Origin of the sequence: Candidatus Ishikawaella capsulata Mpkobe, assembly GCF_000828515.1 — a bacterium.
GTDB lineage: Bacteria > Pseudomonadota > Gammaproteobacteria > Enterobacterales > Enterobacteriaceae > Ishikawella > Ishikawella capsulata.
The window spans coordinates 35,001-92,671 of record NZ_AP010872.1 but is presented as its reverse complement, the minus strand read 5'-3'; the positions used below and the strand labels follow the sequence as shown (position 1 = coordinate 92,671).

Genomic DNA, 57,671 nt, shown 5'->3' with positions numbered 1-57,671 from the left:
TGTACCCTCTAAAGCATCGACCGCATCAGAAATAGCAGTAATTTGGGGTACACCTACACCGGTAACAATGCGAGTAGTACAAATTGAACCTGGTCCAATACCAACCTTCACTGCACTTACACCTGCTTGTAATAATGCTAATGCACCCTTTCTAGTAGCAACATTACCTCCTATAATTTCTAAATTTGGGTATTTCGCACGAGTATTACGAATACTTTCTAATACTCCTTGAGAATGTCCATGAGAAGAATCGATCAGTAATATATCAATTCCTGCTTCTATTAAGGCCTCAATTCTTTCTTGATTATTATTAACGCCTACTGCTGCTCCTACACGTAATCTACCAAAAGAATCTTTACAAGCATTTGGTGTATTCTCTAAATTATAAAAATCTTTTACAGTAATCATGCCGACAAGGTGAAAATTATCATCTACAATAAGTGCCTTTTCAACTCTTTTTTCATGCATTTTTTGAATGACAACATTACGAGATTCACTTTCTTTCACTGTAACTAATAGTTCTTTAGGAGTCATTACTTCAGAAACTAACATATTTAGATCGGTAATAAAACCTATATCTCTCTTAGTAATAATACCAACTAACTCATTATTTGCATTGACTACAGGATAACCAGCAAAACCGTTAAGTTCAGTCAACACCTTGACTTCTCTTAACGTAGTTAAAGGACTTACAGTCGTGGGATCTGTTACAATGCCACTTTCATATTTCTTTACTTTCTTTACTTCTTCTACTTGCTTTTTTATAGACATATTTTTGTGAATAAAACCTATCCCTCCTTGTTGTGCTAAAGCAATTGCTAATTTTGCTTCAGTTACAGTATCCATTGCTGCTGAAATAATAGGGATATTTAAAGAAATATTTTTTGTTAAATTTGTTTGAGTATTAACCATATGAGGTAGCACTGTAGAATAAGCAGGCACAAGTAAAACATCGTCAAAAGTAAGAGCTTCTTTAGCAATTCGTAACATATTAATATCTCAATATTAATAAATGAAAGTATGTAAGATATTGCTTTAATATGCAATATTCTTAGTTAGTACTACTATATTATCAAAATACGGTACATAATAACATCTTATATTTTTAACTGGGCATTTTTCTTTAAAATTTTGTTAAACACCTACGTTTTTTTTTCCGGAAATTGCAATTCTTACTCTTTTCAATAAAAGGATTTGGTGCTTCTTTAAATTGAATACGAATAGGGGTACCTTTAATATTTAAATACAGACGAAAATATTTTATCAAATAACGTTTATAAGATTCAGGAATATTTTTTGTCTGATTTCCATGAATCACTACAATAGGAGGACTATATCCACCTGCATGAGCATACTTTAACTTAATACGTCTGCCATGTATTAATGGAGGAGGATTATTTTCCTTGGCCATGTACATAATACGTGTTAAAATAGAAGTGTTAATATGTTTAGTGGAACTCTCATAAGCCTCTCTTACCGATTTAAACAAATTTTGCATACCCATGCCATGCAACGCAGATATAAAATGGGTTTGGATAAATTTAGCAAAATATAAACGATGATTGAGTATCTCTTTAAATAATATCTTGTTTTTTTTGTTCAACATATCCCATTTATTTATTACTATAACTAAAGGCTTACCACTCTTAAATATAAAATTAAGTAAACAAATATCTTGGTGTATTATACCTTCTACTGCATCAACTACTAATATAATTACATTAGATTGTTCTATAGATTGCATGGTTTTTATTACTGAAAAATGTTCAATTTTATTATTTCTTTTATTGCGGTTACGGACTCCAGCAGTATCAATGATAATATAATCACGTTTTTCATATATTATTGGGATACTAATGCTATCTCGTGTAGTACCAGGAATTTCAGATACTATCACACGATTTTTACCAGCAATACGATTAGCAATCGTTGATTTACCTACATTAGGACGTCCTACTATAGCAATTTGTATAGATAGTTGCTTTTGGCTGTAAACATTTTGTGGAAATAATAAGTTATTTTTTTTAATTATTTGTTTATTATGACTGTTATTGATCCAAGGTATTAGTGCTTTTTCTAAAATATTTAAAATACCTCGATTATGTGAAGCAGTAATCGGGTATATTTCAGTGAAACCTAATTCATAAAATTCAGTAATAGCTATAGGAATAGCTATTTCATCAACTTTATTAACAATCAAAAACGTAGTTTTTTTGTTTTTATATAGATAATGAGCAATATATTTATCTGTTGGCATTAAACCTGTTTGAGCATCTACCATAAAAAATATAATATCAGCCTCATCAATGGCTGATAATGATAAGTCTACTACTTCTGTTTCAATACCATCTGTAGTATCTTCTATACCACCAGTATCTATAACAACAAAATTAAAACCTTTTACAGTGAATTTACCATATTTAAGATCTCTCGTCAGTCCAGGTGAATTTAATACAAGTGCATCTCGAGTACCTGTTAAACAATTGAAAAGTGTAGATTTTCCCACATTAGGACGACCAACTAATGCAATAATCGTTGATAACATAATATTTCCTAATTTTTACAATCAATTATCCTAAAATTACTTAAATCATTTCTTAATAAGAAACAGTGCATCCATTATTTAATAGCTTTTTTACCAGCTGTAAAAGAATATATTTTTTCATCTTTGGATTGTAAAATAAGATTATCTTTAGCAACTAATAAATTACTTATAAAACCATAATTATTGATATGTTGTTGATAAATAATAGAACCATTAGCAATATTAAGGAAAAACAGATAACCTCTATCATCCGCCACTACTAAAAATTTTTTATATATTATAGGTGATGTTAAATGATGTAAGAATTTTTGAGACCACTTTATTTGGCCATTATCTTGTATAATACTCCAAATAATATCATTCTGATCAACTACATAAATACATTCATTATTTACAGCTACATCTCGTATACTTCCAATATCTTGCTGCCATATAACTGCCCCCGTTTCTAAATTAAGAGCTGTAAGATGACCATTATATGCTACACAATATACTATATTACCAATAATAATTGGTGTACTATCAACATCTCTTAAACGAGAAACTGGTTTTCCATTTACCTGAATAGTAATATTGTATTGCCAAAGTAATTTTCCAGTATTAATATAGAAGGCCTTCACAGAACCATTATCACTACCAATGATAAGTTTATCTGATTTAATAGCTACGGCACACTCTCCTTTCATAGAAAGCAGTACTGGATCTTCTTCTAAATGAATATTCCATAGTACGTTACCAGTATTTTGATTTATAGCTTGTAGTATTCCATTAGCCGTATGAATAAATACTAAACCATTACTAATGACTGGGAAAGACATTGCTTCACCCATTAATGTAGTTTTCCATAAAACAGATCCATCATTAGCATTTAATGCATATAATTGATTCTTTTCCGTACCAACATATATATAATTACCATTAACTGCTATACCTGCAGAAAGTAAAATTGATTGTCTTCCGCTCAAAAACTGAATAAATTTTGCACAATGTAAAAATGATGTTATTTTGGAAAAAAATTGATAATTAAATAAAGAAATTATTTTTTTGCTGGATAGATTTGTACTCCATTTTTTTTTACCATTTTTTAAATTTATGGCTCTAATTATACCAAAGCGATTAGCTGCAAATATGATATTGTCTTTACAAGCCGGACGTAAAAAAGAATAAAATTCTATTTCCTTTAGGTGGCTTAACGAAAAATTCCAATTTTGTTTAAGCAAAAATTCATCATTTGTATTATCTTTTCGTGATATCGATTGTTGCGCATGGAATACACTACAACTACTTAGACAAAGCAATATACTAATTATAAGTAGTTTTTGAACAGATTTCATCTAATTTATCGAAAGATTATTTATCTTTATTGTTAACATTTGAGTTAATAAATTCATTTTACTTAATGAAATCGCTTTTAACCATTCTTTATTTGCATTGTTTTTATCCCCTTTTTTAAGAAAAGCATCCCCTTTAATATTTGCAACACTTGCTGCCCAAGTATTTCCTTTAATAGAACTTAGAATGTTTAAAGCCTCTTTTATGTTATTTTGTTCTATTTGGAGACGAGCTATTCGCATTTTTATAATTGCTAGCAAATCAGGATTTTTTATATATTTCATTCCATTTTGCAAGTGCAAAATACTTTGATCTAATTTATGATCATTAACCAAAATATTTGCTATATGAAGAGCAGACAAAGTGCCATATATATGGTGATCTTTATTAAGAAAATTATCTATTTCTGGTAATAATTTACTTTTATCTAGTTTATTAATATGGGTAATTTCCTGATATATAAGATAATCAATTTGTAGTAGTTTTTCTTGATGCGCGATCCAATACAAGTAACCAATAACTAAAGTACTTAATATTATTATCATATAAATTAACAAGTTCTTCCAATGTATAGGAAATAATATATTTGTTATATTCATATGCTTAGTTTTGGGTTTATATGGTTCCATCAAATCAACCTTTGCAACTTAATTTATTTTCATAAACCTTTTAAATATATAGGGCATGTCATCTTGATGACATATTTGTTGCTTTCCTGTATGTAAATCTTTAATGGTAATAAAACCTTCCTTAACTTCATCACTTCCTACTATTAATGCCATACGTGCACCTAATTTGGCTGCAGTAGAAAATTGCTTTCTTACATTACGATTGCTAAAATCAGTAATCAATTTTAACTGAGGAATTGTATCTCTTAATTTTTCAGCAATTAGCATGGCTGCAGACTTTACATTATTATCAATAATGACAATATAAATATCAATTGATTGTATAGCCTGTTTCTGTAATTTTATATATTGCATCAATAATAATAAACGGTCCAGACCAATTGCTAAACCAAGAGCTGGAGTTTTCTGACCTCCTAATTGATACACTAAACCATCATAGCGTCCTCCAGCACATATAGTACCTTGAGCTCCCAAATTAGAAGTTATCCATTCAAATACAGTAAGATTATAATAATCTAATCCACGTACTAATTTTTGATTAACAGTATAAGTAATGCCTAAGTCATCTAAAATAGTACAAAGATCTTTAAAGTGCCTAGTAGATTTATCATCTAAAAAATCTTTTAAAATAGGTGCGTTATTAAGCAATAATTGTATCTTAGGATTTTTACTATCTAGAATTCTTAATGGATTGTTATAAAGACGATATAAACAGTCTTCATCTAAATTAGATTTATGATATTCAAGAAAATTTATTAAAGCTTTTTTATATCTTGTTCTAGATTCTAAAGAACCTATAGAATTTAATTCAAGATGCACGTATTTAGTTATTCCTAACATTTTCCACCACCGTGCGGTCATTACTATCAATTCTGCATCAATATCAGGTCCATTTAATCCAAAAACTTCTACGCCAATTTGATAAAACTGCCTATATCTGCCTTTTTGAGGTCTTTCATAACGAAACATGGGACCAATATACCATAAACGTTGTTCTTTTTGATCTAACAAACCATGTTCAATAAGAGCTCTTATACACCCTGCTGTTCCTTCTGGACGTAATGTTAAGCTTTCACCATGACGGTCATTAAAAGTATACATTTCTTTTTCAATTACATCCGTGAATTCTCCAATACTTCTCTCAAATAAAATCGTTTTTTCTACAATAGGTAACCTAATTTCTTTATAACCATAGCTACTTAAAACATCTTGAATAACTTTTTCCAGTTTTCGCAAAAAAACTGTATCTACAGGTAAGTAATCATGCATTCCGCGCACGGATTTAATATTTTTTCCCAATTGGCAATCTCTCTAACACTAAATTAACTTATTGAAACTATCTTACAAAAAAGATAGTTATTTTTCATAAATTGGCATATATTTATTTTTCAAACATTATGCCTGAACGTATTTCTAATTCATTAATTCAGTCAGTATTATCAATTATAGTTTATTGTCAAAACTTTGTTGTTTATGACCAACAATAATTTAATGGTATAATTTAGTGGTTAACCAGGATGATTGACTACACATCCAATAATAGATACATCTATTGGTGTTATAATATATTCCAATATTTTTGCTAAAATAGAAACAGTATTAATAACCTCAAATTATTTATTTGCACAGCTTGGACCAACAATAAAATTAATACAATACCGCGATAAGATACAAAGAGTATATCAAATCCTACTTTGACTTATTCTACTGGATCAGCACCTAAGGAAATTCTTATATTGTCCTTTCTGAGAATAAACTAAACGCAAATAACCAGCATTAGTAATACCTAAATGATCCACTTGACGCAGAGTTGATTCAACCAATGTATTATAACCTGTATTAATACCCATAAAAGAAATACGATGATAAAAATCAACATCAGTAGAGTAAGTAACACCTAGTCAGTTTAAAAACTTTTGCTGCTCAATATAAATGTCAACTATATGCACTCATATTTTAACATCCATTATATTAGTAATATAGGCACCCTTAGCCATTATGTATCTTACGTACATAAATAAGCTTGTATTTTCTACAACTAAGAGATATTTTTTAATAATTCATGTTCATAAGAAAAATTACTACCAGTAAAAGCTTAATAAAGAATTTCAAAAATATTGAATAATATTGTCTGATAGTTTATATAATTATATACCATATTTAAATAGAATGGTTAATTCTATATAATGATAAATTATATGACTCTAATCTCATGGTGGGAAATAATCCACAGAAGTATTCTACATTTCAGAAATAACCATATTTATGTAATAAATAAATACTTCAATTAATAATTATTTGTTTAATGATTAATACGACTAATAACATTGCCCGTAAGTTGACCACATGCAGCATCAATATCATCACCACGGGTTTTTCTGATTATGGTCGTAAAACCATATTCGATTAAAATTTTCGCAAAAATGTTAATTTGAGAATCAGAACTACGAAGATAAGATGAACCCTTAAAATAATTCCAAGGAATCAAGTTAATTTTGCTAGGTATATTTTTTAACAATCTAGCTAGTTGATGAGCATGTTCTACACTGTCATTAATATGATTTAACATTACATATTCAATGGTTATCTTACCCCTATTAGCAACACCGTTTTCAATATAATGCTTCACTGCAGCTAATAGCATAGCTATATTATATTTTTTATTAATAGGCATTATTTTATCTCTTATTAAATCATTAGGAGCATGTAATGATATAGCTAATCCTACATCGATCATGCTTGCTAACTTATATATAGCAGGTACTATTCCAGCTGTAGATATAGTAACTCTACGTTTTGATAAGCCGAACCCGAATTTATCTAACATAATATGTATACTAGATACTACATTTTTTACATTTAATAAAGGTTCGCCCATACCCATTAATACTATATTAGTAAATAAACGTTTACGAGACGATAATTTAGTCTCTCTAAGAATTTTGGATGCCTGCCAAATTTGCCCAATTATTTCAGCAACTTCTAAATTACGATTAAATCCTTGTTTCCCTGTGGCACAAAATTTACATCCAACTGTACAACCTATTTGTGAGGATATACATAATGTAGAACGATTATTTTCTGGGATGTAAACTGTTTCTATAAGTTGATCATCTATTCTCATACTCCATTTGATCGTTCCGTCAGCAGAGCATTTCTCTTCTACTACTTCTGGTGCAGAAATTATTGCCAATTTACTTAATTTACTTTGTAATCTTTGACTAATATTAGTCATTATCTCAAACTTATCACAATGATAATGATAAATCCATTGCATAACTTGATCAGCATTAAAAGCTTTTTCTTCTAATGAAATAAAAAAATCACGCATTTGCAAACGATTGAAACTCAGTAAATTAATTTTTTTTATTTTAGAATAATGTTCTGTAGTACCAGTATAAGATAGCATTAATTTTTGCTTAGACATATATTTAACCTCATGATTACCATTTATAATTCCAAGCAAAAAAAATTTTTATTACTCATATTTACGCTAATGATAAGAGAATATCTCTATTCTTAGTGAATTTTAACGAGTTCGATAAAAAATTTCATTTTCTTTAAAAAAAAATGAAATTTCGTAATATGCTGATTCCAATGCATCAGAACCATGAATAGCATTTTCAGTAATACTATCGGCATAATCTGCTCTTAATGTGCCAGGTAGTGCTTTTTCTGGATTAGTATCACCCATTAAATTTCTGTAGCGCTTAATGACATTTTCACCTTCTAATATAGAAACTACTATCGGACCTGAAATCATAAAGTTAATCAAATCCTGAAAAAAATGTTTGTCTTTATGCTTAATATAGAAAGTTTTAGCTTGATTTTTAGTTAAATGTTGCATTTTAGTAGCAATTATTATAAATCCTGCTCTTTCACAACGGTCATATATAGCACCAATATAGTTTTTTGCAACTATATTAGGTTTTATTATTGAACAAGTACGTTCAATTGTCATATGAATTTCCATTTATTAAATTACGAATACTATATTTGGATATTTAATTTATAAATAACAATTTTATGTTTAACAAACCTCATATGTTATATTAAAAATGTTTATTTTGCATTTAATTTATTGTTGATTAAAGCAATAGTATAATCAATTTCAGCTTCTGATGTAAAACGACCTAAAGAAAATCTGAATGAGTTAAGAGCTAGATCTATTGGCACACCTAATGTACGTAAAACATAGGAAGGTTCTAATGTAGCTGAATTACATGCCGACCCTGATGATATTGCTACTTTTTTTAAAAGTATTATCAACTGTTCATGCTGTATATTAGTAAAACTAAGATTTAATATATTCCCCACATTATGTAATAAATTACCATTGATTTTTATATCATCCCTCTGGTTTACTCCATCCCATAATTTATCTCGCAATATAATTATACGTTTCATTTCAGAGTGCATTTCTAGTTTAGCAATAAAATAGGCTTCCCCCATACCCACAATCTGATGTACCGGTAAAGTGCCAGAACGTATTCCACGTTCTTGTCCACCACCATGCATCTGAGGTTTAATTTTGATAAGCAATTGACGATTTATATAAAGCGCACCAATACCTTTCGGTCCATAAACTTTATGTGCAGATAGAGACATCAAATCAACTTTTAATTGTTGCAGATCAATAGGAACTTTACCTGCACTTTGTGCAGCATCTACATGAAAAATAATATTATTATCATAACAACATTTACTAATGGTATTTAAATCTTGTATAACTCCTATCTCATTATTAACATGCATGATAGAAATTAATATTGTATCATCACGGATGGTTGATTCCAAAGTTTTAATATTCACTAAACCATTATTCTGAGGAGTTAAGTAATCTATCTCAAAACCATCTAATTCTAGTTGACGACAAGTGTCTAGTACCGCTTTATGTTCAGTTTTACTAGTAATTATATGTTTACCTTTTGTTTGATTAGAATAAGCTATTCCTTTAATTGCTAAATTGTTTGACTCAGTAGCTCCTGAAGTAAAAATAATTTCCCGAGAATCGGCGTTTAGTAAATCAGCAATTTGATTACGAGCTATTTCAACAGCTTCTTCAGCTTGCCAACCAAACCTGTGAGAACGGGAGGAAGGATTACCGAAATTACCATCTAAAGTAAAATATTGCATCATTTTATGTACTACTCGTGGATCTATAGGAGTAGTAGCGGCGTAATCCAAATAAATAGGTAATTTCATAATTGACTATAAATCTCCTGTATAATAAAATTATTATTTCTTATGTATTTAAAAACATCTTTAATAATAGTAAAATCTTTTGATAAGATATTTTTTATATGAAATATATAATTTCACTATTAGTGATACATACTTTATTAAATGTAAAATAGTGTTTTACATTAACTATATCCTGTGTATTCTCTTAAAATAGATATAAAAATTAACCCAAATGTAATCTATAAATTTTATATAAGTAGATAATGACACTCTCATAAACATATAGATTTATATATGGTAGTTTATATTTACGTTTAATGAAATCCATCACTTCAATAGTAATAATTAAAAAGCATTTTTTTACTTTATAAAAAATGATTGTGAATACTAGATTAGTAATCTATAAAATTATATTTATAACAAAAAATAATTTATTATTTTAATATTTATTGAGAAATACTATGCATCCAATGCTTAATATTGCTGTTCAGGCTGTACGTAAGGCTGGAAGTTTAATCTTAAAAAATTATGAACTATCAGATATAGTGTCAAATAATCTTCGTAATGGTGATAGTGTGTTTTCTGCTATTAACATGGCTTTAGAAGATATTATTAGAAATATAATACAAAAATTTTATCCAAATCACTCTATTTTAACTAAAGAAAATAATAATTTATTGGTAAAAAGTAAAAATCCCATTTGGATTATTCATCCTATTGATGGCAGTTGTAATTTTATGAAACGTTTACCTCATTTTTCTGTTTCTCTTGCCTTTATTACCCAAGGTCGTACAGAAATAGCTGTTATTTACGATCCACTACGGAATGAGCTATTTAGTGCAGTACGTGGTCAAGGTACACAGTTAAATAGTTATCGCATTCGTAATAATCATCTGCGGAATATATCAAGTGCTCTTTTTGCGATCGACTGCTCATTAAAATATAGAGAGTATTTGGCTAAATACATTAGTGCAATAGCTAAATCTATGAATAATATTAAAAATATAGATTTTCGTATAACAGGATCAACTGATTTAGATCTTGCTTATGTTGCAGCAAACAGAATAGATGCATATTGTGGTATTGGATTAATTAATTATAATTTTATAGTTGGTGAATTACTAATACAAGAATCCGGAGGGTTAATTACGGATTTTAATGGTAGTCCATATTATAAAATATCAAATAATATATTAGCTGGTAATACATATATAATAAAAAAATTACTGCTTGGTATTAGAGAAAAACTTTGCTAAGCGTTTAACTACGCTTAGCAAAGATAGATGTACATATGTCATATATATTAGTTTAATAAGAATATTCACTAACTAAATAATTACCTGTATTGATGAGTACAGCGATATACCCAAGCTGGAGGAAAATTTCTGAAAACTAAGCGACGTTGCCATACAAAATAACGGGATATCATTGGCTGCGGTAGAGAAGAAAATAAGTATTGTACAAATACCCCACCTGGTATTAAAGAAAGATGAATTTTTTGTAAAATTTGTTCTCTCAAATTAGATGGCAAAGATAATAATGGTAGTCCTGAAATAATAACATCATAATTTCCTGTTAACTCTACTGCTGAGGATTCATAAACCCTCAAACGAGAATCTTTAATGTTTTTTAGTTTTTTAGATAAAATTTGATTAATTTCAAATATGTCAAGATTACCGTTAGGCAGTAAAGCACTAAGTATATGATGTGTTAATACTCCTGTTCCGGCTCCTAACTCAGATACACGATTTGCTGTATTCCAATCTACAGTTTTTAATATCGCTCTACATAATGCTACTGATGATGGAATAATACTACCAACTGATCGGGGATGAATAGAAAACTGCTTAAAAAAAGTAATACCTTCGCGAAGTCGAGAAATACCTCTGGTTAACATTTTTTCTCCTCATCTCTACTATAGATTAAATCATAAAAAATCCAGTCTATTTACTACTCCATATCTATTTTGTGGGATGAAAGATAGTTAAACTTATCATAATTTTTTTTACATTATGTGAAATATTTTATGAACTGACAGAATTTTTATTTTCCAAAAAAATAATTATGAAAGCATACCCTATTAACTTATAAAGTTAAATATTTGATATAATATATTAATGTAATAAAGATATATTTAATAAAAATTGACCTATATAGTTTGTATTATGATCTACATCATACCCATCTTATGGCGATAAATAAATATATTATTTAGCTGATATATTTCAAACCATTCATGTAATTTTGTAATACTTCTGGTATTTTAATACTACCATCGGATGTTTGGTAGTTTTCCAGTATTGCCATCAATGTACGACCTACAGCTAAACCTGATCCATTTAAGGTATGAACTAAACTAGTTTTTTTAGATGTTAAATTACTGCTGCGGTAACGAGTGTGCATACGACGAGATTGAAAATCTGACATATTCGAACAAGAAGAAATTTCACAATACTTATTTTTGGTGGGCAACCATACTTCTAAATCATAAGTTTTTGTAGCTCCAAAACTCATATCACCAGCACATAATAAAATTTTACGATAAGGTAATTTTAGTAATTGCAATACTTTTTCAGCATGAATTACCAATTCTTCCAATGCTTGAACTGAATTTTCCGGACTTACTATTTGTACCATTTCAACTTTATCAAATTGATGTAAACGAATTAGACCGCGAGTATCACTTCCATAAGATCCAGCTTCAGAACGAAAACATGGTGTATGAGAGACTAATTTTATGGGTAAATTTTTTTCATCTAATATTTCATTACGGAATAAATTAGTTAAAGGTACTTCTGCTGTTGGAATAAGACTATAATGCATATCTGTAGCATGATCTAAAAAAGAAATATGGAAAAGATCTTGACTAAATTTTGGTAAATGACCAGTACCATACAGAGTGTTTTTGTTCACTAAATAAGGTACATATGTTTCAATATAACCATGTTGTTCACTATGCAAATTAATCATAAATTGACTTATAGCTCGATGTAACCTTGCAATTTGACCTTGCATTACTACGAATCTTGACCCTGTCAGTTTAACCGCTGAAGCGAAATCTAATCCTTTTAATTTTTCTCCTAATAGTACATGATCTTTTATAGGAAAATTCAATTTATACAATTCTCCCCAATAACTAATGGTTTTATTTTTACTACTATCTTTCCCTTCAGGAACATCATCAGCTGGTAAATTAGGAATAGTTAAATAAAATTCCAGAATTTCTTTTTGTAAAGATTTCAAATCTAATTTAGAAGAGGATAATTTTTTTTTAATAATATCTACTTCTTCAGTCAAGATCTTAATATTTTCTCCACGCGCTTTAGCCTCACCTATACGTTTCGAATAAACGTTACATTTAGATTGCATAGTTTCAGTTTGTACTTGTAAAGTCTTGCGGCATTTTTCTAATGAAAGTAACTTTTCTACATTTAAATTAAAACCACGGTAAGCTAATTTTTTTTTTACTAAATCTGGTGTATTACGTAACAAATAGGGATCTAGCATATGTCTCCAATATTTTTATTTATTTTAGAGCTATAAATTATTATAGTCATATATTGCTCTAATAGAGCAGAAATATATTGTTAAATATAATTAATATTCAGTATTTACTTAAATTTATCTAATAAATAAAATTCTTATAACTGAATATTTATCATAAAAAGTGATACACTATTGATCATCAATTTATAAAACATTCACTAAATTAGTTGTGTAATTTATATATATTGATATAAATATAATTGTATTAGTTTTTTTTAGTAAAAATTGAGAAATTGAATATTGTTATTCCAGATGATTACCCAATCATTTTATTATGTCTGCATAATTTTTTTTGATAAAAAGACTGTATTTCTATTATAGGATTCTTTAATAATTCAACAGATCTCATGTAGGATCTAGAGTCATTAGGAACATGCGACAAATATCGTGATGATATCATTTGAATGAGCGTTATTTTTCAAATAAATATTTTTTACCTATATAATCATCAAAAATAATCTTTGTGCTAATTTTATCAAAAGATAGCCAAGTAGTACGCTTTGTATCAGAAATATTTTAGTTACTGAAATTGCTAATAAACAACATAGTTGTATTAAAACTATCCAAAATCAAAAAAATATGCCATGATTCAACTAAATATTGATACTAATCATCAATTTATTTAAATATTTTTCATATATTAATTATATTATTTAATCACTTCTATAAATGGTATCTGCAACACGTTGTAATCCAACTACTCGTTCATTTTCTGCAGTACGAATGAGAATTACACCTTGAGTATTACGCCCTACTATACTGACTTCTGATACCCGGGTACGCACTAAAGTACCAGCATTAGTAATTATTATTATCTGATCGCTATCTACTACTTGTATAGCTCCTATAACCAATCCATTACGTTTAGTAACTTTAATAGAAATAACTCCTTGAGTAGCTCTAGATTTAGTTGGATATTCACTGTTGGCTGTTCTTTTGCCATATCCGTTTTGTGTTACAGTAAGAATTTCACCTTTTTTTCGAGGTACTATGAGAGATACTACTAAATCGTTTTTGGCTAATTTAATACCACATACCCCTGAAGCTGCTCTGCCCATATTCCGAACCGTAGTCTCCGAAAAACGTACCACTTTACCTGCAGAGGAAAAAAGCATTATTTCATCATTTCCTTTAGTTAACGCAACACCTATTAATTCATCATCCCCATGTAATTTAATAGCAATAATACCAATATTGCGAGGACGACTAAATTCGTTAATGGCAGTTTTTTTGACGATTCCTTTTGCAGTTGCCATAAGAATATTCAGTCCTTCTTCATATTTATATACAGGAAGAATAGTAGTAATACGTTCTTTTTCTGCTAAGGGTAGTAAATTAACAATGGGTCTACCACGTGAACCTCTACTTGCTTCAGGTAGCTGATAAACTTTCATCCAATACAGTCGTCCTTTACTAGAAAAACATAGTATGGTATCATGAGTATTTGCAACTAATAGAGAATCAATAAAGTCCTCTTCTTTAATTTGTGCAGCAGATTTTCCCTTACCACCTCTACGCTGGGCTTCATAATCTGTCAATGGCTGATATTTAACATATCCTTGATTAGATAAGGTGACTACTACATCTTCATGATGAATTAGTTCTTCGTTTTTTATGTCAATACCATTGATATTAATTTCTGTACGTCGTGCATCACCAAATTGATTCCTTATTATTTTTAAATCTTTACAAATTATTTTCATAAGATGATCTGGATGCTGTAAAACATGTGTTAAATTGTTTATTTGTTTAACCAATGTTTCATATTCTTCAATTAGCTTCTTATGCTCTAATCCAGTGAGTTTTTGTAAACGCATATCAAGAATCGCTTGTACTTGATGTTCTGTAAGAGTATATTTGTTATCATGAATATGCGATTTTTCACAAAAATACTTGAAATTTTTATTAAAACTTTTAGAATGATGTGTAATTTGAATTAATTTTCCTAGATTCCATTTTTTTGTTAAAATAGCGATTTTAATTTCGGATAAACTGGAAGAATTACGAATAAAATAAATGATTTGGTCTAAATTTTCCAAGGCAATTATTAAGCCTTCAACAACATGAATTCTTTCACGTGCTTTATGTAATTCAAAAACAGTACGCCGTGTTACTATTTCACGACGATGACATATAAAAGCTTCTAATATTTCTTTTAATGTCATAGTCTTAGGTTGACCATGATGTAAAGCCACCATGTTAATGCCAAAAGAAATTTGTAATTGGGTTAAAGAATAAAGGTTATTGAGTACTACTTGAGCTACTGCATCTCGCTTTACTTCAAGTACAATTCTTAGACCATCTTTATCTGATTCATCTCGTAATGTACTTATACCATCAACTCGTTTATCTTTAACTAATTCTGCTATTCTTTCAATCAAACGAGCTTTATTTACTTGATAAGGTATTTCATGTATGATTATAATTTCGCGTTTTGTTTTATTATCGATTGCTATTTCAACAAAAGCACGAATATAAATTTTTCCACGTCCTGTTCTATAGGCTTCTTCAACTCCATTCTGACCATTAATTATAGCTGCAGTGGGAAAGTCCGGACCGGGAAGATATTCCATTAATTTTTTTACAGTAATATTGTGATCTTCAATATAAGCAAGACAAGCGTTAATTACTTCTGTTAAATTATGAGGAGGAATATTAGTTGCCATTCCTACGGCAATACCAGAACTACCATTAATTAACAAATTTGGAATTTGACTTGGTAATACTTCAGGGATTTTTTCACTGCCATCATAGTTAGAAATAAAATTTACTGTATCTTTTTCTAGGTCAGTTAATAGTTCATGTGCTATCTTTGACATGCGTATTTCAGTATAACGCATAGCAGCAGCAGAGTCCCCGTCAATAGAACCAAAATTACCTTGTCCGTCTATTAATATATAACGTAAAGAGAAAGGTTGAGCCATGCGAACTATTGCATCATAAACAGCCGTATCTCCATGAGGATGATATTTTCCTATGACATCGCCTACTATCCTGGCAGATTTTTTATACGGTTTATTATATAAATTGCTTAACTCATACATCGCAAATAATACTCGACGATGAACAGGCTTTAGTCCATCACGTACATCAGGTAAAGCACGTGAAACAATAACTGACATAGCATAACTAAGATAAGAATTTGTTAACTCTTCTTCAACATTAACTGATATAGTATTTTTTTTGAGTTCGTTCATGGAGTAATTATTTAGGTACCTCAAATAAATATTTTTAATAATTGTATCATATATTTATATAAAAGTTATATATATAATAATATTTATTTGAGATAATTTAAATTGTTTAAAAAAAGTTGTCGATATTAAACAGAGGTTTATGTTTAAATACTCATTTAATAGTAAACCATGGATTAATATTTTTGAATAAAAATAAATATTTTATTTGTAATATTTATAATACTATGATTTATTATGGTAATATAAAAACTATACATAGTATTCATTTACAATTGATATTATGTATATAATATGGGAGCTGTATTAAATGTTAATATTTAAATTACATGAGGTAAAGAAGATACATGTGTCATTGTCTATTAGTTACTAAAAAAAATGGTCGTCAAGAAGACTTTGATATAGAGAAAATTCACCGAGTAGTAGCGAGGGCAGCTAAGGGATTGAATAAAGTATCTATTTCTCAAGTAATATCCCGCGCCAAAATTCAATTTTATAATGGCATGAAAACATGTGATCTTCATAAGACTCTTATTAAAACCGCTGCAGAGTTAATTTGTTGCTCCATGCCATATTATCAATATGTAGCAGCACGTTTAGCGATGTTTGATTTACGCAAAAAAGCCTATGGACAATTTGAACCTCCTAAACTTTACGAACATGTATCGCGCATAGTTCAAATAGGTAAATACGATAATCATTTATTAGTAGATTATACGAAAGAAGAATTTGAATATATGGATACTTTTATAGATCACAGCAAGGATATGAATTTTGCTTATACTGCAGTAAAACAACTAGAAAGTAAGTATTTACTACAAAATAGAGTCACAGGAGAAATTTATGAAAGTCCTCAATTCCTCTATGTTTTAGTAGCATCTTGCTTATTTGCCAATTATCCTCGTAATACACGTATGGATTATGTTAGACGTTTTTATGATGCGATTTCTTCTTTTAAAATTTCCTTACCAACACCTATAATGTCTGGTGTTCGTACACCTACACGTCAATTTAGTTCTTGTGTGTTAATAGAATGTGCTGATAGTCTCAACTCTATCAATGCTACTTCTAGTGCTATTGTGAAATACGTATCTCAACGGGCTGGTATTGGGATTAATGCCGGACGAATTAGAGCATTAGGAAGTTCTATTAGAAATGGAGAAGCCTTTCATACAGGTTGTATTCCTTTTTATAAACATTTTCAAACTGCGGTAAAATCTTGTTCTCAAGGTGGAGTACGTGGTGGTGCTGCTACTATTTTTTATCCCATATGGCATCTCGAGGTAGAAAGTTTGATAGTTTTAAAAAATAATCGTGGTGTAGAAGATAATCGTGTACGCCACATGGATTATGGCGTGCAACTCAATAGGTTAATGTACCAACGTTTAATAGAAGGAAAAAGCATCACTTTATTTAGCCCTTCAGATGTTCCCAAATTGTATGAATCGTTTTTTAGCGATCAAAAAGAATTCGAACATTTATATATTAAATATGAAAAAGATGAAAATATTCGTAAGAAGGAAATTAAAGCAATTGATCTATTTTCTTTACTGATGCAAGAACGTACATCAACAGGAAGAATATATATTCAAAATGTAGATCATTGTAACACTCATAGTTCATTTGATGTTAAATTGGCACCAATACGTCAATCTAATCTTTGTTTAGAGATTACATTACCAACAAAACCACTTGAAGATATAAATGATACAAACGGTGAAATAGCACTTTGCATATTATCAGCTTTTAATTTAGGTGTAATTAAAAGTCTCGATGATTTAGAAGAACTAGCCGAACTTACTGTTCGTGCACTAGATGCATTACTTGATTATCAATATTATCCAGTAAAAGCAGCTGAAATTAGTGCAATAGGTCGTCGCACATTGGGTGTTGGTGTTATAAATTTTGCTTATTACTTAGCAAAAAATAATGTACGTTATACTGATGGTAGCGCTAATAGATTGACACATAAAACTTTTGAAGCGATCCAATATTATTTATTAAAAGCTTCAAATATACTAGCAATGGAACAAGGTAGTTGTTCTTTGTTTAATCAAACTAAATACTATAAAGGTATTTTGCCTATTGATACTTACAAAAAAGATGTAGATACAATTTGCGATGAACCACTACATTTAGATTGGGAAAAATTACGTCAAGACATAAAAACTCATGGGTTACGTAATTCTACTCTTTCTGCTGTGATGCCATCAGAAACATCGTCTCAAATTGCTAATGCAACTAATGGTATTGAACCTCCACGTGGTCATATAACTGTAAAAGGATCTAAAGATGGTCTATCAAGACAGGTAGTACCTGAATATGAAGATTTCAAAGAGAAATATGAATTACTTTGGGAATTTCCTTCCAATGAAGGCTATTTACACTTAGCAGCTATAATACAAAAGTTCACAGATCAATCAATTTCTTCAAATACAAACTATGATCCAATAAAATTTGCAAATGGGAAACTTTCTCTGAAACATTTATTAAAGGATCTTCTAACAGCTTATAAGTTTGGACTAAAAACGCTGTACTATCAAAACACACGAGATTCAGCAGAAGATAAACAAGAAGATATAGATAACGATACATGCTCGCAAAACAACTGCGACAGTGGTGCTTGTAAAATATAACTAATATAACTAATATAACTAATATAACTAATATAACTAATTAAGGATGGTTTATGGTATATACAACATTTTCACAAAATAAAAATAATCAATTAAAAGAACCAATGTTTTTTGGTCAATCTGTCAATGTAGCACGTTTCGATCAACAAAAATATCAGGTTTTTGAAATGTTAATAGAAAGACAATTATCTTTTTTTTGGCGTCCTGAAGAAGTCGATATTTCTCAAGATCGTATCGATTATCAATCATTGCCACAACATCAAAAACATATCTTTCTAAGTAATATAAAATATCAAACTCTTTTGGACTCTATTCAAGGACGTAGTCCCAATGTAGCTTTATTACCTCTGGTTTCCATACCAGAATTAGAAACGTGGATAGAAACATGGTCTTTCTCAGAAACAATACATTCACGTTCTTATACTTATATTATACGTAATATCATAAACAATCCAGGTGTAGTTTTTGAGGATATAGTTACTAATACTCAAATATTAAAACGAGCTAAAGATATATCTGCGTATTATGATAAGCTTATTCATTTAACTAACTATTGGCATTTATTAGGGTGTGGTATTCATCATATAAATGGTAAAAAAATTGTTGTTGATTTACTTGATCTGAAAAAACAGCTTTATTTATGTTTAATGAGCGTTAATGCCTTAGAAGCTGTTCGTTTTTATGTGAGCTTTGCTTGTTCATTTGCTTTTGCTGAGCGAGGAATAATGGAAGGTAATGCTAAAATTATACGACTTATTGCTCGTGATGAAGCTTTACATTTAACTGGGACTCAACACATGTTACATTTGATGTGTAATCATAAGGAAGATCCAGAAATGGAAACAATTGCTAAAAAATGTAGGCAAGAATGTTTTGATCTTTTTAAAAAAGCAGCTCTTCAAGAAAAAGAATGGGCGGAATATCTTTTTTCTGAAGGTGCCATGATTGGATTGAATAAAGAGATACTTTGTCAATATATTGAATATATTACTAATATGCGCATGCGCGCCGTAGGTTTAGACATGGCCTTTCCTAGCTCAAATAAAAATCCTATTCCATGGATTAACGATTGGTTATCATCTGATAATGTACAGGTAGCACCACAGGAAACAGAAATTAGTTCATATTTAGTGGGACAAATTGAGTCTGAAATAACCCAAGATGATTTCGATACATTTGAAATTTAAATATGAAAAAAAACATAATTACTATAGCTAATAGCGGATATGTATTAGAATACAATAAGAAACATTCTAATTTGTTAAGTGTATTAGAATCACATAATTTCTTGATAACATATAATTGTTTAGAGGGTTATTGTGGTTGTTGTAAAATACGGTTACTGAAAGGTGAAGTACATTACACGAAAATTCCTATTGCTTATGTAGAACCAGGAGAAATTTTGCCTTGTTGCTGTTGTGTAATAGGCGATATTGAAATTGCATTATGAAGAATGATTCTGATTCTATATTATTTAGAGAAATAAAAATATTTATATACATAATTATATAAATAGCATAATGTTTACAACAAATACCCCCAATTAAAATTGCTTTACTAAATTTATGAATGTAAAGAAGTTTGGGGGTATTTGTTTGTAAATATAAATTAAATATCATTTATCTAGGAGAGATTATCAAGCCTATAAGTAATCCTAATGTCATACCTGCACCTATTCCTTGCCAAGGATTTTCATGTACATAATTGTTAGCTCGATCTGCTGCATTTTTGGTATGAAAGTAATACTTGTCTGATATATTACTAATATGAGATTTTACATTATCGAATATTAATTCTGCCTTGTTTTTTAATTCTATATATTTTTTATCAGTGGGATCAGATGATGATTTCAATACTTCTTCTAATGTATGATGCATTAAAAAATCTTTGTTGTTCATACATGTTTCAACTGAATCATTATTTTGTATCGATTCGCTTGATGTAATCATTATTTATTATCTCCGTATAAAACAAAAATTAAAGAATTACTATTAGTTTATATTACTAAATACTTGGATTTATTTAGTACATATATTATTTTGGTATAGTTATGCTTAGCAATTTAAGTATATAATCTGGATAAACACCAAATAGCATGACCAATGTAGCACATATAAGCACAACTAAACCAGGAAAAGTATAAAGAGAATTAACATCTAGATTCATATTATTTTCTGGGGGACTAAGATAAAGAATAATAATAACACGTAAATAATAATATAAACTAATAGAACTACCTATAACTATAGAAATAGTTAAGCTCCATAAATGCTCATTTATACTTGCTATGAGAGTATACAATTTACCTATAAAACCTACGGTCAGGGGAATACCAGCTAAAGATAATAACATAATCGTCATTAAAGCGGCTAAAATAGGGTTATACCAAAATAAACCTCGATACATATACAAATAATCATTGTCATAACCACGATAAGGACTAGACATAATGTTTATTATACCAAATAAACCAAGATTACTAAGGATATAACCAACCATATATACACCAGCAGCTTCTATTGATAATTTATTGTTTAAAATAATCAAAGCGAGTAAAATATAGCCTAAATGTGCAATAGAAGAGTATCCTAATAGACGTTTTATATTGTTTTGTGAAAGAGCCATTACATTCCCAAATATCATAGAAAATATTGCTAGAGACACCAATATAATAAATATGCTATTTTTAGGATTGATATCGATAGGAATATATGCAAACAGATGAATCATTAAGCAAAATAAAGCAATTTTACTAGCTGTAGATAGAAATGCTGATACAGGGACCGGTGCTCCTTGATAAATATCAGGAGTCCATAAATGAAATGGTACTAGTGACAGTTTAAATCCTAATACAGTAATGATCATACCTAAACCGGCAAGAAATAATGGTTCTTTAAGTATGTTATGGTTATGTATATATTGTCCTATTTCCATAAAACTTAAATTTCCACAATCAGCATATATTAAAGCAATACCAAATAATAAAAATGTTGAAGTTGCTGCTGATAATATCATATATTTTATAGCAGCTTCTAAAGAATATCTTTTGTTAGTAGCATAATCTATAAGACCCATCATCGGAACTGATAATAATTCTATACCTATAAAAAATGAAGCAAAATGATTTGCACTTACAAGAATTATACTCCCTAGCGTAGATATTAATATTAACAAATAAAATTCTTCTCTATTATTATCTGTAACAGAGATCAACCAGGAATATGCAAAAATACAACTAGCTAAACTACATAATAATATTATAGCAGCATAAAATATAAAATAACCATCTATTCTTAATAGTATAGTGACATCTACAGAAGATACTTTCTGATAATAGAAGACAATACCAAGTGATAATAGAGTTATATTAAGACCTATTATTGTTAGAACAGCACTAATAAAATGATCTCGATGCCATGCAATAAATAGCATTACAACTAATATAGTTAATCCTATTATTGATAACGGTAATAAAGCTATTAATTGTTGCTGATTGATTGCCATAACAACTGATAGTCCTTCTAAAAGATTAAGCGATTATAAATATTCTCTATTGCAGTATAGGAAGTATTTATAATGCATTGGGGATAAAATCCTACAAACAATACCAGTAAAACTAATACTGTTACCATTATAAATTCTCTTTTTGACATGTCTTTTAGTCTATGGCTTGATCTTGATACTCTACCGATTCCATAGTAAGTCAGTTGCATCATTATTAGAGAATAAAGTGAAGCAAATACTATGCCAAATATAGCTGTTATGGTAATTATAGGAAAATTATGAAAACTTCCTATTAAAATCATAAATTCTCCAATAAAGTTACCTGTCCCTGGTATACCTAATGTAGCTACAGCAAAGAACAGTGTTAATCCTGGTAACCATTTAATACGGTGCCATAATCCACCCATTTCTTTCATATCAAAAGTATGCACACGTTCATAAATTTGACCACATATAATAAAAAGTGCCGCTGCAGATAAACCATGGGCTATCATTTGTATGATAGCTCCTTGATAAGCAAGAGCACTACTACTGTATATAGCAATAAGAACAAAACCCATGTGTGAAATAGAACTATATGCTATTAAACGCTTGATATTATTTTGAGAAGAATATGCCATCCAAGCACCGTAAAATATACCTGTGATCCCAAGCCACATGGCGACAGGAGCAAAAGCAGCAGATGCATGAGGAAATAGAGTTAGTATGAAACGCAACATTCCATAAGCAGCTGTCTTTAAAAGAAGGCCAGCAAGATCTACTGAACCAGACGTAGGTGCTTGACTATGAGCATCTGGTAACCAACCATGCAATGGTATTACTGGCAATTTTACGGCAAATGCAATAAAAAATCCTAACATTAATAAGTATTCTATTTGATAGGAAACATGTGTATCCAATAGAATTTCATAATTGAAACTCCATATACCAGTATTATTATAATGAATGCATACTAATGCTATAATAGCTGCAAGCATAAATAAACCAGAAGCTTGAGTATAGATAAAGAACTTAGTAGCTGCGATAATTCTTGTTTTTCCATTATCTGATTTATATCCCCATAATGAAATTAAAAAATACATCGGTACTAGCATTAATTCCCAAAAAACAAAAAATAGGAACATATCTATAGATAAGAATACACCTATAACAGCTCCTACAATCCACATTAGATTAAGGTGAAACAATCCGGAATATTTTTTTTCTTGCCAAGAACATACCACTGCCATTAAACCTAATATAGCCGTCATGATTACCATCAGCAATGATATTCCATCGATAGCTAAATCAATATCAATACCAAGACTTTTCATCCATGGCATGATGAATTCAGATTGCCACCATTGCGAAATTATTAACGATGGATGATGCGGCGAAACTACATAATAGTTCCCTTCGTACCATAGATATAAAGACAAAGTTAATGTTAATCCCATAGTAATGAAGGCAAGCCAACGTGATATTTTAATGACAAAATATTCTGCTAACCAGCAGAGTAGACCACCGCTAAAAGGAGTTATAATTAACCAAGGTAATAGCATGGTGTTTTTTCCTTTTATGTACTTAAAATTAAGGTACATATAGATTCAATATTTTACTACTATATACTCTTTTTATTAATACAAATTACTTAAATAATAATAGAGTGGCGAGGACCATGATTGCTCCTAATCCTATTGAAGCCATATACCAACGCAAAAGGCCATTAGAGCTTATGGATAAAGTTTTATTAGATAATTGACAAATTACTATTAGTATATTCATTATTTTACTTATAGGATCATCTTTTATAAATTTAACCATACTGAAATAAGGTTCTACGAACACTTTGTTATAAATATAATCAAATCCCCAACCTTTCAACAAGTAAGAATTGACATTCTTACCTAGTTTCGTCTTATTTATATAGTTAACTACTAATTTATCATTTCCTAACCATAAAATGGCTGCTATAAAGATTCCAAATATTGTTATGATGCCAGATATTACTTCAACAATAAATCTATTTTTTTCTATGGGATTGTCTGGTGGTAGTACGTTAGTTAAAGGTGGCGTAATGAATGTGCCCAGAAAGGTAGACAGTAATAAAAGTATAATTAAAGGTATACTGTGAGTAATACCTGTTCCTATTGGTATTCTTGGTATTTTTTGTTGTTTGCCATGAAAAACGGTAAATATCATGCGAAATGTATATAAGGTAGTAATAAAACTACCAATTAAACATATTGCAGTGAATAAAAAGTGACCACTACTTAAAGCGCATAATATAATTTGATCTTTACTATAGAAGCCTCCCGTAATAATGGGAAATCCACATAAACTACCTCCACCAATTAAAAAACACGCATAAACTAAAGGAAGATCCTTACGTAAACCTCCCATTTCACTCATATCTTGCTTGTGATTATATGATAATATTAGTGAACCTGCTGCTAAAAATAATAGCGCCTTAAAAAAGGCATGCATGATCAAATGAAAAACAGCTGCATTCCATGCCTGTATCCCCAATGATACAAACATATAACCAATTTGACTAATAGTAGAATATGCTAGTATAAGTTTAACATCAGTTTGTACTAAAGCAGCGAAACTTGCTATCAATATACTAATTGCTCCTATTATTCCTACTACATATAAAACACCAGAAGTCATCACAAATAGAGCGTGGGTACGAGCAATTAAGTAAACTCCTGCTGTTATCATGGTTGCTGCATGAATTAAAGCAGAAACTGGCGTTGGACCAACCATTGCATCAGGCAACCATGTTTGTAAAGGTAATTGGGCAGATTTACCGATTGCACCCAATAGTAACATGGAAGTCACCAATGTCAACAGGTAGCTATCTTTAATAAAATGTATATGAGCCTGAGTAATTATTTCATTAAAATTTAAAGTACCTAATTTATCATAAATTATGAACATCCCTACAGCTAAGAAAACATCACCTATCCGAGTCATGGTGAAAGCCTTAATTGCTGCTCTGCAATTAAAGTAACGTTTATAGTAAAATACTATTAACAAATAGGAACAAATACCTACTGCTTCCCAACCGACATACATTAATAATAAATTATCGGCCAAGATCAATAGCACCATACTAGCAATAAACAAATTATTGTAGGCAAAAAATCTCGAATAACCTATTTCTCCATCTGCATACATATACCAAGAAGAGAAAATCTGAATAAGCAAACCCACACCAGTAACGATCCAAAGCATCGTTAAAGAAAAACCATCTAGTAATAAACTTACTTTAATATTAAAACTACCTAAGTTTATCCAAGTCCAAAGTCTTTGAACAAAAATTTGTTGTCCTTGCTGAAAAAAAATAATACTTATTACAATAGTTACTAGTGTTGATAAAGCAATAGATGTTATGCCTATAATGGCAGATATTTTGTCTGATAATCTGCCCAAAGATAACGATAATATAATAAAACTAATTAATGGAAAAACTATAATCAAATATAGAAAATTCATCCCTGCATCTCACTTGCAGTATCAATATTTATAGTTTGATAATGCCTATAGATTTGGATAAGAAAAGCTAAACCTATACCAGTTTCTACAGCTGCTAAGCTAATAGATAATATGTACATGATTTGTCCATCAACTTGTTTCCAATAACTACCTGCTAATATTAACGCTAAATTAGCCGCATTGATCATAATTTCTATACTAATAAGCATGAATAAAATATTACGACGTACTATTAAAGACAAAAAACCACATGCAAACAGTACTGCAGCAACGATCAATCCATGTTGTAAAGGAATCATTTTTTCATCCTTTTTATTTTGGTATATGTAAAAAATGTCATTATTTACCTATTTTATGCTGTTGTCCAATATGAAAAGCTACTATAAGACCTGCCAACATTAATATTGAGGTTAATTCAACAGCAATAATGTACTTACCAAATAAACTAATACCCACTGTTTTTATATCTATAATTTCAGATTTAATAATTTGTTTAGTACTATGTATTATGGCATAAATGATCACTAACATCAAAAAAAACGCAATAATGCTCGGTCCAACCCATACAATTGGCCTTAACCACTCTTTTTCTTGGTTAGTAGAAATTTTTCCTAGATTTAACATCATAACTACAAATACAAAAATTACCATAATAGCACCAGCATATATAATTATCTCTAATGCTCCTGCAAAATAAGCACCTAAAGAAAAAAATATGCCAGCAAGAGCCAATAAGGAAATAATTAAATATAATAGAGCATGTATAGGATTACTATTCATAATAATAAAAAGAGTTGTTATAATTGCCAGTGTACTACAAACATAAAATACACATACCATTACTAACTCCTCTAAGGTAATAAACTTTTAACATCAACAGGTTGCACTTCATTTTCTGCATCACCTTTAGCCTTGTCTTTAATTGATTTTCCTGATACCCTATAGAAATTATATTTTGAATTTTTACCAGTACCAGAAATTAATAAGTCTTCTTTTTCGTATACTAAATCTTGACGACGGAATTCTCCCAATTCGAAATCTGGAGTTAGCTGAATTGCATTAGTTGGACAAGCTTCCTCACAAATACCACAAAAAATACATCTAGATAAGTTAATACGGAAAAATTTGGCATACCATCGTCCATCTGGTGTTTCTGTTTTTTGTAAAGAAATACAGCTTACTGGACATGCTACTGCACAAAGATTACAGGCTACACATCGTTCTTCTCCATCAGGATCACGTGTTAGAATTATTCTACCACGATAACGTGGAGGTAAATATGCAGGATTTTCTGGATACATTTGTGTTTCACGTTTAGCAAATGCATGCATAGCAACTATATAGATACTACGTATCGTAGTGATAAATCCTATTAAAATTTTTTTTAGTTTCATAATTATCTACTATGAGTTATATAGAATGATTGCTGCCGTTATTACTAAATTTAACAGAGTTAATGGTAAGCAGAATGTCCAGCCAAATTGCATTACTTGATCATATCGTGGACGCGGTAAAGAAGCGCGAATTAAAATAAACATTATTATACAAAATGCTATTTTAATAGCAAACCAAATAAAAGGATATAATATTGGTCCATGCCAAGCACCTAAAAATAGGGTTACTATTAATGCGGAAATTGTAGTAATTGAAATATATTCTCCTAAGAAAAAGAGACTAAATTTCATCCCAGAATATTCAATATGATAACCATCAGCTAATTCTTGTTCTGATTCTGGTTGATCAAATGGATGACGATGACATACAGCTAATCCAGCTATAAAAAAGGTTAAAAAACCAAAAAATTGTGGTATAATATACCATATATGCTTTTGAGAGTTTACTATGTCTTGTATATTATAGGATCCTGATAGGACTACTACTCCCATAACAGATAAACCTAAAAAAACTTCGTAACTTAAAGTTTGAGCAGACGCTCGTACAGCTCCTAATAATGAATACTTATTATTACTTGACCAACCTGCAAATAACACAGCATAAACGGATAAACCTGCCATCATTAAGAAAAAAAGTATTCCTATATTTAAATTTATTACTATCCAATTAGGAGATATGGGGATAATAGCGAATACTAGTAGCAATGATAAAAAAGCAATAACTGGCGCCAAATTAAAAATAAATCTATCGGAAAAACGTGGATTCCAATCTTCTTTAAATAGCATTTTAATCATATCTGCTATTATTTGCAAACACCCTCCCCAACCAACGCGATTGGGACCATAACGGTTCTGAAATAAAGCAAGTAATCTGCGCTCAACTACACTCATTAGAGCACTACAAACAATTACTGATAATACAATTATAATTGCTTTAACAATGCTGCTGGTAACTTCTGATGTTAACCAGTGCATTGAGTTACCTCCTGTAATTTATCAATATAAGCTCCTAAAAGGAAACATGGGATTCCTGGCATTCCCAGAGGAAGTCCTATTTGTCCTTTATTCAAATTACTAGAAAGTGATAAAGGGAACTGAAATTTCTGTCCAACATAACTGAATTCTATTATTTTTTCAGTATCTATTCCTATTTTGGCTGCATCATAAGGATTCATTACTAATTTCGGAACGGACATTCTTTTCTGAAATACAGGTGATTTCTGTGACATTTCTTCACTACCAAATAACTTATAATAAGGTACAATACGCCACCTTGAACCTAACTTAAATGCCGCAGGAATTTGATTAAACCACTTTATCTGTTGGTTACTAGCTTCAAATAAGCGTATACCAGGGTCTCCGTAAAGTAATGTACCACCTACTTCGTTTTGAAATTTATTCCAAGCTTGAGGAGAGTTCCATCCCGGGAACCAAGCAAATGGAATTTGTGAATGAGGTGCAATAGGTTGATTATTTCCCTCCATAGAGAAAATAAACATAGTATCATTATCTATTGGTTGTCGTGGTTCATGTACGCTTATATTTGAGATTACAGCGGTGCGTCCACTAGAACGATGTGTCAAACGAGCTATTTTTTGACCACCAAAACGAAAATTCGCATCTGGAGCAGCTGTTTTTATAGCTTTTAACTTAGGCAAAGATATTGCTATTGCATCAATTACATGGTCTAACTTGGTCCAAGTTATATGTGAATTTTTTATCATACTGTTTAATGCATGTAACCAACGCCAGCTTTCTAGCATAACTACTTTTTTATCATAGTAATTCGGATTATAAACTTGAAAAAAACGTTGAATACGTCCTTCATGATTAATAGCACTACCGTCACTTTCGGCAAAACTAGCAGCAGAAAAAATTAATCCAGCTTTTTGTAAAGTTGCTGTTTGCTGATGGTCAATTACAATAACATTGTTAGTTTTAGAAAGAACCTTGTCAACTTGTAGTTTTGGGGCATGCCTATATAGATCGTTTTCTAATATTATTACAGTATCAGCGTCACCTTGTATTAGCTGATCCAAAGCTTTGTCAAGGGATTTACCACCTATGAGCGATAGTCCCATACTATTCACTTGAGATAATAAAAAAGTAATGCCAACATTTTTATTATGTATTTTCAATGCTTTTACTATATTTGCAGCGGCTCCAATTAAAGCTAAACTGCCAGAATTAGTTCCTGAAATAATAAGCGGTTTTTTAGCTATCATTAAGGCTTGTACAATTATATCTATTTTTTTTTGCAAAAAATCATCTATATCATTAATATTAGGAGATTTTTTATTTAATTTATGAGCAATAGCAAATCCTAAACGGGCTTGATCTTCTATTGGAGCATAATAACTCCATTCCGCAATATCATCCAATTGAGTTTTATCTACATTAGTAGTAAACAATAAATTTTTAGAATTTTGTCTCATATTTTTAATAGCTATATCATGCCAAATGGGTAACTGCTTATTAAGTATGTTATTATTTATGGCTTGACGTACAGCTAGGGCAACGCGGGCACCAACTTGTGTGATATCTTCACCTAACACTAATATAGTATCGTAAGTTTCTATTTCGCGCAAAGATGGTGTATATATTCCGCCTTCACTTAAAATATGCAAAACTAAATTTAAACATATCTGCTCTTTATGTGGAATTCCAGTAGAAAAATTCTCTAACCCCACTAATTCACGTAAAGCAAAATTACTTTCGATACTCGCACGTGATGATCCTATGCCGATTACTTTTTTACTATGACGTATTATATCTGCTGCAGCATTAATAGCTTGATCAACATGTAATTTTACCAATTTGCTATTTCGTAACTGCATAGGATAACGAGGACGTTCTTGAAGATTAACATAACCATAACCAAATCGACCAAGATCACAAAGAAAATAATGGTTTACACTACCATTATAACGATTCTCTATGCGACATATTTTGCCATATCTTTCTCCGGGACTAATATTACAACCTATACTGCAGTGTTGACATATACTAGGTGCAAATTGCAGATCCCACTTACGTGTATAATGTTCCGAATAAGTTTTATCAGTAAAGACACCAGTTGGACAAATTTCTACTAAGTTACCAGAGAATTCATTTTCTAATGTACCTTCTTTATAGCGTCCAAAATAAATATTATCGTGACATCCATAAACTCCCAGGTCTGTTCCACCACAATAATTTTTATAGTATCTAACACAACGATAACAAGTAATACAGCGATTCATCTCATGAGAAATGAAAGGACCCAAATTTTGATTATTATGAGTACGTTTAGTAAAACGATACTTACGTGTATAATGACCATTCATTATGGTCATATCTTGTAAATGACAATTGCCACCTTCTTCACAGACTGGACAATCATGAGGATGATTTATCATTAATAATTCAATGATGCTTTTGCGAAATTCTTTTGCTTCTTCATCATTAATAGAAATAAAAGTACCATTACAAGCACTACTCATACATGATACAATTAATTGTCCTTTAGTATCAGTAGCATCCTTGTATTGTTTAACGACACATTGTCTACAAGCTCCTATACTTCCTAAAGCTGGATGCCAGCAAAAATAGGGTATATCCAACCCCAAAGAAAGACATGCTTGCAGCAAATTATTTGTTTCTTTAACTTCGTATTCTTTATTGTCTATATGAATAGTAGCCATATTGAATATTTTTCCATAGAACTTTCTAATATACTTAGTTTTATTTTCCCATTAAGCTCACACATACTAAACTTAGTACAAACTGCTATTATTAGCATATAGCATAATATTAAAATTTCTAGACATTAGATTATGCCTAAGCCTAAATACAAGTATTCTCCATCAATATGCTATATTATGATACCAGCATCAAACTCCTCACGAAAATACTTAAGAGCACTTTGTAGTGGCTCCATGGCGCCTGGAGCATGTGCACAAAAAGTTTTTCCTGGCCCCAGTTGATAACAAATTTTTTGTAGTAATTCAACATCTCCTAGTCGCCCTTGTTTTTTTTCTAATGACTCTAATATTTTTACTGTCCATGGGAGTCCTTCACGACATGGAGTACACCATCCACAAGATTCCCTAGCGAAAAATATTTCTAAATTTAGGACAACGGATACCATATTAATTTTATTATCTACAGCTAATGCAATAGCTGTTCCCAGACGACTTCCAGCTTGTTTTATATTAGAAAAGTCCATTGGTAAATCTAGATGTTTTTCAATTAAAAAATCTGTACTTGCTCCCCCAGGTTGCCACGCCTTAATTTGTAATCCATCTTTCATACCTCCGGCATAATCTTCTAAAATTTCTCTGGCAGTAATACCAAATGGTAATTCCCATAAACCAGGATTTTTAACCCTACCGGAAAATCCCATCATTTTTGTACCAGTATCATCACTTTTTGACAGACCCTTATACCATTCTACACCATTTGTTAAGATAGCAGGTAAATTAGAAATTGTTTCTACATTATTTACACAAGTTGGTTTTCCCCAAGCTCCGATAAAAGCTGGAAAAGGAGGTTTAAATCGAGGATTAGCGCGACCACCTTCTAGAGAATTTATAAGAGCAGTTTCTTCTCCACATATATATCGTCCCGCACCAGTATGAATAAATAATTCAAAATTAAATCCCGTACCAAAAATATTTTTTCCTAAAAAACCTTTTTGAGTTGCTTCATTAATGGCTTTAGTGAGATTTTTAAATGATGCAATATATTCTCCACGAAGAAATATATACCCACGGTGAGATTTCAATGCAAATGCAGCTATCAACATTCCTTCTAACAACTGATGTGGAAGTTCTTCCATTAAAAGACGATCTTTATAAGTTCCTGGTTCCATTTCATCTGCATTACAAATTAGATAACGCATTTTTATTGAATCATCTTTTGGCATGAGACTCCATTTCAAACCTGTAGAAAAACCAGCGCCTCCACGTCCCTTTAAACCGGAATCTTTAACTACATTCACTACTTCCTCAGGTGTCATCTCTTTTAAAGCTTTTTCCGCTCCAAAATAACCGTTTTTTTTACGATATTCATCGAACCAAACAGGTTCCTTATCATAGCGTAAACGCCATGTTAAAGGATGTGTTTCAGCTGTACGTACCATATTTTTAAGTGAGATCATTTATACTGTTCCAGTATAGTAATAATCATATCTGGTCTTAAATAGATATGAGTATCTTCATTTATCATCATAGTGGGACCTTTGTCACAATTTCCCAAACAACAGGTAGGTAGTAGAGTAAATCTTTCATCTGCTGTTGTTTGTCCAGTTTTTATCTGCAATTCTTTTTCTAGAGTAGCTTGAATTTTTTTATATCCATTTATATAGCATACGATGCTATCGCAGTATCTAATAATATTTTTTCCCACTGGTTTTCTAAAAATTAGATTATAGAATGTAGCTATTTCTTCTATATCTCGACCAGGTATTTCTAAAACTTCTGCTATTTTATCAATAGCATCATCTGATACCCATCCATGTTTTTTTTGAACAATTTTTAATGCTTCTATAGATGCAGCACGGCTATCTTCATAATGATTTTTTTCGCGTTGTATAGCAGCATACTCTTCTGAACTAAGAATAAAAACTTTTTGTAACGTGATATTAGAAAGATCATTTTTGTTGTTTGACATAATTAGCGATCCACGTCTGACATAACAAAATCTATACTGCCTAAGTATACTATTAAATCTGATACTAGACTCCCTCGAATTACAGAGGGAATTTGTTGTAAATGTGCAAAACTAGGTGTACGTACTCTAGTACGATAACTCATAGTATTACCATCACTAATTAAATAGTAACTATTAATTCCCTTAGTAGCTTCAATCATTTGAAATGATTCATTTGCTGGTATTATTGGTCCCCAAGACATATGTAAAAAGTGTGGAATAAGTGTATCTATATGCTTTAACATTCTTTCTTTCGTTGGTGGTGTTGTTAGTGGATGATCAGCTTTGAATGGACCTGCAGGCATATTCTTTAAACATTGATCTAAAATATTTAAAGATTGCCAGATTTCTTCCATTTTTAATATCACGCGGGTATACGCATCGCTAACACCATTACCTACTGGTATCTCAAAATTAAAATATTCATAACCTGAATAAGGACGCCATTTACGTATATCAAAATCAACACCAGTTGCACGTAATCCTGCACCTGTGGTACCCCAAGATAATGCTTCTGTTAAATTATAACTAGCTACTCCTTTAGAACGCGCTATTAAAATGCTGTTACGTAGAGCTACTTTATCATATTCTTGTAATCTTTTAGGCATCCATTTAAGGAAATTCTGTAATAATATATCCCATCCTCTAGGTAAATCATGTGCTACACCTCCAATACGAAACCAAGCTGGATGCATTCTAAAGCCAGTAATTGCTTCTACGACATCATAAACTTTTTGACGATCTGTAAAAGCTAAAAATACCGGAGTCATTGCACCAACATCTTGAATAAATGTAGAAATATAAAGTAAATGACTATTAATGCGAAACAATTCAGAAAGCATTATACGAATAACTTTAACTCTATCTGGTACAATAATACCAGCTAATTTCTCTACAGCTAGTATATAAGGCATTTCATTAACACAACCTCCCAGATATTCTATACGGTCTGTATAAGGAATATAACTATGCCAAGATTGACGTTCTGCCATTTTCTCAGCACCACGATGGTGGTATCCAATATCTGGAACACAATCTATAATTTCTTCACCTTCTAGTTGCAAAATAATACGAAAAGCTCCATGTGCAGAAGGATGGTTAGGACCCAAGTTAAGAAACATAAAATCGTGATTACGTGCATGAGATTGCATGCCCCAATTTTCCGGTTTAAAAGTCAATTCTTCCATTTCAGCATCTTCTTTTTGCTGGCTTAAAAAAAATGGATCAAATTCCGTAGCACGCGCTGGATAATCTTTACGTAGCGGATGACCTTGCCAAGTTAATGGCATTATAAGACGGGTAAGATGCTTATGACCATCAAAAACAATACCAAACATTTCCCAAGTTTCGCGTTCATACCAATTAGAGTTAGGATAAATTTCGGTTAATGTAGGAACATGTAAATCTTTTTCTAAAAGTCCTACCTTAATCATAATATCTTTATTACGTTCAATAGATAATAGATGATAAAAAACTGAGAAATCTGCCTGGGGTAATCCCTCTCGATTACTACGTAAACGTTCATCTATACCATGTAAATCATAAAGCATAACATAAGGTTTTTTTAAGTTACGTAGAAATTGTATAACTTCTAATATTTTTTTTCGTTTTACCCAAATTATTGGAAATCCAGTACGACTGGCTTGAATACTGAAAATATCTACATCAAAATAACTGAATAATTCTTCAATTACAGGATCTTCTGCATGATTCTGAGTTTGAAATGTTGTATTTGTATTAGTAACTTTTTGCACAATTAAAATTGCCATTTATCAAAGTAATGTTTTTTATATAATGAATATTAACATTACATATATTTGAATGATAGATTTCATAATCAGTATTAGATTAAATCTGATCAGGATCACGTAAATTAGTCATAGCACTACGTGTGGTTTTCTTTCTATTACGTTCTGCTTCCAGATTGGCACGATAAATACCTTGATCACCAATAATCCATGATAATGGACGTCTTTCTTCAGCTATAGATTTTTGTAGTAACATTAATGCTTGTATATAAGCTTCTGGACGAGGAGGGCATCCAGGTATGTATATATCTACTGGCAGAAATTTATCTACTCCTTGTACTACGGAATAAATATCATACATTCCTCCTGAATTAGCACATGATCCCATAGAAATAACCCATTTTGGTTCTAACATTTGATCATATAATCGCTGTATGACCGGAGCCATTTTAATAAAAGGAGTTCCCGCAATTACCATAAAATCAGCTTGACGTGGTGATGCTCTTAATACTTCAGAACCAAAACGAGCTACATCATGTACAGCAGTAAAAGCCGTTGTCATTTCCACATAACAGCAGGAAAGTCCAAAATTATAGGGCCAAAGAGAGTTTTTACGCCCCCAATTTACTATGTTATGTAAAACTTTTTTTAGTTTACCTAAAAAAATATTATTCTTGATATATGGTTCTAATGGATCATTTACTTTTTTTTTTCTTTGCAACGGATAGTGATCTTTCTTAGTAATATGTTTCTTTATATGTGTAAGGGTATACTTCATTGATCTATCCTTATTAAACTTTTATTTTTTTTAGCAGACCAATTGAAAGCTCCAATTTTTACTAAATAAAATAAACTAATTATAATTACTAATATAAAAATTAATGCTTCTATGAAGCCATACCAGCCACATTCACGTACAGAAGTTGCCCATGCATATAAAAAAAGTGCTTCAGCATCAAAAATTACAAAAACCATCGCAATTAAATAAAATTTTACAGAGAAACGTATATGTGTAGTACCTACAGAATTTATACCAGATTCAAATGGTAGTTGTTTATATCTTGAATAAGATTGTCCACCTAATAACAGGCCACTTATTAACATAAGTGAACATATTGTTATAGCAATAGCAATAAATACTATAAATGGCCATAAGCCTGGACTAATATTAATTATATTATATATAAACATTGATATTTGCTCATGATTAAATATTAATTTTTATGACATTATATATTATATATCCATATGATAATTATTTAAGCAATAAAAAACCAGTTAATTAATATTATCTCTTAAATTATTAAGAATAATTTTTTGAAGTAAAAATTGATTGAAAAATATATAACATACTCATGTACTATAAGTATGTATTCATTTTATAAACCTAATTCCTTAGATAATAAACTCTAAATTAATCTAGCAGATATTAAAATCTCAATATTTTAAATTATTCATATAAATTAAATATATCAAAGATGATACATAAATAAATATTTACCTGTAGTTTATCACATGGTTAGTAGTAATATACCTCAAAGATAAATATTATCCTTATTTCTAATCTCTTAGAGAAGAATATATTGTGCTATACAATATATTTATTTATAAAAATAAATTTCATATATACGCAATAATATTTATGTATGCCTTTTTACTATACTATTAAGTATAATTATTAAATAACTTACATTTAATTGATTTTTAATCATATTATGATGTATTATATACTTTTTTGAAGCAAAAAAAGGTATTTCTTATGTCAGATAAATTAGTACTCGTTCTAAATAGCGGTAGTTCTTCATTAAAATTTGCTATCGTTAATCCCATCAATGGCGATAAACCTCTATTTGGATCAGCAGAAAATTTTTTTTTATCAAATGCATGTCTACAATGGAATTTTAATCAAAATACACATAAAGATAAATTAAAATTAGGAATTAGTCATCAAGAATTACTTGATATTATTATTAATAATATTATTAAAAAAACTAATTTATTGCAAGACATTACAGCAATTGGACATAGAATTGTACATGGTGGCAGTCAATTAACTCACTCTGTTTTAATTAATGAAGATGTTGTTCAAAAAATAAAAAATGCTTCTATTTTTGCACCACTACATAATCCAGCCCATCTGATAGCTATTAATTATGTAATTCAATATTTACCTGATTTTGCTAATAAAAATGTAGCTGTATTTGATACATCTTTTCATCAAACTATGCCTGAATCTTCTTTTTTATATGCTATTCCATATAAACTATATAAACAAAATGGAATACGTCGGTACGGAGCACATGGTATTAGCCATTATTATGTTTCTAGAGAAGCTGCCAGAATATTAGGAAAATCTCTTCATGATCTAAATGCTATTACATGCCATTTAGGTAACGGTTGTTCAATTACTGCTATTCGTAATGGTGTATGTGTAGACACTTCTATGGGATTAACTCCATTAGAAGGGTTAGTCATGGGAACACGTAGTGGTGATATAGATCCCGCTATAGTTTTTTTTCTTTATGAACAATTAGGTATGAGTATAACTAAAATTAATAAATTACTTACTAAATATTCAGGTTTATTAGGTATTACAGAAATCACTAGCGATTGCAAATATTTAGAAAAACATTATACTTGTAAAAAAGAAGTAAAACGGGGATTGGATATATTTTGCCACCGTTTGGCAAAATATATTGCTTCTTATAGTGCTTTAATGGAAGAAAGGTTAGACGCTATGGTGTTTACAGGTGGAATTGGAGAAAATGCCTCTTTAATTCGGGAATTGTCTGTAAACAAATTATCACTATTAAATTTTCAAATTGATTCTAATCGTAATAGAGAAATTCGTTTTGGCAAAAGTGGGTATATAAATATTAAAGGTACTCGTCCAATTTTAGTTATACCAACTAATGAAGAATTAGTAATAGCTCAAGATACAGCACGTCTAACAAACTAATCAAGAGGTTTTTATGCCACGTAATATTATGCTAGTTCCTACTAATCTTAATGTAGGATTAACTAGTGTTATCCTAGGAATTATTAGAGCAATGGAAAAAAAAGGTATAAAACCTAGTTTATTTCAACCTATTGCTCAACAAATAAATTCAATGGATAATATTCCAGATAATGCGATAAATATACTTAGTAAAATTTCTGATATTCGTATGGCTAAACCTGTAGTTATGTCACATGTAGAGTACTTGTTAGCTAATAATAAACAAGATCTATTAATGGAAGAAATAATTAATACTTATTACCGTAATTATAGTAAAACATCTGTACTTATAATAGAAGGATTAACTTCAACACGTCAATATCATTTTTTTAATATTCTTAATTATGAAATTGCAAAAGCATTAAAGGCTGAAATTATTTTTGTAACATCATTTGATACTTATTCAATCAAATCTTTCAAAGAACGCTTAGAGTTAATCTTAAATAGTTTTGGTGGTAAAAGTAATAAAAGTATTATTGGAGCAATAATTAATAAAGTTAATGCTCCCTTAGATAAATTAGGAGAAACACAAAATTATTTATCAGCAAATTTTAGTAACAATCACAAAATACATATTAATGATATTGATATAAAAAACACTTTTAAAAATTCTTTTTTTCCAATATTAGGTATTATTCCTTGGAATTTCGATTTAATTGCCACACGTGTTGTTGATATATGTCATTATCTCAATGCACGTATTATTAATAGAGGAGAAATTAAAACACGTCGTGTAAAATCTGTTATTTTATGTGCTCATAGTTTACCATGTATTTTACGGCACTTTAAAGATGGTGCTTTATTGGTAACTTCAGCAGATCGCATAGAAGTTTTACTGGCCGCTTGTTTAGTCGCTATGAATGATACTAAAATTGGAGCAATTTTATTAACTGGAGGTTATGAAATTAATCAACATATTTTTAAGTTATGCGATAGAGCGTTACAAACGGGATTACCCATATTTATGGTTAATACTAACATCTGGCAAACTGCTATTAATCTACAAAATTTTAATCTAGAAGTTCCGGCTGATGATTTTCAAAGAATTGAAAAAGTAAAAGAGCATATTTCCGATTATATAAGTGCTACATGGATAGAATCACTTAATTCTTCACCTAAAGATGTGAGTAATTGTTGTCCTCCTCTATTTCTTTATCAATTAACTCAGTTAGCTTATCAAGCAAAAAAGCGTATTGTTCTACCAGAAGGTAATGAACCTAGAATTATCGAAGCAGCCTCTATATGTGCTAATCGTAATATTGCTGAGTGTATTTTGATAGGTAATTCGACTAATATAAAACATACTGCAGATCAAAAAGGCATCACTATCGGAAGAAATATTGAAATTATTGATCCTAATTCAATTAGAAAAAATTATATCTCTAGATTAGTACAGCTACGTAAAAATAAAAATATGACTGAGCTACAAGCACAGGAGCAACTTAAAGACAATGTAGTTTTAGGAACTATGATGTTAGAACAAGATGAAGTAGATGGTCTAGTATCTGGAGTTATACACAGTACAGCTAATACTATTCGTCCTTCACTACAATTGATAAAAACAGCGCCTAATAGTACTTTAGTTTCATCTATATTTTTTATGCTTCTACCAGATCAAGTATTGGTATATGGTGACTGTGCAATTAATCCAGATCCAAATCCTGAACAATTAGCAGAAATTGCTATTCAATCCGCTGATTCAGCAAAATTTTTTGGAATTGATCCACGTGTAGCCATGATTTCTTACTCTACCGGAAATTCTGGAACAGGTAGTGATGTAGATAAGGTACGTGAAGCAACTTTTATAGCTAAAAGAAGACGTCCCGATTTAATAATTGATGGTCCTCTACAATATGATGCTGCGATTGTAGAAGAGGTCGCAAAATCAAAAGCTCCTCATTCTAATGTAGCTGGACGTGCTACCGTTATTATTTTCCCAGATTTAAATACCGGAAACACTACGTACAAAGCAGTGCAACGTTCCGCAAAACTTATATGTATAGGACCTATGTTACAAGGTATGCGTAAGCCGGTTAATGATTTGTCGAGAGGTGCATTAGTTGATGATATAGTTTATACTATTGCTTTAACTGCTATTCAATCTAAACAATTAGAACATGCTATACCCAGCGATTAAATAAGTCTTTTGGAAGATTGAAATTGAATTGGTCATGTACGCGATTGATAGTTTGATCAATTATTGCTTGAATAGTTTTAGGTCGATGATAAAAAGCAGGTACTATAGGCATAATGACTGCTCCTAACTCAGCCGCTAGAGTCATCATACGTAAATGACCAATATGTAGAGGTGTTTCACGAATACAAAGAACCAGCTTACGTTTTTCTTTTAATATTACATCTGCCGCACGTGTTAATAATGAATCACTGTAACTATGAACAATGCCAGAAAGTGTTTTCATAGAACAAGGTATAATTACCATTCCTTCTGTTTTAAAAGAGCCAGAAGAAATACTCGCAGCAATATCATTAACATTATATGTTACATTTGCAAAATTTTGTAAATCAACAATATTGTAATCACTTTCAAGTGATAAAGTTTTATATGCAGCTTCACTAATTACCAAATGTGTTTCTATTTCATTTATGTTTTGAAGAATTTGTAACATACGTATACCATAAATCACACCACTTGCTCCTGATATACCGATAATTAATTTTTTCATATATGACCTTATATGGGGTAATAAATATTATCTTTAAACTTAAGAGAATGATGTTATTTTGAAGAGCAATTATATTTAATGATTATAAGGCATTTGCCTATCATACCTGTAACATAAATAGATTATTTTATGAATTAACTGTTTAATATATTCAAAAAAAATAATTTCATAAGATGATTAAATAAAGGAATAAATATCGATTTTTGCCAAAGAACATTTTTTGAAAATGAAGTAAATATTTCTAATAATAAAATTAGAATTGTTGCCATGATTATACCGCGTACTATTCCAAATACTCCACCTAAGATTCTATCAATAGTGGATTGTACAATTTTTGGTCTTAATAAATAAATAATATATTTTAATATATTACCCAATATTATAACACCGATAAAGATAGATACGATAGCTAGAAGTCTACGAATTATTTTATCTTGAATAAATGTCAACCAATTTGATAAGTAACCATAGCATTTGCTAGAAAAGAAAAAAGCACAAAACCATGTAATAATATTTAGTGATTCTTGAACAAAACCACGTATTATACTAATAATACTAGAAATAAATATAATGAGAATAATGGCATAATCGATATATGTCATATATACTCCATATATAAAATTAATAATTTTTAGTTGTTATTTTAGGCTAAGTATTAAATATAATCAAAAGTAAATCGCACAATCTCTCGTTGTTATATGATTCATCTATTTAATAATTTTAGTATTTTAGCAACAGTATGAAAAGAACCAAAACATAAGATTATATCTTGTAATTTAGCTTTCTGATTTACTTTAGACCAAGCTTCTTCTATACTACTACACTTCTCACTTCCTTGGGGTAAATAAGATATTAATTGATTAACATCAGCACCACGTGGTACATCTAATGTGATACAATACCATTTATCAACTTTAGATAATAATGGTGCTAATGTACCAGAAATATTTTTGTCCTTTAACATACCAACTATGGCGAATAATCTTGTATATTTTGATAAATAATTGGAAATACGAGTAGCGAGATATTCACTAGCATGAGGATTATGAGCTACGTCAAGTATAATAACAGGAGCTTTTTGTTTTTGAATTATTTGAAACCGACCAGGCAATGTTATTGTTGGTAAACAAGAATATATAAGCTGAATATCTAATTTAAGTCCAGATACTCTTAGAGCTGCTAGAGCAGTAGCAGCATTGATTAAAGGTATTTTAATTAAAGGTAAGTAATCTAATTGACCATTTAGATCATAGAAGCACCAATAATAGGGATTTTTTTTAAAGGACCATTGATGCTTATACTGTAATAAAAGCACATTTTTTTTCCTGGCAGCTTTTTCAATAGTATATGGTATATCTGATTCGCCAATAATAGCAGGTCTACCATAACGAAATATACCTGCTTTTTCATATCCAATACTAGCTCTCGTAGTACCTAGCAAATCAGTATGATCAATACCGATATTAGTGATGATTGCAATATCAGAATCAATGATATTTGTTGCATCTAAACGACCTCCAAGACCTACTTCAAGTATTACTATATCTAAATGTGCTTGTTTAAATAAAAATAAAGCAGATAATGTACTAAATTCAAAGTAAGTTAATGGAGTTCTTGAACGTGCCGATTCAATAATAGAAAAACTTTCAGTATGCATTTTTTCATTAAGTTCTTTTCCTTGAATACGTATACGTTCTGTATATTTTAAAAGATGAGGAGAACTATAAAGTCCTACTCTATAATTAGCCGATATCAAAAGAGTTTCTAATGTATGACATGTAGTACCTTTTCCATTAGTACCTGTAACAGTAAAAATAAAATTTGCAGGTTTTAAAATATTTAAATATTTAGCAATATTATAAATCCGATCCAATCCTAATTCTATTGTTTTATCATGCAGATTTTCAATATAACATAACCAACTTTGTAAAGAAGTTGTATTATTAGGCGTAATATTATTCATTTGTCTGCTTAGGTAATGGTAATTTCATCATTTTTGCTAATAAATTAGCAATTTTATAACGCATTTCTTGACGTCGCACAATCATATCAATAGCACCTTTTTCTAATAGGAATTCACTAGTTTGAAAACCTTTAGGTAATTTTTCATGCATGGTTTTTTCAATTATGCCGGGACCGGCAAATCCTATTAATGCCTTGGGTTCTGCAATATTCAGATCGCCTAACATAGCAAAACTAGCAGAAACTCCACCCATAGTAGGATTAGTAAGTACAGATATGTAAGGTAATGAAATATTTTGCATTTTAGCTAAAATAGCACTGGTTTTTGCCATCTGCATTAAAGATAAAATTCCTTCTTGCATTCGAGCTCCTCCGCTCGAAGAAAAACATATGAAGGGACATTGATCTTGTAATGCTCGTTCTACAGCTAGTATAAAACGTGTGCCTACTACTACTCCCATTGATCCTCCCATAAAAGTAAACTCAAAAGCTGCTGTAACTATTGGTATAGTATACAGTTGTCCTTTCATTACAATTATGGCATCTTTTTCACCTGTTTTTTTTTGAGCTAAAGCTATACGATCTTTGTATTTCTTTAAATCCTGAAAATTTAAAATGTCTTTGGGTTCTAAATCACTAGCTAATTCAATTTCCGAACCTTTATCTAATAAACAAAGCAAACGTTTTCTAGCATTTATATGCATATGATGATCGCATTTGGGGCAAACTTCTAAATTTCTTTTAAGTTCTGGAATATAAAGCAATTGATTACAACTATGACATTTCTTCCAAATACCTGATGGAATATTTGTTTTACGGTTATTACGAATATTACTTTTATTAAAAATACGTTCAATCCAACTCATTTATAACTCACGTTATTTATATATAATTAAAATACGATGTATTTATGACATATTTGTCAATACAAAATTAATTATTAGTAGATCATATTATCTTTAATTTAGTTTGTTTTATTTTATATATAATAAATTTATTGATACAATCAATTATAAAAACTTAAATAGTTGCTACTAGAAAACTAGCAATTTAAATAATTTTGTCCTAATTCAATGCCTCATACAGTGTTTGTGCTTTTTTCACAGATAAATATTTGCCTTAAAAATTACTAAAATCTGTTTAAGAGTATAAGTTGGTAGTTGATATATATCTGATATTACTATTTTATAATGGAGAATAAATATCAAAACGATGATTTTTAGTAGTAACTTTTGAATAAGTAATTACTCCTGCCAATGGGGGTGCATACTTAGGACGTTTAACAACTACTCTTTTTTGCGCAATTAAACGCGCTTGCTCTAATAGTAAATCGGCATCTTCATCTAAGCCTACAAGTTGTTGTAAAAAGCGCATATCTTTTTTTATCTTGGCACTTTTATTACGTGATGGATACATAGGATCAAGATATACTATTTCTGGTTTATTAATATCATTATATAATAAATTCAGATTAGTATCTTTTAATAAAATTAAATTTCTTTTTAACACTTTACCAATAGTAGTATTTTTATATGCACGTTGCAGTCCATCATAAAGTAAGGCTGAAACTACAGGGTTTCTCTCTATCATACGTACATTGCATCCTAGACAAGATAATACAAAAGCATCGCGTCCTAAACCAGCAGTTGCATCTACTATGCTCGGTAAATAACTCTTTTTTGCTCCCACAGCTATGGCCAATGCTTCTTTAAATGCTCCTCCAAAACGACGCCTATATAACATTGCTCTAGAAGTGAAATCAATGTAAAGTCCTTTTAAATAGGGCTCACTTCTACTACGTAGTTCAAGATGATTACTTGTTTTCACAAGAGACATGGATGCCTCTTCATCATGTTCAAGTTGCCAACTAATTGCTAAAGCTAAGAACATCTTTTGGCTAACATTAGATTCATTAAGTAAAAATATTTTCATCTGATAATGGGGTTAATTTGATTTCGTAATTATCTAATATAAATTCAATTCTTGGTAATCGTCCTCTAAATCTTTTGAATAAGCGGATTGGATTTTCTACACCACCATTTATTAAAATATTTTTTAAAAATGATTCTCCTGTATTACGATTGAAAATACCATCTTCTTTAAATCGTGAAAAAGCATCTGCAGATAGGATATTCGCCCACAGATAACTATAATAACCAGCTGCATAACCTCCTGCAAATATATGACGAAAAGAATGAGGAAATCTATCCCATTTTACATGAGGGACAACATTTACTTGTTTTTTTATTTTTTCAAAAAGTTTTAATATTTGTATTTTATCTACTGGATAAAAATCAGTATGTAAATGTAAATCAAAGAGTGACATTTCCAATTGACGCAGAAGAAATATGGCTCTTTGATAATTTTTACTATCAATTATTTTCATTAATAGTGGTTTTGGTAATTTTTCTCCTGTTTCATAGTGTCCAGAAATTAAAGATAATACTTCTGGTTCCCAACACCAATTTTCCATCAATTGACTAGGTAATTCCACAGCATCCCAAGGAACACCATTAATTCCAGAAACACCAGGGATTTCTACTTTAGTTAAAATATGATGTAAAGTGTGTCCAAATTCGTGAAAAATAGTAATTATATCATTATGATTAAAAAGAGCTGGTATATTATTTATGCCGGATCTTATATTGCAATTTAAATAAGCTACTGGTTTTTGTAAAGTTCCATCTTTTCTCCGCATCATATCTAAACAACTGTCCATCCAAGCTCCATTCATTTTGTTAGAACGGGAGTAAAGATCCATATAAAAACTACCACGTAATTCACCATTTTCATCAAATACATCAAAAAATCTCACTGTGGGGTGCCAAATATCAATATCATATCGCTCTCTTGTAGTCATTCCATAGATTAGTTTTATTAATTTGAATAATCCATTAATTACACGATCCTCTGGAAAATAACATCGTAATTCTTCATCATTAATATGATAAATGTGTTTTTTTTGTTTTTGACTATAATATTTTAAATCCCAAGGAAAAATTTTTTTACCATATTTTTCTTTAACAAAAATTTTTAGTTGAGAAATTTCTTGTTTCGCTTTACATCGCACTGCTTTTACCAGTTTAGTAAATAATCTTATCACCTGTTTCGGATTACTCGCCATTTTAGTTGCAAAGGACTTCTCGGCAAAACAACTAAAACCTAACAATTTAGATTGCTGATTACGAAGTAATAATTGTTCAACTATAATTGTGCTATTATCCCATTTACCTGCATTTGGTCCCTCATCAGAAGCACGAGTTAAATAAGCTTTATATATTTCTTTACGTAATGCTTCATTATCACAATATGTTATTATAGAAGTATAAATATCTTCGTCTAAAGTTAACAACCATCCTATTTTATTATTCTCTTGAGCTTTAATTTTTAATTTTTTTAATATATTTTCTGGTATACCTGTTAGTTCACTTGGATTTTTAACTATTTTATTCCAATTCCTAGTAGAATCCAGTACATTATTATTGTAGTTTGATTCTAATTCAGAAAGAAGTATCATGATTTTTTCATTACAAATTTGTTTTTCTCTAGGTAGAGAAATACCTGATAACTCAAAATCACGCAATATATTATCAATTAATTTTTTACGAGCTAAATCAAGTATATTATAATCTTCACTATCCCTAAAAACTTTATAAGCATTGTATAATTTTTGGTGTCTAGCTACCCAAGTATTATATTGAGTTAATAATATTAATGCTTTTTTATATTCTTCACGAAACTTTAAAGTGTTTTTTACTGCATTTAAATGACTTATTGGAGAGAATACACGGTTTAAACGATCATTGGCTTCTAGTAAAGGTTGACAAAAATTATTCCATGTAAAATTAGTATTTTGTGATAATATTAGTTCTATTAAACTACGACATTTTTTTTGAACTTGATGTATAGCAGGCACCACATGTTCAGGTTTAATCTGGGAGAAAGGAGGTATTATAAAAGAAGTAAGCAAAGGATTTTTCATATTCTATTTTATAGAGAATTATATTACAGTGTAAACATATTAATATAGTAAATTTTACTCATTGTATACTTTTAAAATAAATATCACTAATTATTTAATATATTTATTAACGATAACAACATCGAATATTTTATATTCGACATATAATTAAGTATATTACAAATATTTTTTTATAGAATGCCAGGCTTTAACTGCTGCTTCATATGGCGGTAAGTTTTTAAATTTATCATTAAACACTTCCAAACCAATTGGTCCACGATAATTTATGCTATGTAGTTTATCAATAAATTCCTTAATATTAATTATACCTTCTCCAGGTAATAATCTTTGATGACGTGCTATATTAATGAGTTTTGATTTATCCCTTATAGGAAGGGGTTTGGCTATATCACATAATTGAACTTCATAAATATAATCAGCTGGAATACCATCAAGTTGAGAAGAATCTCCACCTAATGCACAAATATGAAATAAATCAACTACTAACCCAATATTAGGTTGTTCAAGTTTTTGGATTCTTTTCCAAGCCAATGGCAGGGTATTATCTATACTACACCAAGCCATAGGTTCATACATAATTCTCATCTTGTAGCGAGCTGCTTCTGAAGCTAACCAACATAAATCATCATTAATTCTTTCTGGTATACAATCTTCACGAGTGGTAGCAGGAGCTTGGATTGTATTACATCCTAACTTTTGTGCTAAATCAATAAATTTATAAAATTCTTGACGTTTATTCAAACGCTCTACTTCTGGTATACCAGTGAAATCCCGAAGAACTTGTATATTTGTAAAACCTAATCTATGAATTTTAGAAAAATTTTTCAGTTTCTCCACTCCCTCTGTACTGTTTTCTATATCTTCAAGCCAAATTTCCACTTGATCAAAACCAGCTTTATGTGCTGCATGTAATTTTTCTTCAGCTGTTCCTTTTAGTAATACTAAATTAAGGAATACAAGATTATTACTCATAAATAAAAATCCTTTAAATTCAATGGATTAACACAATTAAATCATAAAAATGATATAAATCATACTTATTATGGTTGAAGTATATTAGAAAATAATATGTATATGTCACTAAAAAAATATGCGCATTAGCTTAGTAGTATTCAAGGTGCTAGAATATAACAACCTATCAATATTAAACTATCCATCATTTCTTACCATTTAATGTATCTATAAGACGACTTATAAATATAACAATACTGGTTGCCAGTATAGTAGTTGCTATACCTTAATAATATTTGTTTTAGAAAAGCTAAACTCACGCCAACTGCTAATGTATCCATGCTAGTTACTAAAGTTTTATGCTATGACTTTGCAACGGGAGATGAGATTCATTGGTTATCTTTCTATAACTGATTATCATGCATAAATATTAATAAAATAAACGCTATGCAATACAATGATCTGCCATCACAAAACCTGTCTCACCTAAAAGTACCAAAAATTCATTCAGTAGGTAATGCCTCTTTAAATGTAGGATTCACCACCAGAGCAACACCTTTACCGATTGTTGAAATGCCTCCAGATACATACCTATAAATATTATAATTGCAATATAACTCATGAATATATAAGCTAATGCTTATTCAAATAGCAATTACTTTGTAATTTATATTAATAAGCACTTTATCCATATAATTACATTTAATCATTTATTTTGAAATAGTAATAGGTTTCATATTAATCATATAACTTCTAAGTTTACGACCAATTATTTCAATAGGATGATTACAAATAGCTTCATTTACATCACGTAACTCTTTATTATCTACTTTTTTACAGCTAATTGACTTACCTAAATCTTCATCTAACAATTTTTCCATAAATTGTTTTAATAAAGGTATGGCTTCAAAAGAGAACAAATAGTTTCCGTATTCTGCAGTATCAGAAATTACTATATTCATTTCATATAATCTTTTACGTGCAATAGTATTCGCTATAAGCGGTAATTCATGTAAGGATTCATAATAGGCAGATTCTGCTAAAATACCTGCTTCTCTCATTGTTTCGAATGCTAATTCAACACCTGCTTTTACCATTGCTACCATTATAATACCGTGTTCATAATAATCTGATTCTGGTATATTATTCGAGTAAAAAGGCTGATTTTCGAAATTAGTTTGTCTAGTTTTTTCACGCCAAAATAATAGATTTTTATCTCCGTTTGTCCAATCTTTCATCATATCACAAGAGAATTTACCAGAGAGAATATCATCCATATGTTTACGAAATAAAGGTGTTAGAAGAGTTTTTAATTTTTCTGATAAATAATATGCACGTAGTTTAGCGGGATTTGAAAGACGATCCATCATTAAAGTTATACCGCCAAATTTTAAAGATTCAGTAATTACTTCCCATCCAAACTGTACTAAATTAGTCGCATAAACAACATCTACACCATTAGATACAAGTTTATTAAAACATAATAATGATCCTGTTTGAAGTAAACCACACAGAATTGTTTGTTCACCCATTAAGTCAGATTTAACTTCAGCTATAAAGGATGATTCTAGTACTCCTGCACGATCCGCTCCTATAGACGTTGCCCAAGCTTTAGCAATAGCTAAGCCTTCTTGTTTTGGATCATTTTCACAGTGAACCGCAATTAGAGTTGGTACTCCAAAGCCACGTTTATATTCTTCACGTACTTCAGTACCAGGACATTTGGGTGCAACCATTACTACGGTAATATCTTTGCGAATTAATTGGCCTACTTCAACAATATTAAATCCATGTGAATAGCCTAAAGCAGCTCCTGTTTTCATTAAAGGTTGTATTTGCTGAATAATCTCAGAATGTTGTTTATCTGGAGTTAAGTTAATTATTAAATCAGCATCAGGAATTAACGTATTATATGTACCTATTTTAAAACCATTTAGATTAGCATTAGACCATGTTTTATTTTTTTTTTCAATAGATTCCTGGCGTAATACATAAGATATATCTAGCCCGGAGTCTCGCATATTAAGGCCTTGATTTAATCCTTGAGAACCGCATCCAACTATAACTATTTTTTTTCTTTTTAAATAGTTTATACTATCAGTAAATTCATTTCTTGACATAAAGCGACATTTACTCAATTGTATTAGTTGATTACGTAAATTCAATTTATTGAAATAATTATCCATAAAGATTCCATCTGCAATATGAAGGATATTGATATAATATTATATAAATGTTTTTATTAAATAGTTGATATATTATATTGCGTGTAGTGCAATATAAATTATGTAAAAAGTTTAGCTTTAATAGGGATTTAGCTGATTTAAAGATTTTGTTAACATTTTATAATAATGTTATTTTAAAATAACAGTACGTACGTGACGTGCTATAAGTGAAGTTAATTACCTATTGAATTTGATGATAGACAAACAATGAAATAAAATATTTCGCAAATTTTATTTATGCGTGATAAAAAAGATTTTGTTTTAAGTAAAAGCATTAATGTAAATAATTTGATTATCCCATCATATAAATAACAGTAGAACAGACAAGTAGTCCTTAAACCAAATATGTTTTCTGCTGTTATATTTATATATATTTGCTTATAGTCATTGACCTCTTATTGAGAAACTCTGTTAATATCCTGCCATCAACTAAAGCTCATATAGTTAATTTAATAGGTAAAAATATATTTTGTAAAGCAGAAAATCAAATAATAGAACATTGTTCTTTACGGATAAATGTTCCTGGTTTATTCTTCAGCGAGTGACTTCAAAAATGATTTGAAATGGTGTAATCAGATACTACTACTTATAGGTATTTCATTTATCATAATCATACATACTACATACTTTATCTAGTCATGAAGTACTATTTCTTCAGTAGATATTGCATTATTATCTAAAATAGTATCATCTGGTAGTCCAGTACTTATACTATAAAAAAAATATTTTTTCTTTAGAATTAAATTCTAATAAAAAATACTCCATGGAACTTTAATATCAAAAACCTTTTAAAAAAAACCGAAATGCCGGATTCTTGGTTTCATCATGAAAATGATATCCTAGCTCACTCAAGTGCTTTTGAAAACGTTGTTCGTTATTACCTATCTCAAAAGCAGCTAATACTCTTCCATGATCTGCACCGTGATTACGATAATGAAATAGTGAAATATTCCAATGAGTACCTAATGTTTTTAGAAACTTTAGAAGAGCACCAGGTGATTCAGGAAATTCAAAGCTGAATAGACGTTCGTAAATAGGTTTTGAAGGACGTCCTCCTACCATATAACGTACATGTAATTTTGCTATTTCATCATCTGATAAATCTATTACTTTATACCCACTAAAAGTTAATTGATTAATTAATTCACATCGTTCGTGTAAGCCATTTGTTAAGCGTATACCTACAAAAATATAAGCATAATCTGAATTAGCGTATCTGTAATTAAATTCAGTCACAAATCTTCCATGCAATGTTTGACAAAATTTTAAGAAACTTCCTTGTAATTCTGGTATAATAACAGCAAGTAATGCCTCACGTTGTTCACCTAGTTCGCATCTTTCGGAAACATATCTCAATCCATGAAAATTAACATTTGCACCTGAAAGTATATGAGCTAACTTTTCATTTCTAATATTATATTTCTTAATATATTTTTTCATACCGGCTAATGCTAATGCCCCGGCAGGTTCCGCTATTGCTCTTACATCTTCAAAAATATCCTTCATAGCAGAACAAATATTATCATTATTAACTGTAATAATATCATCCAAATATTTTTGACAAAGTCGAAATGTTTCATCTCCAATTTTTTTTACAGCTACTCCTTCTGCAAATAATCCTACCCGTGATAAAGCTATTGGATAACCAACATTTAATGCAGCTTTTAAGCAAGCAGAATCTTCTGCTTCTACAGCAATAACTTTAATTTGAGGCATTAATTGTTTAATTAATACTGATACTCCAGCAGCTAAACCACCACCTCCTACCGGAACGAAAATACGATCTAGATGTGCATCTTGTTGCAACAACTCCATTGCTAGAGTACCTTGACCAGCAATTACTGCTGGATGATTAAATGGTGGTACAAAAGTATATCCTTCTTTATGAGAAAGAGAAATAGCATGATCTTGTGCTTCATCAAAATTATTACCAAATAACTTAACTTGACTTCCCAATGTGCGTACTGCATCTACTTTTATATCGGAAGTTGATATTGGCATGATAATTAACGATTTAATTCCTAATTTGTTAGCAGAAAGTGCTACTCCTTGTGCATGATTACCTGCTGATGCTGTTATAACACCACCCATTTTCTGTTCTTTTGTTAATCCTGATATCATAGCATAAGCTCCACGTAGCTTAAAACTATGTACTATTTGACGATCTTCACGTTTTACTAAAATTGTATTTTTAAAACGTAACGATGTTTTTTGCATTTTTTGCAAAGGTGTTATTTGAGCTACTTCATAAACCGGAGAACGTAAAATTGTGTGTAAATATTCTGTCATATCAAGTTGGGTTAACTTCACATTAATTAACCTTCTAATTGATTTTTATTACGTGCAGCACCTTTATCAGCACTAGTAGTAAATGCAGCATATGCACGTAAAGCTAATGATACTTCACGTTTGCGTTTATTTGGTTTATAAGCAAAAATGCCTCTTTTTTTTTCTTTTTGAATACGATTATTTAACTCGTGCTCTAATACGACTAGATTAATTATGCGATTAGGTATATCAATTTCAATTATATCTCCATCTTTTACTAATGCAATAATTCCTCTATCAGCGGCTTCTGGTGATATATGTCCAATAGATAACCCTGCACTTCCTCCAGAAAAACGTCCATCAGTGACTAATGCACACTTGTCTGATAAACCAACTGATTTTAAGTATGTTGTTGGATAAAGCATTTCTTGCATTCCAGGTCCGCCTTTAGGTCCTTCATAACGAATAACTACCACATCTCCCTCGATAACTTTTCCTGTAAGAATAGCTTGAACTGCATCCTCTTGACTTTCATATACTTTAGCTGAACCTGTAAATTTTAAAATTTTTTTGTTTACACCAGCCGTTTTTACAATACATCCATCTTTTGCTAAATTACCATATAAAACAGCTAATCCACCATCTTGAGAATAAGCAAAATCAACAGATCTTATACAACCTTTTTGACGATCTTTATCTAATTTATTCCAGCGAACATTTTGTGAAAAAGCTTGAGTAGTTCGAATACCTGCTGGGGCAGCAAGAAACATTTTTTTTATACACTCATCTTGAGTCACTAAAATATCATAACTTTTTAATGTTTCACTTAAAGTAATACCTAGAATATTCAGCACGCTAGTATCAATTAATTTAGCTCTATCTAATTCACCAAGTATACCAAATACTCCTCCAGCTCTATGTAGATCTTCCATATAGTATTTTTTTGTGCTAGGTGCAATTTTACATAGATGAGGAACTTTTCGTGATAAAACATCAATATCAGATATACTGAAATCAATGTTGCCTTCTTGTGCTGCAGCTAATAAATGAAGCACCGTATTAGTTGAACCACCCATTGCTATATCAAGGATAATGGCATTTTTGAAAGCTGACTTATTCGCTATACTTCTTGGTAATACACTGCTATCGTTATTTTCATAGTACTTTTTAGTTAACTTAACTATTTGTTTACCTGCATTAATAAATAATTCTTTACGATCAATATGGGTAGCTAATAGAGAACCATTACCAGGGAATGCTAAACCAATTGCTTCAGTTAAACAATTCATTGAATTTGCTGTGAACATCCCTGAACAAGAACCACACGTTGGACAAGCTAAATCTTCTATTTTTTTACTATGCGTGGCGCTAGTATTTGGATTAGCACTGTGCATGATAGCGTCAGTCAAATCAATCTTATTTGTTTGATTATTAAAATTGATTTTTCCTGCTTCCATTGGTCCTCCCGATACAAAAATCACAGGAATATTAAGACGCAAAGAGGCTATCAACATTCCTGGGGTAATTTTATCGCAATTAGATATGCAAACCATTGCGTCTGCACAATGTGCATTTATCATATATTCTATAGAATCAGCTATTAGTTCTCTGGAGGGTAAAGAATAAAGCATTCCATGATGACCCATGGCTATACCATCATCTATTGCAATAGTGTTAAATTCTTTAGCTATTCCATTTGATAGTTCAATATATTTTGATACTAATTTTCCTAATAAACGCAGATGGATATGTCCCGGAACGAATTGCGTAAATGAATTCACTACTGCTATAATTGGTTTTCCAAAATCGGCTTCTGTCATGCCTGTAGCACGCCATAGAGCACGAGCACCAGCCATATTACGACCATAAATTGTAGTAGCAGAACGGTATTTCGGCATGCTTTATTTGCTCCATATATTAGTTAAGATATTTTTATAATGACTGTACTAACCTCATTTATCTTCGGTTGCTACTCTAAAAATAATATAAAGTATATTATATATTTTATTTATATCACAAAATTTGCCATGTAATATCTAAACTTGATCGATGCTATCCACTGCTAATTTATACTGTAATTTATTAAATATTCTTATATATCCTATATTCAAACAGATATTTTACTACGTATTATAATAATTGGTAAAATAAACAGTTATCTGGAGAAGTAATTTTCATACTTTTAAACAATTACTCCTAAATATGAAAAATATCAATGTATATTAATCATGATGAACATAATAATGACATATTTCATTTCTAATACAGGAGATAAGTAGTTACTACTTGATTTAGCAAATATTAGTAGAGTAATGAGTATTAGGCGTCACACGATGACTTGATTATTTTAAAAAAATCCTAGAGGATACTTCTCTCATTTTTTTATAGTTTTCAAATTATTCCGCTATATATGCTAAATTATATAGACTGAATATACGCATTAATGAATTTATTAGTTTTACAATAAGCACTTATTCAGTTATCCATACTATACATTCAATAGTAAACCTAAACCTATATTTTTGTACGGAATAATCTAAAAGTTGCATATGTTTACTACGGAGAATATCTTCTGAAAGAAGATCGTGAGGTATGATAATATAAAGCATGTTAGATTATTATTTTTAGCTATACTTATGTCATTATTTCAGCATTTTTAAACAAAATGAATTATTTTTTAAACTAATTTTATTACTTAATACAACATAATTTTTATGTTAGCATATTTTATAATATATCTATTAACTAAACATTATGATAAATAAAGTATTTAAAATGTATTTTTTTTTATAATATGTAGAAAAATTAAATTTGTTTATTTTAAAATGTGATACATATATCGCAATAACTCCTAAAAAGGAGAACCTAATTATGTTAATAGGATATAGCTATTCCTATAAAATTAGGCATAAAATAATATTTATTATATAATTATATTTTCAATAATATCTATCTCATAGAGAATGATTCTGGACAAAATCCATATTAATAGAGCAGTATTTTTATGTATTAATATACATAAGCTTATTAAGCATAGATAACCATTTAACACTTTAACTAATTTGTTTACCTAGAAATAACATTTCATAGTAATACTATCTAAGTAAAATGCTTAATTATAAATATAATGTAAATAACAGCTTGTTATCGCAATTACATTTGTTACAAATATTTTTATCATATAAAATAATGCTTATTACTTGATAAGCAAAGTAGTAAATTATGATCTCTGTATTTTATTTTATAATTTTTGGGCATTTATTTGAGGTTATAGTCAACAACCACATACTTTCATTTTCAACTTTCTGTTTTATTTGAGGGGTTTCTTATATTCTAAATATAATAACTAATTAAAGTAAAAACTAGAGAATTATCATGAATTAGCTTATTTTATCGGAAAATGACTATGATTTTAAAAACTACGAGAATAAAATTAAAAATATTTGATATAGCAAAATATTTTTGCATTTTCACAATTAATTCTATCAATATCAATATATTTGTATTTTATATATTGGCAGGGACGAAGGGACTCGAACCCCCAACGCCCGGTTTTGGAGACCGGTGCTCTACCAATTGAACTACGTCCCTACTAATAAATAATATGTGGCGGTGCGGACGGGATTTGAACCCGCGACCCCCGGCGTGACAGGCCAGTATTCTAACCAGCTGAACTACCGCACCTATAAACATATTAGATACCATAAAATTATTAAAATTAATGATAAATAAAAGGCGAAACCTGGCAGTTTCCTAGTCTCACATGGGGAGACCCCACACTACCATCGGCGCCACGACATTTCACTTCTGAGTTCGGAATGGAATCAGGTGGTTCTGCCGTACTAATTACTGCCAGGTAACCTTTATTAAAGGATTAATATCATAGATAATTAATTGGTACAAGCTAAATATTTTATAACACGTCTCTAGTGTTGTGAAGTTAAGTCTCACGGGTCATTAGTACTGGTTAGCTCAACACATCACTATGCTTACACATCCAGCCTATCAACGTCGTTGTCTTCAACGTCCCTTTAGGAGGTATAATAACCTCAGGGAAAACTCATCTTAGGGCAAGTTTCGTGCTTAGATGCTTTCAGCACTTATCTTTTCCGTACTTAGCTACCGGGCAATGCCATTGGCATGACAACCCGAACACCAGAGGTACGTTCACTTCGGTCCTCTCGTACTAGAAGCAACCCCCTTCAATTTTCCAACGCCCACGGCAGATAGGGACCGAACTGTCTCACGACGTTCTAAACCCAGCTCGCGTACCACTTTAAATGGCGAACAGCCATACCCTTGGGACCTACTACAGCCCCAGGATGTGATGAGCCGACATCGAGGTGCCAAACACCGCCGTCGATATGAACTCTTGGGCGGTATTAGCCTGTTATCCCCGGAGTACCTTTTATTCGTTGAGCGATGGCCCTTCCATGCAGAACCACCGGATCACTAAGACCTGCTTTCGCATCTGTTCGCGTTGTCACGCTCACAGTTAAGCCAGCTTATGCCTTTGCACTAACCTCACGATATCCGACCGTGATTAGCTGACCTTTGTACTCCTCCGTTACTCTTTGGGAGGAGACCGCCCCAGTCAAACTACCCACCAGACAATGTCCGCATTCCGGATTACGGAATTACGTTAGAATATTGAATATCAAAGGGTGGTATTTCAAGGTTGACTCCATGTAAACTAGCGTCCACATTTCTTAGTCTCCCACCTATCCTACACATCAAGATTCAATATTCATTGCCAAGCTATAGTAAAGGTTCACGGGGTCTTTCCGTCTTGCCGCGGGTACACTGCATCTTCACAGCGATTTCAATTTCACTGAGTCTCGGGTGGAGACAGCCTGGCCATCATTACGCCATTCGTGCAGGTCGGAACTTACCCGACAAGGAATTTCGCTACCTTAGGACCGTTATAGTTACGGCCGCCGTTTACCGGGGCTTCGATCAGGAGCTTTTCTTTCGATAACTCCATCAATTAACCTTCCGGCACCGGGCAGGCATCACACCGTATACGTCCACTTTCGTGTTTGCACAGTGCTATGTTTTTAATAAACAGTTGCAGCCAGCTGGTATCTTAGACTAATCTCAGCTCTGGGAGTTAATCCTTTCACCTAATATTAGTGTGCCTTCTCCCGAAGTTACGGCACTATTTTGCCTAGTTCCTTCACCCGAGTTCTCTCAAGCGCCTGAGTATTCTCTACTTTACTACCTGTGTCGGTTTGAGGTACGATTTAGTATTACCTATAGCTTAGAGGCTTTTCTTGGAAGTGTGGCATTTGTTACTTAGGTACCTGAGTACTTTGTTATCACACCTCAATTTTAACTTTTCGGATTTACCTAAAAAGTCAATCTACATGTTTAAACCAAGATAAACCGTCACTTGGCTAACATAGCCTTCTTCGTCCCCCCTTGGCAGTAATACTAAGTACAGGAATATTAACCTGTTCACCATCGACTACACCTTGCGGTCTCGTCTTAGAAATCGACTTACCCTGCCCCGATTAACGTTGGACAGGAAACCTTAGTTTTTCGGCGAGTAGGTTTTTCACCTACTTTATCGTTACTCATGTCAGCATTCGCACTTCTGATACCTCCAGTAATTTTTTTAAATTACCTTCATAAGCTTACAGAACGCTCCCCTACCCAACAATTTTTAAGTTGTTGCCGCAGCTTCGGTACATAATTTAGCCCCGTTACATCTTCCGC

39 protein-coding genes, 2 tRNA genes, 2 rRNA genes and 3 pseudogenes (2 of these 46 cut by a window edge) are annotated in these 57,671 nt (G+C 30.6%); 6 read left to right on the top strand and 40 right to left on the bottom strand.

Translation table 11 applies throughout. From position 1 onward, the window contains the following. From guaB to ICMP_RS00340, 9 genes and pseudogenes are all read right to left on the bottom strand, one after another. A protein-coding gene (gene guaB / locus ICMP_RS00375) for an IMP dehydrogenase (RefSeq protein ID WP_041068684.1) crosses the window boundary here: on the bottom strand, positions 1-990 show its 5' portion. It extends 486 nt beyond the left edge of the window; only the first 990 of its 1,476 coding nucleotides appear in the window; the start codon lies at positions 988-990; its stop codon lies off the left edge, out of view. A 133-nt stretch (positions 991-1,123) separates the two neighbouring features. Continuing rightward, positions 1,124-2,545 (bottom strand): ribosome biogenesis GTPase Der, encoded by a 1,422-nt coding sequence (gene der / locus ICMP_RS00370; protein ID WP_041068681.1) that lies wholly within the window; start codon positions 2,543-2,545, stop codon positions 1,124-1,126. Between the two features lie 74 nt (positions 2,546-2,619). Continuing rightward, the gene (gene bamB, locus ICMP_RS00365; RefSeq protein WP_041068680.1) at positions 2,620-3,879 is read right to left on the bottom strand and encodes an outer membrane protein assembly factor BamB; all 1,260 of its coding nucleotides are present in this window, start codon (positions 3,877-3,879) and stop codon (positions 2,620-2,622) included. Next, positions 3,880-4,476: a YfgM family protein gene (locus ICMP_RS00360; protein WP_269446737.1), complete on the bottom strand. Its 597-nt coding sequence runs from the start codon at positions 4,474-4,476 to the stop codon at positions 3,880-3,882. A 48-nt stretch (positions 4,477-4,524) separates the two neighbouring features. Beyond that, complete coding sequence (gene hisS / locus ICMP_RS00355) at positions 4,525-5,805, bottom strand: histidine--tRNA ligase (protein ID WP_052456795.1); 1,281 nt, start codon at positions 5,803-5,805, stop codon at positions 4,525-4,527. A 212-nt stretch (positions 5,806-6,017) separates the two neighbouring features. Beyond that, positions 6,018-6,247: pseudogene (locus ICMP_RS03450) on the bottom strand (flavodoxin-dependent (E)-4-hydroxy-3-methylbut-2-enyl-diphosphate synthase); the annotation flags it as partial. A 561-nt stretch (positions 6,248-6,808) separates the two neighbouring features. Next, positions 6,809-7,933 (bottom strand): 23S rRNA (adenine(2503)-C(2))-methyltransferase RlmN, encoded by a 1,125-nt coding sequence (gene rlmN / locus ICMP_RS00350; RefSeq protein ID WP_052456794.1) that lies wholly within the window; start codon positions 7,931-7,933, stop codon positions 6,809-6,811. Positions 7,934-8,035: 102 nt separating this feature from the next. Then, positions 8,036-8,467 (bottom strand): nucleoside-diphosphate kinase, encoded by a 432-nt coding sequence (ndk, locus tag ICMP_RS00345; protein WP_041068676.1) that lies wholly within the window; start codon positions 8,465-8,467, stop codon positions 8,036-8,038. A 101-nt stretch (positions 8,468-8,568) separates the two neighbouring features. Beyond that, a complete protein-coding gene (locus tag ICMP_RS00340) occupies positions 8,569-9,711 on the bottom strand; it encodes an IscS subfamily cysteine desulfurase (protein ID WP_052456793.1) in 1,143 nt (380 codons plus the stop codon). Positions 9,712-10,151: 440 nt separating this feature from the next. On the opposite strand from ICMP_RS00340, the gene ICMP_RS00335 reads away from it, so the two are divergent. After that, positions 10,152-10,946, top strand: a complete 795-nt coding sequence (locus ICMP_RS00335) for an inositol monophosphatase family protein (protein WP_041068674.1) — start codon at positions 10,152-10,154, stop codon at positions 10,944-10,946. 80 nt (positions 10,947-11,026) lie between these two features. On the opposite strand, the gene ICMP_RS00330 is transcribed toward ICMP_RS00335, so the two are convergent. The 3 genes and pseudogenes from ICMP_RS00330 to gyrA form a co-directional block, all read right to left on the bottom strand. Continuing rightward, positions 11,027-11,587 carry a class I SAM-dependent methyltransferase gene (locus ICMP_RS00330; RefSeq protein WP_041068672.1) on the bottom strand — a complete coding sequence of 187 codons (561 nt, stop codon included), beginning with the start codon at positions 11,585-11,587 and terminating at the stop codon, positions 11,027-11,029. A gap of 314 nt (positions 11,588-11,901) precedes the next feature. After that, a complete protein-coding gene (gene serS, locus ICMP_RS00325; RefSeq protein ID WP_041068669.1) occupies positions 11,902-13,197 on the bottom strand; it encodes a serine--tRNA ligase in 1,296 nt (431 codons plus the stop codon). 707 nt (positions 13,198-13,904) lie between these two features. After that, positions 13,905-16,433 (bottom strand): annotated as a pseudogene (gene gyrA / locus ICMP_RS00320) (DNA topoisomerase (ATP-hydrolyzing) subunit A); the annotation flags it as partial. Between the two features lie 344 nt (positions 16,434-16,777). Between gyrA and nrdA the strand changes: the two are divergent. Genes nrdA through yfaE form a run of 3 tightly spaced genes read left to right on the top strand, consistent with a single transcriptional unit; the run spans position 16,778 to position 20,516 of the window. After that, positions 16,778-19,066, top strand: a complete 2,289-nt coding sequence (gene nrdA / locus ICMP_RS00315) for a class 1a ribonucleoside-diphosphate reductase subunit alpha (protein ID WP_041068666.1) — start codon at positions 16,778-16,780, stop codon at positions 19,064-19,066. Positions 19,067-19,119: 53 nt separating this feature from the next. Next, positions 19,120-20,253 carry a class Ia ribonucleoside-diphosphate reductase subunit beta gene (gene nrdB, locus ICMP_RS00310; RefSeq protein ID WP_041068664.1) on the top strand — a complete coding sequence of 378 codons (1,134 nt, stop codon included), beginning with the start codon at positions 19,120-19,122 and terminating at the stop codon, positions 20,251-20,253. A 2-nt stretch (positions 20,254-20,255) separates the two neighbouring features. Continuing rightward, positions 20,256-20,516 (top strand): class I ribonucleotide reductase maintenance protein YfaE, encoded by a 261-nt coding sequence (gene yfaE / locus ICMP_RS00305; protein WP_041068661.1) that lies wholly within the window; start codon positions 20,256-20,258, stop codon positions 20,514-20,516. Between the two features lie 169 nt (positions 20,517-20,685). Here the strand turns inward: yfaE and ICMP_RS00300 are convergent, their stop codons facing one another. The 14 genes and pseudogenes from ICMP_RS00300 to ndhC form a co-directional block, all read right to left on the bottom strand. Further along, positions 20,686-20,964, bottom strand: a complete 279-nt coding sequence (locus ICMP_RS00300; protein WP_407078879.1) for a glycine zipper domain-containing protein — start codon at positions 20,962-20,964, stop codon at positions 20,686-20,688. A 136-nt stretch (positions 20,965-21,100) separates the two neighbouring features. Beyond that, positions 21,101-22,570: an NADH-quinone oxidoreductase subunit NuoN gene (gene nuoN, locus ICMP_RS00295; protein WP_041068658.1), complete on the bottom strand. Its 1,470-nt coding sequence runs from the start codon at positions 22,568-22,570 to the stop codon at positions 21,101-21,103. 17 nt (positions 22,571-22,587) lie between these two features. Beyond that, a complete protein-coding gene (gene nuoM, locus ICMP_RS00290) occupies positions 22,588-24,111 on the bottom strand; it encodes an NADH-quinone oxidoreductase subunit M (protein WP_041068655.1) in 1,524 nt (507 codons plus the stop codon). Positions 24,112-24,196: 85 nt separating this feature from the next. Beyond that, positions 24,197-26,050 carry an NADH-quinone oxidoreductase subunit L gene (gene nuoL / locus ICMP_RS00285; protein ID WP_041068652.1) on the bottom strand — a complete coding sequence of 618 codons (1,854 nt, stop codon included), beginning with the start codon at positions 26,048-26,050 and terminating at the stop codon, positions 24,197-24,199. Beyond that, positions 26,047-26,349, bottom strand: coding sequence for an NADH-quinone oxidoreductase subunit NuoK (nuoK, locus tag ICMP_RS00280; RefSeq protein WP_041068650.1), 303 nt, complete (start codon positions 26,347-26,349; stop codon positions 26,047-26,049). The genes nuoL and nuoK overlap by 4 nt, the downstream gene beginning before the upstream one ends. 40 nt (positions 26,350-26,389) lie before the next feature. Next, entirely contained in the window at positions 26,390-26,890 is a 501-nt protein-coding gene (nuoJ, locus tag ICMP_RS00275; protein WP_041069979.1) for an NADH-quinone oxidoreductase subunit J, read from the bottom strand. An 11-nt stretch (positions 26,891-26,901) separates the two neighbouring features. Continuing rightward, complete coding sequence (gene nuoI, locus ICMP_RS00270) at positions 26,902-27,444, bottom strand: NADH-quinone oxidoreductase subunit NuoI (RefSeq protein ID WP_041068647.1); 543 nt, start codon at positions 27,442-27,444, stop codon at positions 26,902-26,904. Positions 27,445-27,453: 9 nt separating this feature from the next. Beyond that, positions 27,454-28,419: an NADH-quinone oxidoreductase subunit NuoH gene (nuoH, locus tag ICMP_RS00265; RefSeq protein ID WP_041068644.1), complete on the bottom strand. Its 966-nt coding sequence runs from the start codon at positions 28,417-28,419 to the stop codon at positions 27,454-27,456. Next, positions 28,407-31,127 carry an NADH-quinone oxidoreductase subunit NuoG gene (gene nuoG, locus ICMP_RS00260; protein WP_041068642.1) on the bottom strand — a complete coding sequence of 907 codons (2,721 nt, stop codon included), beginning with the start codon at positions 31,125-31,127 and terminating at the stop codon, positions 28,407-28,409. Before nuoG ends, nuoH begins: the two co-directional genes overlap by 13 nt. 179 nt (positions 31,128-31,306) lie before the next feature. Next, positions 31,307-32,584: pseudogene (gene nuoF / locus ICMP_RS00255) on the bottom strand (NADH-quinone oxidoreductase subunit NuoF); the annotation flags it as partial. After that, complete coding sequence (gene nuoE / locus ICMP_RS00250; protein WP_041068639.1) at positions 32,581-33,096, bottom strand: NADH-quinone oxidoreductase subunit NuoE; 516 nt, start codon at positions 33,094-33,096, stop codon at positions 32,581-32,583. The pseudogene nuoF and the gene nuoE, both read right to left, overlap by 4 nt. Before the next feature lie 2 nt (positions 33,097-33,098). Further along, complete coding sequence (gene nuoC / locus ICMP_RS00245; RefSeq protein WP_041068636.1) at positions 33,099-34,904, bottom strand: NADH-quinone oxidoreductase subunit C/D; 1,806 nt, start codon at positions 34,902-34,904, stop codon at positions 33,099-33,101. Between the two features lie 79 nt (positions 34,905-34,983). After that, positions 34,984-35,661 carry a NuoB/complex I 20 kDa subunit family protein gene (locus ICMP_RS00240; protein WP_041068633.1) on the bottom strand — a complete coding sequence of 226 codons (678 nt, stop codon included), beginning with the start codon at positions 35,659-35,661 and terminating at the stop codon, positions 34,984-34,986. Further along, positions 35,658-36,074 (bottom strand): NADH-quinone oxidoreductase subunit A, encoded by a 417-nt coding sequence (gene ndhC / locus ICMP_RS00235; RefSeq protein ID WP_052456791.1) that lies wholly within the window; start codon positions 36,072-36,074, stop codon positions 35,658-35,660. The genes ICMP_RS00240 and ndhC overlap by 4 nt, the downstream gene beginning before the upstream one ends. Before the next feature lie 568 nt (positions 36,075-36,642). On the opposite strand from ndhC, the gene ICMP_RS00230 reads away from it, so the two are divergent. Beyond that, entirely contained in the window at positions 36,643-37,842 is a 1,200-nt protein-coding gene (locus ICMP_RS00230) for an acetate kinase (protein ID WP_041068630.1), read from the top strand. Positions 37,843-37,855: 13 nt separating this feature from the next. Next, a complete protein-coding gene (pta, locus tag ICMP_RS00225) occupies positions 37,856-40,018 on the top strand; it encodes a phosphate acetyltransferase (protein WP_041068627.1) in 2,163 nt (720 codons plus the stop codon). Here pta and ICMP_RS00220 read toward each other — a convergent pair. The 14 genes from ICMP_RS00220 to ICMP_RS00155 form a co-directional block, all read right to left on the bottom strand. Continuing rightward, a complete protein-coding gene (locus tag ICMP_RS00220) occupies positions 40,002-40,565 on the bottom strand; it encodes a UbiX family flavin prenyltransferase (RefSeq protein WP_041068624.1) in 564 nt (187 codons plus the stop codon). The genes pta and ICMP_RS00220 overlap by 17 nt on opposite strands. 134 nt (positions 40,566-40,699) lie before the next feature. After that, positions 40,700-41,167 carry a CvpA family protein gene (locus tag ICMP_RS00215; protein ID WP_041068621.1) on the bottom strand — a complete coding sequence of 156 codons (468 nt, stop codon included), beginning with the start codon at positions 41,165-41,167 and terminating at the stop codon, positions 40,700-40,702. A gap of 101 nt (positions 41,168-41,268) precedes the next feature. Continuing rightward, entirely contained in the window at positions 41,269-42,528 is a 1,260-nt protein-coding gene (gene folC, locus ICMP_RS00210; RefSeq protein WP_041068618.1) for a bifunctional tetrahydrofolate synthase/dihydrofolate synthase, read from the bottom strand. Further along, positions 42,521-43,393 carry an acetyl-CoA carboxylase, carboxyltransferase subunit beta gene (gene accD, locus ICMP_RS00205; protein WP_052456790.1) on the bottom strand — a complete coding sequence of 291 codons (873 nt, stop codon included), beginning with the start codon at positions 43,391-43,393 and terminating at the stop codon, positions 42,521-42,523. Before accD ends, folC begins: the two co-directional genes overlap by 8 nt. A gap of 319 nt (positions 43,394-43,712) precedes the next feature. Beyond that, complete coding sequence (locus tag ICMP_RS00200; RefSeq protein WP_041068614.1) at positions 43,713-44,459, bottom strand: class I SAM-dependent methyltransferase; 747 nt, start codon at positions 44,457-44,459, stop codon at positions 43,713-43,715. Next, positions 44,440-46,509: an oligopeptidase A gene (gene prlC, locus ICMP_RS00195; protein WP_052456789.1), complete on the bottom strand. Its 2,070-nt coding sequence runs from the start codon at positions 46,507-46,509 to the stop codon at positions 44,440-44,442. Before prlC ends, ICMP_RS00200 begins: the two co-directional genes overlap by 20 nt. Positions 46,510-46,665: 156 nt before the next feature. After that, complete coding sequence (locus ICMP_RS00190) at positions 46,666-47,481, bottom strand: sugar phosphate isomerase/epimerase family protein (protein WP_041068611.1); 816 nt, start codon at positions 47,479-47,481, stop codon at positions 46,666-46,668. Positions 47,482-48,170: 689 nt separating this feature from the next. Next, complete coding sequence (gene ilvC / locus ICMP_RS00185) at positions 48,171-49,646, bottom strand: ketol-acid reductoisomerase (protein ID WP_041068608.1); 1,476 nt, start codon at positions 49,644-49,646, stop codon at positions 48,171-48,173. An 816-nt stretch (positions 49,647-50,462) separates the two neighbouring features. Beyond that, positions 50,463-51,974 (bottom strand): threonine ammonia-lyase, biosynthetic, encoded by a 1,512-nt coding sequence (gene ilvA, locus ICMP_RS00180; protein WP_052456847.1) that lies wholly within the window; start codon positions 51,972-51,974, stop codon positions 50,463-50,465. A 26-nt stretch (positions 51,975-52,000) separates the two neighbouring features. Continuing rightward, positions 52,001-53,851, bottom strand: a complete 1,851-nt coding sequence (gene ilvD, locus ICMP_RS00175; protein ID WP_041068597.1) for a dihydroxy-acid dehydratase — start codon at positions 53,849-53,851, stop codon at positions 52,001-52,003. A 1,617-nt stretch (positions 53,852-55,468) separates the two neighbouring features. Further along, positions 55,469-55,544, bottom strand: a tRNA-Trp gene (locus ICMP_RS00170). 16 nt (positions 55,545-55,560) lie between these two features. Further along, positions 55,561-55,637 (bottom strand) — tRNA-Asp (locus tag ICMP_RS00165). Between the two features lie 56 nt (positions 55,638-55,693). Then, positions 55,694-55,810, bottom strand: a 5S ribosomal RNA gene (rrf, locus tag ICMP_RS00160). Positions 55,811-55,889: 79 nt separating this feature from the next. Then, a 23S ribosomal RNA gene (locus ICMP_RS00155) occupies positions 55,890-57,671 on the bottom strand; it runs 1,119 nt beyond the window's last position.

Bases quoted from the DNA above. Each gene is read 5' to 3' on its own strand.
- der (WP_041068681.1), bottom strand. From the start codon at position 2,545: ATGTTATCAACGATTATTGCATTAGTTGGTCGTCCTAATGTGGGAAAA.
- bamB (WP_041068680.1), bottom strand. From the start codon at position 3,879: ATGAAATCTGTTCAAAAACTACTTATAATTAGTATATTGCTTTGTCTA.
- ICMP_RS00360 (WP_269446737.1), bottom strand. From the start codon at position 4,476: ATGAATATAACAAATATATTATTTCCTATACATTGGAAGAACTTGTTA.
- rlmN (WP_052456794.1), bottom strand. From the start codon at position 7,933: ATGTCTAAGCAAAAATTAATGCTATCTTATACTGGTACTACAGAACAT.
- ndk (WP_041068676.1), bottom strand. From the start codon at position 8,467: ATGACAATTGAACGTACTTGTTCAATAATAAAACCTAATATAGTTGCA.
- ICMP_RS00340 (WP_052456793.1), bottom strand. From the start codon at position 9,711: ATGAAATTACCTATTTATTTGGATTACGCCGCTACTACTCCTATAGAT.
- ICMP_RS00335 (WP_041068674.1), top strand. From the start codon at position 10,152: ATGCATCCAATGCTTAATATTGCTGTTCAGGCTGTACGTAAGGCTGGA.
- ICMP_RS00330 (WP_041068672.1), bottom strand. From the start codon at position 11,587: ATGTTAACCAGAGGTATTTCTCGACTTCGCGAAGGTATTACTTTTTTT.
- serS (WP_041068669.1), bottom strand. From the start codon at position 13,197: ATGCTAGATCCCTATTTGTTACGTAATACACCAGATTTAGTAAAAAAA.
- nrdA (WP_041068666.1), top strand. From the start codon at position 16,778: ATGTGTCATTGTCTATTAGTTACTAAAAAAAATGGTCGTCAAGAAGAC.
- nrdB (WP_041068664.1), top strand. From the start codon at position 19,120: ATGGTATATACAACATTTTCACAAAATAAAAATAATCAATTAAAAGAA.
- yfaE (WP_041068661.1), top strand. From the start codon at position 20,256: ATGAAAAAAAACATAATTACTATAGCTAATAGCGGATATGTATTAGAA.
- ICMP_RS00300 (WP_407078879.1), bottom strand. From the start codon at position 20,964: ATGAACAACAAAGATTTTTTAATGCATCATACATTAGAAGAAGTATTG.
- nuoN (WP_041068658.1), bottom strand. From the start codon at position 22,570: ATGGCAATCAATCAGCAACAATTAATAGCTTTATTACCGTTATCAATA.
- nuoM (WP_041068655.1), bottom strand. From the start codon at position 24,111: ATGCTATTACCTTGGTTAATTATAACTCCTTTTAGCGGTGGTCTACTC.
- nuoL (WP_041068652.1), bottom strand. From the start codon at position 26,050: ATGAATTTTCTATATTTGATTATAGTTTTTCCATTAATTAGTTTTATT.
- nuoK (WP_041068650.1), bottom strand. From the start codon at position 26,349: ATGATTCCTTTACAACATGGATTGATCGTTGCTGCAGTACTGTTTGCA.
- nuoJ (WP_041069979.1), bottom strand. From the start codon at position 26,890: ATGGTATGTGTATTTTATGTTTGTAGTACACTGGCAATTATAACAACT.
- nuoI (WP_041068647.1), bottom strand. From the start codon at position 27,444: ATGAAACTAAAAAAAATTTTAATAGGATTTATCACTACGATACGTAGT.
- nuoH (WP_041068644.1), bottom strand. From the start codon at position 28,419: ATGCACTGGTTAACATCAGAAGTTACCAGCAGCATTGTTAAAGCAATT.
- nuoG (WP_041068642.1), bottom strand. From the start codon at position 31,127: ATGGCTACTATTCATATAGACAATAAAGAATACGAAGTTAAAGAAACA.
- nuoE (WP_041068639.1), bottom strand. From the start codon at position 33,096: ATGTCAAACAACAAAAATGATCTTTCTAATATCACGTTACAAAAAGTT.
- nuoC (WP_041068636.1), bottom strand. From the start codon at position 34,904: ATGGCAATTTTAATTGTGCAAAAAGTTACTAATACAAATACAACATTT.
- ICMP_RS00240 (WP_041068633.1), bottom strand. From the start codon at position 35,661: ATGAAGTATACCCTTACACATATAAAGAAACATATTACTAAGAAAGAT.
- ndhC (WP_052456791.1), bottom strand. From the start codon at position 36,074: ATGTTTATATATAATATAATTAATATTAGTCCAGGCTTATGGCCATTT.
- ICMP_RS00230 (WP_041068630.1), top strand. From the start codon at position 36,643: ATGTCAGATAAATTAGTACTCGTTCTAAATAGCGGTAGTTCTTCATTA.
- pta (WP_041068627.1), top strand. From the start codon at position 37,856: ATGCCACGTAATATTATGCTAGTTCCTACTAATCTTAATGTAGGATTA.
- ICMP_RS00220 (WP_041068624.1), bottom strand. From the start codon at position 40,565: ATGAAAAAATTAATTATCGGTATATCAGGAGCAAGTGGTGTGATTTAT.
- ICMP_RS00215 (WP_041068621.1), bottom strand. From the start codon at position 41,167: ATGACATATATCGATTATGCCATTATTCTCATTATATTTATTTCTAGT.
- folC (WP_041068618.1), bottom strand. From the start codon at position 42,528: ATGAATAATATTACGCCTAATAATACAACTTCTTTACAAAGTTGGTTA.
- accD (WP_052456790.1), bottom strand. From the start codon at position 43,393: ATGAGTTGGATTGAACGTATTTTTAATAAAAGTAATATTCGTAATAAC.
- ICMP_RS00200 (WP_041068614.1), bottom strand. From the start codon at position 44,459: ATGAAAATATTTTTACTTAATGAATCTAATGTTAGCCAAAAGATGTTC.
- prlC (WP_052456789.1), bottom strand. From the start codon at position 46,509: ATGAAAAATCCTTTGCTTACTTCTTTTATAATACCTCCTTTCTCCCAG.
- ICMP_RS00190 (WP_041068611.1), bottom strand. From the start codon at position 47,481: ATGAGTAATAATCTTGTATTCCTTAATTTAGTATTACTAAAAGGAACA.
- ilvC (WP_041068608.1), bottom strand. From the start codon at position 49,646: ATGGATAATTATTTCAATAAATTGAATTTACGTAATCAACTAATACAA.
- ilvA (WP_052456847.1), bottom strand. From the start codon at position 51,974: ATGACAGAATATTTACACACAATTTTACGTTCTCCGGTTTATGAAGTA.
- ilvD (WP_041068597.1), bottom strand. From the start codon at position 53,851: ATGCCGAAATACCGTTCTGCTACTACAATTTATGGTCGTAATATGGCT.